Source organism: Pseudomonas baltica (assembly GCF_031880315.1).
In the GTDB taxonomy this organism is placed as follows: Bacteria; Pseudomonadota; Gammaproteobacteria; order Pseudomonadales; family Pseudomonadaceae; genus Aquipseudomonas.
The window spans coordinates 4,230,723-4,288,393 of the sequence record NZ_CP134771.1 but is presented as its reverse complement, the minus strand read 5'-3'; the positions used below and the strand labels follow the sequence as shown (position 1 = coordinate 4,288,393).

The following is a 57,671-nucleotide window of genomic DNA, read 5'->3' as shown; positions in this document are numbered from 1 at the left end:
CAGTACGCCGGATCGCCCCAACGTTCGTCGAGACCCTCCAGCGCTTCTTTATAAGAGCCAGGGGCGGCCTCGAAAGGCAGCGCCTTGGCGGTTTTCATCAGCAGGCTGCGGTAGCCCGCCGATTCCATGTTCAAGCGCTTGGACAGATCGCCCAATTGCTGATTCTTGCGCGCATCGGCCAGGTCCTCGCTCAACGCCTTGAAGGTCATCTCTTCCGGCAGGCCCTTGCCATCCCACGCGGTCATGGCAGCGACCGTGCGCGGCAGCGTGCCGACCACTTCCGGATTGCCGACGCTCTTATAGAGCAAGGCCACGATAGGCACCAGGAACACCAGCAGCAAGAACAGCACCAACGGCGCGATCAACGCCTGGGCCTTCCAGCGGTTGAGCCGCTCGGCGCGGGCCAGCCGTTGCTTCAGTGTGGGGCCGGTGACCGGGGTCAGGGGCACTGCGATGGCCATAACGTACTCCGCAAGACTTTGACGAGAACGACGCCCCCTAGGTGGAGGCGCCGGCTTTACCACCGGATACCTTTACTTGGCAGCCCAGGCGTTGAAGCGTTGCTCCAGTTGCTCGCCGTTGTCAGCCCAGAAGCTGACGTCGATCTGCACCTGGTTGGCGATGTTCTCCGGCGTGGTCGGCATGTCCTTGAGGATGCCTTTGTCGAGCAGCGGTACCGCCTGGCTGTTGGCCGGGCCGTAGGCGATATTCGAGGAGTAGATCTTCTGTTGCTCGGGCGAAACGCTGTAGGCGATGAACTTCTTCGCTTCTTCGGCGTGTTTCGCGCCTTTAGGGATAGCCCAGGCGTCGAAGTCGTAGATCCCGCCGTTCCACACCACCTTGAGGTTGCTGTCTTTCTGCACGGCAGCGATGCGACCGTTGTAGGCCGAGCTCATGACCACGTCACCCGAGGCCAGGTACTGCGGCGGCTGGGCCCCAGCTTCCCACCACTGGATGTTGGGCTTGAGTTCGTCGAGTTTCTTGAACGCGCGGTTCTGGCCGTCTTTGCTGGCCAGGACCTTGTAGACATCCTTGGGCGCTACGCCGTCGGCCATCAGCGCGAATTCGAGGGTGTACTTGGCGCCTTTGCGCAGGCCACGTTTGCCAGGGAATTTCTGGGTGTCCCAGAAGTCGGCCCAGCTGGTCGGTGCGGTCTTGAGCTTGTCGGCGTTATAGGCCAGCACAGTGGACCACACGAAGAAGCCGACGCCGCACGTCTGGATAGCGCCCTTCACGTAGTCGCTGCCATTGCCGAACAGTTTCGGGTCGAGGGTTTCGAACATGTCTTCGTCGCAGCCGCGCGACAGCTCGGGCGATTCAACTTCAACCAGATCCCAGTCAACGCTCTTGGTGTCGACCATGGCTTTGACCTTCGCCATTTCGCCGTTGTATTCGCCCGCGATGATCTTGCCGTTGCCCGCAGCTTCCCACGGCGCGTAGAACGCTTTGACTTGTGCGGCCTTGTTGGCACCACCGAACGACACCACGGTCAAGTCGGCGGCCATGGCCTGGGCCGCACACAGCATGCCCAGGGTGAGGGCGGTGAACTTCAGATGCTTGAGCATTTAATCGATTCTCCAGAGTGCAGGTTGGGTGTATCTCTTATGGTTTTTCTTACAACGGCAGAGGTAATCGTTACGGTGCGTCGGGCAGCGGATCGAGCGCGCGGCCGTGCTCGATCTGCCAGCCCAGTGGCACTACGTCGCCCACGGCCAGGCTCGGATCGAGCTCGGCGATCGGCTGCTTGACGAAGAAATCGGTTTTGCCACACACCTCAAGACGCACGCGCACGTGGTCGCCCAGGTAGATGAACTCGGCGACGCGCCCGGAAAAACGGTTGGCGCATTCGTTGCTATGGCCATTGAGGCGGATACGTTCAGGTCGGATCGACAGGGTCACTTCGTCACCGATCTGGCCGACATTGACCGCCAGCGCGGTGACCTTCTCGCCACGGGCCAGGCCCACCACGCACTGATCGCCGGCGCGACTGAGCAGCCGCCCGGTGATGCGGTTATTTTCGCCGATGAAGTTGGCGACAAAGGTGTTGCTGGGGGATTCATAGAGGGTGCGCGGGTCGGCGATCTGCTGGATCTCGCCCTGGTGGAACACCGCCACGCGGTCAGACATCGTCAGCGCTTCGCCCTGGTCGTGTGTCACGTAGACCACGGTCACGCCCAGACGCTGGTGAATGTGCTTGATCTCCATTTGCATGTGCTCGCGCAGCTGCTTGTCGAGCGCGCCGAGGGGTTCGTCCATCAGCACCAACTGCGGCTCGAACACCAGCGCGCGGGCCAGGGCGACGCGTTGCTGCTGGCCACCGGACAACTGCGCCGGGTAGCGCGAGGCGAAACTGTCGAGCTGGACCATGCCGAGCACGCGCTTGACTCGCTCGGCGATGTCGGTCTTGCTCAGGCCGCGCACCGACAGCGGGAACGCCAGGTTCTCGGCGACAGTCATGTGCGGGAACAGCGCGTAGTTCTGGAACACCATGCCGATGTCGCGCTTGTGTGGCGGCACGTTGTTGATCGAGCGCCCGGCCAGCTGGATTTCACCGGCGGTGGGTGTCTCGAACCCGGCCAGCATCATCAGGCTGGTGGTCTTGCCGGAACCCGAGGGGCCAAGCAGGGTGAGGAATTCGCCTTTGCGGATATCCAGGTTGAGGTCTTTGACGATCAGCGCTTCGCCGTCGTAGCTTTTTTGCACGCCCCGAAAGCTGACCAGCACTTCGCTCGCCTGCGCGCTTGATTGAACCACGCTCATAACCCGTACCTATGATGATTGGTGACTGCCTGCCTACAGCCTAGTGAAGGCTGCAGGCCACGCAAATCGGGGGCCGGGAGAGATTGGCATCAGCGCTATGGAAGCTTTGGGGTAGGGATTGCCCTACACGGATGGCGTGGACAGGTATGCGGGACGAGCGGTTGCCGCTATTGCTGGGTGCAGGGGTGTCGTAAATGGATACGTCTGGCTTGCGGGCGCCTTCGGCGGCGAAGAGGCCCGCCTGTACACCCTGCAATTCAAATCAATTTATGCTCCATCGCATATTTCACTAGCTCGGCGAGTGACGCCACCTTGAGCTTTTGCATCAACCGCGCCTTGTGGGTGCTGATAGTCTTGCTGCTCAGGGCCAGTTGCTGGGCGATGTCATTGACGTTGGCGCCCTGGGCGAGGCGCTCGAATACCGAAAATTCGCGCTCGGACAACAGCGTGTGCAACGGCCGGGAATCGGTGAGGCCGACCTCGAACACCATGCGATCGGCCAGGTCCGGATCAATATAGCGCCCACCGCCCGCGACCCGACGAATGGCAGTCAGCAGCAACGCGGGGTCGCTGTCCTTGGTGGCATAGCCGGCGGCGCCGACCTTCAAGGCGCGGGCCGCCATTTGCGCTTCGTCGTGCATCGACAGCACCAGGATCGCCGGTGGATGGCTCAGCGCGCGAATCCGTGGGATCGCCTCCAGGCCATTGACCCCGGGCATGGAAATATCCAGCAGCACCACTTCGCAGGGTGTATGGCGCAGCGCTTCGAGCAACTGCTCGCCATTGCTGGCCTCACCGCACACGAACAGGTCCTTGGCCAGCCCGATCAACTGTTTGATGCCTTCGCGCACGATGGTGTGGTCTTCGGCCACGAATACACGGATCACATAATCTCTCCTGAAAACACATCAACCTGTGGGAGCGAGCTCTGCCCGCAAATCGCCAGTATGCTGGAGACTCCGGCGCCCAGTGATATTGCATCGCAAATCCGGCGCTCTGCGCCGCCGAACGCGCAAGCCCCGACAGGATCTGCGTTCAAACCCACGGAATCGCCACCTTGAGCTGAGTCCCCTCCCCCGGCGCACTGTCGAGCTGCAAATTGCCACCGAGCATCAACACCCGCTCACGCATACCGACCAGGCCGAACGATGCGCTGGGCACACTCGGATCGAAACCGATGCCGTCATCGATGATCAACAGGCTCAGCCACTGGCCGTCATCCACAAGCACGACCTCTACAGTATGCGCCTGCGCGTGGCGCATGACATTGGTCAGTGCCTCCTGCAGGATGCGGAACAGGCCGATCGCCTTGCCATCGCCGAGCGCCGGGAGCTGCTCCGGCACCTGCACCAGGCACGGGATCTGAGTGCGCGCCTCGAAGCGCCGTGCCTGCCACTCGATGGCCGAGCCGATGCCAGCATCGAGGATCGGCGGGCGCAGGGCGGTTGCCACATCGCGCACCAGCTGAAACAGCTGGGCGATCAGCTTCTTCATGCTGTTGAGGCGCTCCTGCAAACCGGGATCCAGCTGCGCATAGGCCAGCTCGCACATTGAGGTTTCGAGCTTGAGCACGGTGAGCATCTGGCCCAATTCGTCGTGCACCTCGCGGGCGATACGGGCTTTCTCTTCTTCGCGCACGCTCTCCAGGTGCGCGGTCAGATCCCGCAGCTGTTCCGCCAGGCCGGCCAGCCGCGCTTCGCTTTCCATCAGTGCGGCAGAGGCGCGGCGGCGCTCGGTGACGTCCTGGATATACACCACCAGGTATTCACCGTCCTGGAAGCGCAGAAAACTCAGCGACACGTCCGCCGGCAGAATACTGCCATCGGCGCGCACGCACTCGGTCTCGACACTCTGCGAACCGTCCTCGCCCTGGCGTGCGCGTTTCCACAGATTGAGCCATCGATCCATGTGCAAGCCGGGCTCGAAGTCGATCAGCGGCCGGTCGACCACCGCCCCCGGTGCATAGCCCAGCATGGTCTCGGCGGCGCGGTTGGCATAGCGCACGTGGCTGTCCCAGTTCACCCACAAAATGCCGACCGTGCTCTGATCGATGGAAAACTGCGTGAGCTGCAACGCCTGCTCGGCGGCCTGATGACGGGCGACGGCCTCCCTCGAGCGCAACAGGTCGTCCTCCAGATGCCGTACCTGGCGGCGCTGCCAGCTGAGAATGGCGATGCTGGCCAGCACCATGGCCAACAGCAGCAGGCACAGGTTCAGCCAGAAACCGCCGGCTTCATTGAGGGTCGGGTATCTGGGCTGCAGCCAGCGAGATCGCCACTGCTCGATGTCCTTTACGGGAATATCGTGCAGACCGGCCTCGATTACGCCGGCCATCTGCGGCCAGTCGCGCCTCGACCCGATGCGTAACAGCTGCGGCCGACCGATGTCACCCACTACTGCCAGGCTGGCGAATTCGGGCTCCCTGGACAGACGACTGAGTTGCGCTTCGTCGACCACCGCGTAGCTGGCCTGCTGGCTGAGCACCGCCTGCAGCGCGTAGCGCTCCAGCGGTACGCCCTGGATATTGAGATTGCTGTAGGTGTCGCGCAGGTAATCGGCCACAGGGCTGGGCATGCGCACCGCCACGCGGTCGCTCTCGCCGAGCTTTTCGAGATCGACCGCTACTGCGCCGTTGCGCTCGCCCACCACACGCTCGGCGATGCGCATGTACGGATCGGAAAACATCCACAGACGCAAACCCGACGGCGTCTGCGTCAGGCCTGGGGCGAAATCGATATCGCCTTGGCGCAGCCCGGCTTCCAGCGCGGCCTGATCGGGGTAATGGCGCCAGGTCAACTCCACCGGAAGTACCTTGGCCAAGCCATTGATCACATCGACGTTGAGCCCGGACAACTGCTGCGAACGTCGATCATAGGACGCATAAGGGGTTTGCAGGATCAGCCCCACCCGCCACTGCCGATGGGCCGCCAACCATTGCGCGTGTACGGGATCAAGGGACGCGACGGCAGGCACGTCGGCGCGCGCTTGCCCGCCGACCATCACACCGAGCATCAGTACGCCCATCAGCAACAGGCTGCACAATCGAATCATTTGCTGTCTCATGAACAAGAAGAACTGGCCTGGCACTTGGCTGCTGCAACCAAATGGCTTTAGGCTGCCGGCTACTACACTGGACTGGAATACCCGATGTCTCCAATCTACCGCACATCGCTCGCTGTTCCGTGCTTTTCAATTTCGCGCAGCGCCTTTTTGTGCCTGGCACTGGTTTCGCCTTGGGCGCTGGCCGCCGATCCGGCGCCCGCCGCTGCCCCGCCAGCTGCACCGGCCGCGCCCCGCACGCCCATCATGGAGCGCAGCGAAGAAGACGCACTGGCCCTGACGCGCACCCTGCCCGCCGCCGAGCAAGTGCAACTGCAAGCGGGCAGCGATAACTTTCTGGCCCTGTGGCGCCCGGCCAATGCCCCGAACGGTAACGGCGTGGTGATCATTGTCCCCGGCACCGGCGAGACTGCCGACTGGCCGCAAGCCGTCGGCCCGTTGCGGCGCAAGCTGCCGGATGGCCAGTGGGCCAGCCTGAGCCTGACGGTGCCGGACCTGCTCAGTGATTCCCCGCAACCGCGCGCCGTTGCCGCAACGCCGACACCAACCGAATCGAAAAGTCAGTCCACCCCCGCCGATGCCAATGCGCCGGTGGAGCAGGCCACGGCCGCCGATGCCGATCCGGGTGACAAGAGCGCAGCCGCCGACTCGGCCGATGAACAGTCCGACGCCGATGCCCAGCGCATATTCGCCCGTATCGATGCCGGCATCGCCTACGCGCAAACCCAGAAAGCCCGCAGCATCGTGTTGCTCGGACATGGTTCGGGCGCCTACTGGGCCACCCGCTATCTGACCGAACGCCAACCGTCGCGGGCGCAGCGACTGGTCATGGTCGCCGCCCGCGCACCGCAAGGCGCGACGCAACCGCTGGAGCAATTGACCTCGCAGCTCAAGGTCCCGGCTGTGGATATCTTTTATGGCGATGAGGGGACAGCGAGCAAAACCGCCAAGGCACGGCTGGAGGCCAGCAAGCGCGTCACCGGCAGCCAATATCGCCAGGTCAACCTGACAGTGCTGCCGGGTGACCCGCAGGCCGAGCAGGAGCAACTGTATCGGCGAGTGCGAGGGTGGTTGAGTCCGGATAAGGATCTGTAGGGAGATTGGCGTGGCTCTTGAAGGCCTCTTCGCGGGCAAGCCTCGCTCCCACAGAGTTCGCCGATCCCGAGTAGTACACCTGTGGGAGCAAGGCTTGCCCGCGAAGAGGCCCGCCCTGCTGACGCAATATCAAAAATCGCGCCGCTGCCTGATCAACGTGTAGGCATTGTGCAGATCGCGCGTGCGCTCGGTCGCCGCCCGGACCTGCGCCTCATTGGCACCGCTGCCTTCGAGCTTGTCCGGATGGTGCTTGCTGAGCAGTCGGCGGTAGGCGCGTTTGATCTGGTCCGGCTCGGTGGCGCTGTTTACCCCTAACAAGCGCAAGGCATCCTGATATTCCCCACCACTGTTGACCGGCGGCTTGTTGCGTCGCGGTTCGTAGTCGGCGCCCAGCGCCAGGCTTTGCTGGCGAGTCCAGCCCAGCCACCCGCTCCACTGCAGGATCAACTCGCGCTCGGTCGCCCCTACCCCACCATCCGCCCAGGCCATGCGCCAGCAGGCCCGCAGGATCCCTTCACCCGTGTGCGCCTGGCGCCCAAGACGGCGCAGATGCCCGCGCACATTGTCGCGCCCGGTCTTGCCGCGGCCGAACGAGGCGATCGCGGCCTGCTGCGCGCCCGGCCCGAGATGCAATTGCGCCATCTCGTGCCGCGCCTGACGAATATGGCTATCGGTGACCACCCCGTCGCTTTTAGCCACCCGCCCGAGCAACACGAACAGCAATTCGTCGTCGCGCAATGCCGGGCGACCGCCCAACAATTCGCGAACGTTGGCCCAGCTGTGCAGTTGCAGGCGCCGATCCAGCGCCTGGCCCAGCAAAGCGCCAAGCATGGCACCGGGAATACTGGCGATGGCATACCCCGCACCCGCGCCTATCAAGGTCGTCGGCCACAGCACGTTATTGGCGCTCGGCCAGCAAGCGTTCGACATCGGCGAGTCGCTCATGGGTGCCGACGTCGATCCACTGGCCGGTGAAGTGCTCGCCACTGACCTGCGCCTGGCTCATGGCCTGACGAAACAGCGGCGCCAGCTTGAATGCCCCTGGCTGGCAGTTGGCGAACAACGCTGGGTGCAGAATGGAAATACCGCTGTACGTCAATTGCGCCTCCCCTGGCAGGCCGTCACGGACCTTGCCTTTATTCAAGACAAAATCTCCCAGCGGATGTTGCACCGGGTTATTCACCAGCACCAGATGGGCCAGCCCCTCTATTGGGCGGTGCAGGCGAGCGAAGTCATAATCGGTCCACAGATCGGCGTTGACGATCACGAACGGCTCGTCGCCCAGCAGCGGCAATGCGCGCAAGATACCGCCGCCGGTTTCCAGCGGTTCGCCTTCTGGCGAATAGCTCAGTTGCACGCCGAAGCGCTGACCATCGCCCAGATGGTCTTCGATCTGCTGCCCCAGCCAGGCGTGGTTGATGACGACCTGCTTGAAGCCGGCCTTGGCCAGCGCCCTGATATGGTATTCGATCAAGGGCACGCCGCCGGCGCGCACTAGCGGCTTGGGGGTGTGCAATGTGAGCGGGCGCATACGCTCGCCCTTGCCCGCGGCCAGAATCATCGCCTTCATGATTGGGCGCCCTTGGCCGCAGCGGGCAGCGAGCGCAGCAGATCGGCCAGATCGGCCAGTTCAGGTCGGCGTGCCAGCACTGTCTCTATATAAGCGAAGAAGCGCGGCACGTCGGCCAGGTAACGCGGCTTGCCATCACGGTGGCAGATGCGCGCGAAGATACCGATGACCTTGAGGTGACGCTGCACCCCCATCAAATCGCTGGCCCGCTGAAACTCGGCGAAATCGGCCTGCACCGGAATACCCTTGGCGGCGGCCTGCCGCCAATAGTCGTGCAACCAACCCTGCACGCGTTCCTCGGGCCAGCTCAAGAAGGCGTCCTTGAACAGGCACGTCACGTCATAGGTTACCGGCCCGTAGACGGCATCCTGAAAATCCAGCACGCCGGGGTTCGGTTCGCTGTCCATCAGGTTGCGCGGCATATAGTCACGGTGGACCAGCACCTTAGGCTGCGCCAGTGCGCTGTCGATCAACAACTCGCTGACCCGCTGCCAGCGTTGCAGCTGTTGCACATCGAACTCCACGCCCAGATGCCGGCGCACATACCATTCGGGGAACAACTCCAGCTCGCGGCGCAACAGCGGCACGTCATAGCTGGGCAGCGGCGTATCCATGGGCAACTGCTGCAGGGCGATCAGTGCATCGATGGCATCGGCGAACTTTGCCGTGGCATTTTCGGCATCGATGACGTCCAGATAGGTCTGTTTGCCCAGGTCGCTGAGCAAAAGAAAGCCGTGCTCGAGGTCTTGAGCATGAATTTGCGGGACATTTATCCCGCTTTTTTTCAACAACCCAGCGATTTTTACGAACGGTTCGCAGTTTTCCTGGGGGGGAGGAGCGTCCATGATGATGAAACTTCTGCCGTCGGCGGCCCAGCGGAAATACCGCCGGAAGCTCGCATCACTACTGGCTGCGACCAATGAAACCGGGGGTACAGCGCCCCAGCCCTGGTCGTTGAAGAGGTGTGTCAGCTGCTCCGCAAGCCAGACTTCGAGGTGTTGCAGGCGTACATCTTGCTCAGGCATTACAAGGGTCTCCGACGGCGCTAGCCGTCAAGCGGGTCATGCTTTATTATCCAGCATCTTTTTCAGACCATCGAGAGGCGTGCGGCCCCACCGCGGGCAGATGGCACGCAGGAAGCCCGGACTAATAAGATGGCATTGAAATCCCCCGCGTTTCGTAGAAAGTTTCCGTTGCTCGTAACCGGCAGTCTGCTGGCGATGCAACCCCTGATCCTCCCGCATGCAATAGCAGCGGAACAGTTCGACTGTTCAGTTTCTGCTGCCGGCACCTGGGACTGCAAGCCCCAGACGAGTGCAGCCAACCTGCCACCACGTCCCGTTCAGGACGGCGCGGTAGCGGATGGCCGCAGTGCGTCTGGCGCCGACGGCAAGGCAGAGGGTCCGACAAAGGTTATCGACAGCAAAGGCCGAGGACTTGAATCCCGCAGCACTGACTACAGTCACCTCGACTGGGTCACGCGGGACAAGCTCACCCCTGCGCAGTTGGCGGAGGCAGGCTCTTATTGCTCCGGTGCCTACATCGAACCCGTGCGCCCCGGCATGAACGACAAGACCTCGAAGAAGGACGCGCCCACTTTCCTGGGTGCCAAAGCTTCGCGCTACGAGCAGCAGACTCAGGTCGCGACGCTCGCCGGTGATGTGGTCATGCGTCAGGGCAGCATGCAGCTCGAAGCCGATGAGGCGAGCCTGCATCAAGCCGAAAGCCGTGGCGAGCTGACCGGTAACGTCAAGCTGCGCGACAACGGCGCGCTGATCGTCGGCGACCATGCCGAAGTCCAGCTCGATACCGGTGCCGCCCAGGTCGACAACGCCGAGTACGTGCTGCACAAGTCGCGCATTCGCGGCAGTGCGCTCTACGCCAAGCGGGCCGAGAACGCCATCATCCGCCTCAAGGATGGTACGTACACCACGTGTGAACCGAACAGCAACGCCTGGCAGCTCAAGGGCAACAACATCACCTTGAACCCGGCGACCGGCTTCGGTACCGCGACCAACGTGACGCTGCGGGTCAAGGACATTCCGATCCTTTACACGCCGTACATCTATTTCCCGATCGACAGCCGTCGTCAATCGGGCTTCCTGCCGCCGAGCTTCTCGAGCAGCGACAAGACCGGCTTCATGCTGGTCACCCCGTACTACTTCAACCTGGCGCCCAACTATGACGCCACGTTGTACCCGCGCTTCATGGCCAAGCGCGGCACCATGATGGAAGGCGAATTCCGCTATCTGACCAACACCAGTGAAGGTCAGTTTGGCGGTGCCTACCTGAATGACAGCGACACAGATCGCTCGCAGCAGACCGACTACGAAAAAGATCGCTGGATGATCAACTGGCAGCACAAAGGTGGCCTGGGCTCGCGCCTGACCACTCAGGTTGACTTTACCGACATCAGCGATCCGTACTACTTCCAGGACTTGGAAAGCGACCAGATCGGCGTCGAGAAACGCGACTACATCAACCAGCAGGGCAGCCTGACCTGGCGTGGTGATACTTACCAGGCCGGCCTCAACGTTCAGGCCTACAAGCTGGCGACGGTGTCGGACATCACGCCTTACAACCGCCTGCCGCAGGTGTACTTCAATGGTACTCTGCCGTTCCATCCGGAAGGGCTGGACTTCAGCTACAAGACCGAGGCTGTGCGCTTCGAGCGTGATCTGGATAACGGTATCTACTACGACGAAGACGGTAACGTCTCGCCACGCCTGGACCGCAACGTCACCGGCCTGGCCCGTGCCAACGGCAATCGCCTGAATTTCGTGCCAGCCATTAGTCTGCCGCTCTCCAACAGCTATGGTTTCATCAGGCCGACGATCAAGTACGCCTACACCCAGTACGATCTCGACGTCGACAGCACGGGCAAATCGCAGCTGCCCAACGGCGACTACGACAAGTCCCCAAGCCGCGGCGTACCCATCAGCAGCATCGACAGCGGCCTGTACTTCGACCGCAACACCAGTCTGTTCGGTACTAACTACCGCCAGACCCTCGAGCCGCGCCTGTTCTACCTCTATGTGCCGTACAAGAATCAGGATGACATCCCGGTTTTCGACACCTCCGAGTACAGCTTCGACTACGACTCGCTGTTCCGCGACAACCGCTTCAGCGGCTCGGACCGCATCGGCGACGAGAACAAGATCTCACTGGGGCTGACCAGCCGCTGGATCGAAGACAATGGCTTCGAACGTCAACGCATCAGCGTTGGCCAGGCCTACTATTTCGAAGATCGCAAGGCGCAACTGCCGGGCATCGACTACCGCACTCGCGCCGGCGCCACGTCGACCGTTTCCCCGTACGCGTTGCAGTACGTCTATCGCTTCAACCGCGACTGGCGCTTCAACTCGGACTTCAACTGGGATCCGGACAGCGGCACCACCCGTTCGGGAAGCGCGATGTTCCACTACCAGCCTGAAGACAACCCCAACAAGGTGGTCAACCTCGGCTATCGCTATCGCAACGACCAGGTTCGTTACGATACAGCCACGGGCACCTGGAAAGTGGGCGGCGACTACGGCACTCCTGGCCAGCCTGGCTACGTGAAGGACTACTACAAGATCCAGCAGCATGACTTCTCGGTCATCTGGCCGCTGGTACCGCAGTGGAATCTCATCAGCCGCTGGGAATACGACTACAACCGCAATCGTACCCTCGACGCCTTTGGTGGCTTCGAATACGACAACTGCTGCTGGAAGTTGCGCTTCATCAGCCGCTACTGGGTCGACTACGACGAATCCAGCCAGGCCGCACCTGAAAACGAGAAAGGCGACCATGGTCTGTTCCTGCAATTCGTGCTCAAAGGGCTCGGTGGCGTAACAGGCAACAAGGTCGAGGGTTTCCTCGACAAGGGCATTCAAGGTTATCGTGAACGTGAAGACCAAGCTAATTGATCGACTGCGCCCCATGATGTTGGGCGCGGTGTTACTGAGTGGCGTGGCGCACGCCGATTTCCGATCGCTGGACAGCGTGGCCGCGATCGTCGACAACGACGTCATCATGAAAAGCCAGCTCGATGCGCGGGTACATGATGTAGAGCAGACCATCGCCAAACGTGGGGGCGGCATGCCGCCCCCTGATGTACTGCAACAGCAAGTGCTCGAACGCCTGATCGTCGAAAACCTGCAACTGCAGATTGGCGATCGTTCCGGCATCCGCATCACCGATGAAGAACTCAACCAGGCCATGGAAACTATTGCCCAGCGCAATAACATGAACCTGACGCAGTTCAAGGGTGCCCTGGCGCACGACGGTGTCTCGTTCGAAGACGCCCGTGACCAGGTCCGTCGCGAAATGATCATCAGCCGTGTGCGTCAACGCCGTGTGGCCGAGCGCATCCAGGTCTCCGAGCAGGAAGTGAAAAACTTCCTCGCTTCCGACCTGGGCAAGATGCAGTTGTCCCAGGAATTCCACCTGGCCAACATCCTGATTCCGACGCCTGAAAGCGCCGACTCCGATGCGATCCAGAAAGCTGCCAGCCAGGCCACGGCCGTCTATCAGCAACTGAAAAGCGGCGCCGATTTCGCCCAGACTGCCATTGCCAAGTCGTCCAGCGACAACGCACTGGAAGGCGGCGACATGGGCTGGCGCAAGTCGGCTCAGTTGCCACCCCCTTTCGACACGATGCTGTCGAAGACGGCCGTGGGTGATATCACTCAGCCAGTGCGGACGCCGGGCGGCTTCATCATTCTCAAGGTTCTGGAAGTCCGTGGCGGCGAACAGGCGCAGATGCGTGATGAAGTCCACGTGCGGCATATCCTGATCAAGCCGAGCGAGATCCGCAGCGAAGCGGAAACCCAGCGCCTGATAAATACCGTCGCCGATCGCATCAAGAACGGCGAAGACTTCGCCGCACTGGCGAAGAACTTCTCGGAAGACCCGGGCTCCGCGCTCAACGGCGGCGACCTCGGCTGGGTCGACCCAGCGTCGCTGGTTCCGGCTTTCCGTGACGTCATGAACGAGACTGCCCAAGGCGTCGTGTCCAAGCCATTCAAGAGCCAGTACGGCTGGCACATCCTTGAAGTGCTGGGTCGCCGTGCTACCGACAGTACCGAACAGGCTCGCGAACAGCAGGCCCTCAGTGCCCTGCGCAACCGCAAGTACGATGAAGAGCTGCAAACCTGGCTGCGTCAGATCCGCGACGAAGCCTACGTCGAGATCAAGATCCCTGGCGCCGACAAGGCTGCCCAGTGAAACCCGCACGTTTTGCGGTGACACCCGGCGAGCCAGCGGGCATAGGTCCAGACCTGTGCCTGTTGCTCGCCGCGCAACGCCAGCCCCACCCCCTGATCGCCATTACCAGCCACGACCTGCTCCGCGAGCGGGCCGTGCAACTGGGTGTGGCCGTCAACCTGCTGCGGGTCAGCCCCGACGCGCTCCCCGAGCAGCCCGCCGACGCGGGCAGTCTGTACGTCTGGGACACGCCACTGGCGGCCCCGGTACACACCGGAGAGCTCGACAAGGCCAATGCCGGCTTCGTCCTCGAAACCCTGACCCGTGCCGGTCGCGGCTGCATGGACGGCCTGTTCGCCGGGATGATTACCGCGCCGGTGCACAAAGGGGTGATCAATGACGGCGGCATTGCGTTCTCTGGCCACACTGAATTCCTCGCCGAGCTGACCCACACCGAGCAAGTGGTGATGATGCTGGCCACCGGCGACCTGCGGGTTGCACTGGTGACCACGCACCTGCCACTGCGTGAAGTCGCCGACGCGATAACCACCGAGCGGCTGCAGCGCGTCACGCGCATCCTGCACGCCGATCTGAAGCACAAGTTCGGCATCCTGGCGCCGCGTATCCTGGTTTGCGGGCTCAACCCCCACGCCGGCGAAAGCGGACATCTGGGCCGAGAAGAAATCGACATCATCGAGCCTGCGCTTGAACAACTGCGTAGCGAAGGCATGGACCTGCGCGGTCCCTTGCCTGCCGACACTTTATTTACCCCCAAATATCTGGAGCACTGCGACGCGGTGCTGGCGATGTACCACGACCAGGGCCTGCCCGTACTCAAGTACAAGGGCTTTGGCGCCGCCGTCAATGTGACCTTGGGCTTGCCGATCATCCGCACCTCCGTCGACCACGGCACCGCGCTTGATCTGGCCGGCACCGGGCGCGTCGACACCGGCAGCCTGCAGGTTGCCCTGGCCACCGCCTACCAGATGGCCGAGACCCAACTATGACCGAGCAATACCAACACCGGGCGCGCAAGCGTTTCGGCCAGAACTTCCTGCACGACGCTGGCGTGATCGACCGCATTCTGCGTTCCGTGCATGCCCGCCCAGGCGAGCACGTCCTGGAAATTGGTCCGGGCCAAGGCGCATTGACCGAAGGCATCCTCGACAGCGGCGCACAGTTGGATGTGGTCGAAATCGACAAGGACCTGGCGCAGATCCTCACCCAGCAGTTCGCTGCGCGTGAAAACTTCAGCCTGCACCAGGGCGACGCGCTGAAATTCGACTTCAATACCCTCGGCGCCGCTCCTGGCACCCTGCGGGTGGTCGGTAACCTGCCGTACAACATCTCCACACCGCTGATCTTTCATCTGTTGCACAACGCGCATTTGATCAAAGACATGCACTTCATGCTGCAGAAGGAAGTGGTCGAACGCATGGCAGCCGGGCCGGGCGGTGGTGATTGGGGGCGGCTGTCGATCATGGTGCAGTACCACTGCCGGGTCGAGCATCTGTTCAACGTCGGCCCGGGCGCCTTCAATCCGCCGCCCAAGGTCGACTCGGCAATCGTGCGCCTGGTGCCCTACGAGACCCTGCCCCACCCGGCCAAGGATCACCGCCTGCTCGAGCGCGTGGTGCGCGAAGCCTTCAATCAGCGCCGCAAGACGCTGCGTAACACGCTCAAGGCATTGATGCCCAATGAGGCCATCGAAGCCACTGGCGTGGATGGCAGCCGACGTCCGGAGCAGCTCAGCCTGGAAGAGTTCGTGCGCTTGGCCGACAAGCTGCATGAATTAGGCGATCCAGCCTGATTCTTTTGCGCCAGCCATCAAGCCCCCTTCGCGGGCAAACCTTGCTCCACAGTGGTGAGCCCTGCACCTGCAGGGGCAAGGTTGCGCGTTCGGCGGCGAAGAGGCCTGCTGCATCACCGCTACATCTGGCCCTACCCCACCCTGATGACCTAGACTGATCGAATCCGCCTCTTTTGGTTTACTCGTTTTTGTTCAAAGGCGCCATTGCATGCCCGACTCCCGCTACCAGATCGATGTCAGCGTAGTAACTCGCTTCCTGGCAGAACAGTCGCAACCTGAACAGCAGCGCTATGCGTTTGCTTACACCGTCACCGTACGCAACAACGGCGAGGTGCCTGCCACCTTGCTGTCCCGCCACTGGGTAATCACCGACGGTGACGGCCACGTCGAAGAAGTCCGCGGTGCGGGCGTCGTTGGCCAGCAACCGCGTATCGAAGCGGGCGCCAGCCACACCTACAGCAGCGGCACGGTGATGACCACCAAAGTCGGCAATATGCAGGGCTCCTATCAAATGCAGGCCGAGGATGGCAAACGCTTCGATGCCGTCATTGCGCCCTTTCGCCTGGCCGTGCCCGGGGCCCTGCACTGATGACGGCCTATGCGGTCGGCGACCTGCAGGGCTGCCTGGAACCCCTCAAATGCCTGCTCGACCGCGTGGCCTTCGACCCCGCCCATGATCAACTGTGGCTGGTCGGCGATCTGGTCAACCGCGGCCCCGAGTCACTCGAGACCTTGCGCTACCTGTACGGTATTCGCGAGGCGGTGGTCTGCGTGCTGGGCAATCATGACCTGCACCTGCTAGCTGCGCGTTACAATATCGAGCGTCTGAAAAAAGGCGACACCCTGCGCGAAATCCTCGAAGCCCCCGATGCCCCACAGTTGCTCGGCTGGTTGCGCCAGCAAAAGCTGTTGCATTATGACGAGCCAAGGGGCGTTGCCATGGTTCATGCTGGCATCCCGCCGCAATGGACCTTGGGCAAGGCGCTGCAATACGCCGCCGAGGTAGAGGCCGTGCTCAAGGATGACAATCTGCTGCTGCCGTTTCTGGATGGCATGTACGGCAACGAACCAAACAAGTGGGACAAGGACCTGCACGGCGTCACGCGGCTGCGGGTCATCACCAACTACTTTACGCGGATGCGCTTCTGCACCCGCGAAGGCAAGCTTGACCTCAAGGGCAAGGAAGGCGCCGACAAAGCGCCGCCCGGATATGCCCCGTGGTTCAAGCACAAGGAGCGGCGCACCAAGGCGGTGAAGATCATCTTCGGCCACTGGGCGGCGCTTGAAGGCAAGGTCAGCGAGCCGAATATCATCGCGCTGGATACCGGCTGCGTCTGGGGCGGCGCCATGACCTTGTACAATATCGACCATGGCACTCGCCATGAATGCAGCTGCGACGAGCACGGCCGCCTGGAACGGGGCGCCCCGTCCCAGGTGATCAAAGCGCAGTCGGCACCCCGCTAATCATCCTGTTGAATGGAGCCCCTGCCATGACCGAATTCAAACGCATCCCGCCCGCCGAGGCTCAATCCTTACGCGAAAAAGGCGCGGTCATCGTCGACGTGCGCGACCCGCAAACCTTCGCCGCCAGCCACATCCCCGAAGCCCAGCACCTGGATAACCACTCGATCGCCGAGTTCATCCGTGGCGCCGATCTGGATGCTCCAGTCGTGGTGGTCTGCTATCACGGCAACTCCAGCCAAAGCGCGGCGGCCTATCTGGTCAGCCAGGGCTTTTCCGATGTCTACAGCCTGGATGGCGGCTTTGAATTGTGGCGTGCCACCTACCCTGAGCAGATTGCAGTCTGAGGGTCGCATCAAAAAAAATTTAATTACCGTCTATCGCCCGTGGCACGCGGGCTGCGACCTGGCTGCCAGTTGGCCAGGCGCAACTAATTGCTCATCTCGCCTTGAAGTCTGCCATAACCAACTATCCTTAGGTGCAGGCCATCCAAAACAGGGGAGAGCCGGTACACCGGCGCGCGGGTCATCGGTAGCGACTTAGAGGTGTTCTGGGGGGTAAAGGCAGCCGGATGTCGGCTGTTTTCCAGCATCAAACTGACTGATCCGACGTCGGCTCCACGTATCGAGCGAGGTGACGTCATGAGTATTTTTAGCCACTTCCAGCAACGTTTCGAATCCACTCGTCAGGAAGAGCTCTCATTACAGGAGTATCTCGAGCTCTGCAAATCTGACCGCAGCGCCTATGCGTCTGCGCCCGAGCGGATTCTGACTGCTATCGGCGAGCCCGAGTTGACCGACACGTCGACCAACTCCAGGCTCTCGCGCATTTTTTCCAACAAGGTGATCCGACGCTATCCGGCGTTCAAGGATTTCCACGGGATGGAGGAATGCATCGACCAGATTGTTTCCTACTTCCGCCACGCAGCCCAAGGGCTGGAGGAAAAGAAACAGATCTTGTACCTGCTGGGCCCGGTAGGGGGCGGTAAATCGTCGCTGGCCGAAAAACTCAAGCAGCTGATCGAGAAGGAACCGTTCTACGCGATCAAGGGCTCACCGGTGTTCGAATCGCCCCTGGGGCTGTTCAATGCAACCGAAGACGGTGCCATCCTCGAGGAAGACTTCGGTATCCCGTTACGCTACCTGAACACCATCATGTCGCCGTGGGCTACCAAACGTCTGCAAGAATTTGGCGGCGATATCAGCCAGTTCCGCGTGGTCAAACTGTACCCATCGATTCTCAACCAGATTGGCGTTGCCAAGACCGAACCTGGCGATGACAACAACCAGGACATCTCGGCCCTGGTGGGCAAGGTCGACATTCGCAAGCTGGAAGAATACCCACAGAACGACGCCGATGCTTACAGCTACTCAGGCGCGCTGTGCCGGGCCAACCAGGGCTTGATGGAATTCGTCGAGATGTTCAAGGCCCCCATCAAGGTCTTGCACCCGCTGCTGACCGCCACTCAGGAAGGCAACTACAACAGTACCGAAGGCCTGGGGGCTATCCCCTATTCCGGGATCCTGCTGGCCCACTCCAACGAATCGGAATGGCACAGCTTTCGCAACAACAAGAACAACGAAGCGTTCATCGACCGGATCTATATCGTCAAGGTCCCCTATTGCCTGCGGGTCAGTGACGAAATCAAGATCTACGACAAGCTCTTGTTCAACAGCTCGTTGGCCAAGGCTCATTGCGCGCCAGACACGCTGAAGATGCTTGCCCAGTTCACCACCTTGTCGCGACTCAAGGAGCCGGAAAACTCCAACATCTATTCGAAGATGCGGGTGTATGACGGTGAAAACCTCAAGGATACCGATCCCAAGGCCAAGTCGATTCAGGAATACCGCGACAGCGCGGGCGTAGACGAAGGGATGAACGGCCTGTCCACACGCTTCGCGTTCAAGATTCTGTCCAAAGTCTTCAACTTCGACCCGCACGAAATCGCGGCCAACCCGGTGCACCTGCTCTACGTGCTGGAACAACAGATCGAACAGGAACAATTCCCGGCCGAGGTACGCGAGCGCTATCTGCGCTATCTCAAGGAATACCTGGCACCGCGCTATATCGAGTTCATCGGCAAGGAAATCCAGACCGCCTACCTCGAATCCTATAGCGAGTACGGTCAGAACATCTTCGATCGCTACGTGCTTTACGCCGACTTCTGGATTCAGGACCAGGAATACCGCGATCCTGAAACCGGAGAAATCCTCAACCGCGTTGCGCTCAACGAGGAACTGGAAAAAATCGAGAAACCCGCCGGGATCAGCAATCCGAAGGATTTCCGTAACGAAATCGTCAATTTCGTGCTGCGCGCCCGTGCCAACAACAACGGCAAGAATCCGACCTGGCTCAGCTACGAGAAGCTGCGGGTAGTGATCGAGAAGAAAATGTTCTCGAACACCGAGGATCTGCTGCCGGTCATCAGCTTCAACGCCAAAGCCAGCAAGGAGGATCAGCTCAAGCACAACGACTTCGTCACACGCATGGTCGAACGCGGATACACCGACAAACAGGTCCGACTGCTGTCCGAGTGGTATCTGCGGGTCAGAAAGTCTCAGTGAGGCAGCTATAAGCTGCAAGTAGTACGCTGCAAGTTGACGGCAAACGGTGCATTGTCTGCGCCGGATGCGGCAGCCTGCGGCTCCGACTTGCAGCTTGGAGCTTAACGCTTGCAGCTGCCCGGAGGGCCCCCTATGAGCTATGTGATCGACCGACGTCTGAACGGCAAGAACAAGAGCACGGTGAACCGTCAGCGCTTTCTGCGACGCTACCGTGATCACATCAAGAAAGCGGTCGAAGAGGCCGTGGGCCGGCGCTCCATTACCGATATGGAGCACGGTGAACAGATCAGCATTCCTGGTCGCGACATTGATGAGCCAGTGCTACACCATGGGCGCGGCGGCAAGCAGACCGTGGTCCACCCCGGCAACAAGGAATTCACCGCAGGCGAGCATATTGCCCGGCCCCAAGGGGGCGGCGGCGGTGGCAAAGGCGCCGGCAAGGCCGGTAATTCCGGCGAGGGCATGGACGAGTTCACCTTCCAGATCACTCAGGAAGAATTTCTCGAGTTCATGTTCGAAGACCTTGAACTGCCCAACCTCGTCAAGCGCAACCTGACCGGTACCGATACCTTCAAGACCGTACGTGCGGGTGTAGCCAACGAAGGCAATCCATCACGCATCAACATCGTCCGCACCCTGCGCTCAGCCCATGCACGGCGCATCGCGCTGTCCGGCAGCAGCCGCGCCAAGCTGAGGGAAGCGAAAGCAGAGCTCGAGCGCCTCAAGCGCGAAGAGCCAGACAACTTCGGCGATATTCAGGAAATCGAGATCGAAATCGAGAAACTCAGCGCGCGTATTCACCGCGTGCCGTTCCTCGATACCTTCGACCTCAAGTACAACCTGCTGGTCAAGCACCCCAACCCCAGCTCCAAGGCGGTGATGTTCTGCCTGATGGACGTCTCTGGCTCCATGACCCAAGCCACCAAGGACATTGCCAAGCGCTTTTTCATCCTGTTGTACCTGTTCCTGAAGCGTAACTACGACAAGATAGAGGTGGTGTTCATTCGCCACCACACCAGCGCCCGCGAAGTCGACGAAGAGGAGTTTTTCTATTCCCGGGAAACCGGCGGCACCATCGTATCCAGCGCCCTCAAGCTGATGCAGGAAATCATGGCCGCCCGCTATCCCACCAACGAATGGAACATCTACGCGGCCCAGGCCTCGGACGGTGACAACTGGAACGACGACTCGCCGATCTGCCGCGAAATCCTCACCAAGCAGATCATGCCGTTCGTCCAGTACTACACCTATGTCGAGATCACGCCGCGCGAACACCAAGCTCTATGGTATGAATATGAACGCATCAGCGAGAGCTTCGCCGATACGTTCGCCCAGCAACAGCTGGTGACGGCCGGTGATATCTATCCGGTCTTTCGTGAACTCTTCCAGCGCAGGTTAGTGACATGACCGCTAGAGAGCAGAAACGCCAACCCCTCTCCACCGGCTCGGAATGGACGTTCGAGTTGATCCAGGCTTACGACCGGGAAATCGGCCGTATCGCCGAGCGCTATGCGCTGGACACTTATCCCAATCAGATCGAGGTGATCACCGCCGAGCAGATGATGGATGCCTATGCGTCCGTCGGCATGCCGCTGGGCTACCACCACTGGTCCTACGGCAAACACTTCCTCAGTACCGAAAAGTCCTACACCCGCGGGCAGATGGGGTTGGCGTACGAGATCGTGATCAACTCGGACCCGTGCATCGCCTACCTGATGGAAGAAAACACCATCTGCATGCAGGCGCTGGTAGTGGCTCACGCTTGCTATGGGCATAACAGCTTCTTCAAGGGCAACTACCTGTTCCGCACCTGGACCGACGCCAGTTCGATCATCGATTACCTCGTGTTTGCCAAGCAGTACATCATGCAATGCGAGGAGCGCCACGGCATCGATGCGGTGGAGGACTTGCTCGATTCCTGCCACGCATTGATGAACTATGGCGTCGATCGCTACAAGCGCCCTTATCCGATTTCCGCCGAGGAAGAGCGTCGGCGGCAAAAGGACCGCGAGGAGCACCTGCAGCGCCAGATCAACGATCTGTGGCGCACCATTCCTAAAAGTGCCGACAAGAATCGCGAAGAGGACAACGTGCGCTTCCCGTCGGAGCCCCAGGAAAACATTCTCTACTTCATCGAGAAGCACGCGCCGTTGCTGGAGCCCTGGCAGCGGGAAATCGTGCGGATCGTGCGCAAGATCGCGCAGTACTTTTACCCGCAGCGCCAGACTCAGGTGATGAACGAGGGCTGGGCGACGTTCTGGCACTACACGCTGATGAACGACCTGTACGACGAAGGCCTGGTCACCGACGGCTTCATGATGGAGTTCCTGACTTCCCACACCAGCGTGGTGTTCCAGCCCAGCTTCGACAGCCCTTACTACAGCGGCATCAACCCTTATGCGCTGGGCTTCGCCATGTACCGCGACATCCGCCGCATGTGTGAAAACCCGGACGATGAAGACCGCAAGTGGTTCCCCGAGATCGCCGGCAGCGACTGGCTATCGACCATCAAGTTCGCCATGACCAGCTTCAAGGACGAGAGCTTTATCCTCCAGTATCTGTCGCCCAAGGTGATCCGCGACCTGAAGCTGTTCAGCATCATGGACGACGACCAGCGCGACGATTTGCTGGTTCCGGCCATCCATGACGATGCCGGCTATCAGATCATTCGCGAGACTCTGGCTGCACAGTACAACCTCGGCAATCGTGAGCCCAACGTGCAGATCTACAGCATCGATCGCCGTGGCGATCGCTCGCTGACCCTGCGCCATCAGCAGCACAACCGCAAACCGCTGGGAGAGTCCACTGACGAAGTCCTCAAGCACCTGCATCGGCTGTGGGGCTTCGATATCAAGCTGGAGACCCTGCAGGGCGACCAGATCATGAAAACCCATCACGTACCGCCCCGGCACGAACACGCCGAAGGCGACTACGGGCGTCTGGATCTCGCCGTAGTTCATCTCTGATCCACCGAGGCACACCAGCCTCCCTCGGCGCCCTGCAGCAGGTATCCTGTGGGCGCAGACGGAGGCTTTTTCATGCAGATCTACAAAGTGGGTGGCGCGGTCCGGGATCACCTTCTCGGCCGAGACGTTACTGATATCGATTATGTGGTCGTGGGCGCCAGCGCCGAACAGATGCTGGGCCTGGGCTATCGACCGGTAGGCGCCGATTTTCCGGTGTTCCTGCATCCCGAAACAGGTGAGGAATATGCGCTGGCCCGCACAGAGCGCAAGAGCGGCCAGGGCTATGGCGGCTTTACTTTCTATGCTAATCCGGACGTTACGCTCGAGCAGGATCTGATCCGCCGCGACCTGACCATCAACGCCATGGCCGAGGATGATCATGGGCAATTGACCGATCCCTACGGCGGCCAGGCGGATCTGGAACATCGAATCTTGCGTCACGTTTCCCCGGCGTTCGCCGAAGATCCCTTGCGCGTACTGCGCGTGGCACGCTTTGCTGCGCGTTACGCATCCCTGGGCTTCAGGGTCGCCGACGAGACCCTGGCCTTGATGCGTCAACTCAGCGATTCCGGTGAACTGGCAGCGCTGACGCCAGAGCGGAGCTGGAAAGAGATCTCCCGCGCGCTCATGGAAGACCAGCCGCAAGTGTTCATCCAGGTACTGCGTGATTGTGGCGCGCTTGAACGGCTGTTGCCTGAGGTGGATGCGCTGTTCAGCGGCCCGCAAGCGCTCCACGCCGGCCACACCCTTGAAGTCTTGCAGCACGCGGCGCGGCGTCACCAGCCGTTGACAGTACGCTGGGCCTGCTTGCTGCAGTATCTGGCTGTGAAGCAGATCAAGGCCGTCAGCGAGCGCTTCAAGGTGCCGCGAGACTGTCTGGAATTGGCGGTGCTCGTCGGGCAATACCGCGGCCAGGGCCATGAGGCACTGGAGATTGAACCCGCAACCTTGCTGGAGCTGCTGCAGCGCTTCGATGTGTACCGTCGGCCGCAGCGGTTCGAAGAGTTCCTGGAAGTCTGCGAACTGGACGCTCGCGTGTGCGCTTTGGCCAACTATCCACAGGCTGCGTACCTGCGAGGTGCCGCCGAGGCCGCACGCTCAGTGGCGGTGCAGCCCCTGGTCGCTCAAGGCTATAACGGCCAAGCGCTGGGGGAAGCGATCAAGCGTGAGCGGCTGCGCGCCTTGACCGATTACCAGACCGCAAATGGCTCCTCCCTGTAGCGGGGGGGGTGCTGTCCCCGCCTCCCCATCAGCCACACCCCGGCAGTCGGCATATTCTTTCGGGGGCAAGCGCCCTCGCTACAGGGACAGATCGGTCAGTTGCCGATCCCGCCAGGTGAACGGTACGGGGGCCAATTGCTGGTCGATCTGCGCATCGCACCACAACTCGGCGAACGAGCGCTGCACACCAGGGTGCTGCTCATCCGGCGCCAACAGCGCGAGTGGCCACAGCACAAACGCATTCTTGAGGATTTCCGCGCGCGGCAGAATCAAACCATCGAAATTGCCCGCCTGCTGGCCATACAGCAGCACGTCGATATCCAAGGGCAGGCCCTTGCGATCCGGTGCGTAGCGGCCGTTATCGGCCTCGATGAACTTGAGGCGCCGATCCAGCTCCATCAGCGGCAAGTCGGTCAGGCCGGTCACCACCAGGTTGAAAAACGGACCACTCTTGATGCCCACCGCCGCGCTTTCGAACACCGACGAACACTGCATGTCCTGGACAAACAGCGCCAGCGCATCGAGGCCGGCACGCAGGTGCGACTCGCGCTCGATATTGCTACCGAGGCCGAGGTAGATTCGGGTCAGAGGCATCCGCGCTCGATCTCCACGCCCACACCCTTGGCCGCCGCGACGGCGCCCGGCTTGGTCAATTTGAGAGACAGCCAGGGAATGTGGAATTCGCTCATGAGCACTTCGGCCAGACGCTCGGCGAAGGTTTCCACCAATTCGAAGCGTGCAACTTCGGCGAATGCCTGAATACGCGCCGACACGCTGGCGTAGTCCAGGGCCAGGTTCAGGTCGTCGCCGGCAGCGGCCGGACGGTTATCCCAGGCGAAGCGCAGGTCCAGGCGCAGGCATTGGCGAATGTCCCGCTCCCAGTCGTAGGCACCGATCACGGTGTCGACTTCCAGCCCCTCGATAAACACTCTGTCCAAGCACTTTTCTCCACTGCACGACAAGGGCGCGATGCGCCGTTAGAATCAGGACGTCCTCGCCCGGAATAGTTCGCATGTTTTGGTTACTGGCGTCACTCGCCTACCTGCTGGGCTCGCTGTCCTTCGCTATCCTCATCAGCCGCGGCACCGGCCTGCCGGACCCGCGCATGAACGGCTCAGGCAACGCGGGCGCCACCAACATGCTGCGCCTGGCTGGGCGCAAGCTTGCCATCCTGACCCTGCTCGGCGACCTTTGCAAAGGCCTGCTGCCGGTGCTGGTCGCTCTGGCTGTGGGCCTGGGCCTGCAACAACAGGCCTGGATCGGGCTGTGCGCGGTGCTGGGCCATCTGTTCCCGCTGTACTTCCGCTTCAAGGGCGGCAAGGGTGTCGCCACCGCTGCCGGCGTATTACTGGGGCTGTATGTGCCTGCGGCCTTGCTGGCGGTGGTCGCCTGGGCGGTGGTCTTCGCCCTCACTCGCACCAGTTCGCTCGCCTCCCTGATCGCCACGCCACTGACCCTGCCCTTGCTGGCCTGGCAGGCCCCCCAGGCATTGCTGCCGATGTGCGTGCTGACCCTGTTGATCGTGTGGCGCCATCGCGGCAATCTACGCGACCTGCTGGCAGGACGCGAACGGCATTTCTGATTCGCCGGGATGAAATCGGCTCATCTTGGGCAAGCCGTACCGGCCTTTTCGCAGACAAGCCCTACTCCCACAGGTATACGACTGCGCACTGTGAGAGCAAGGGTGCGCGTTTGGCGGCACGGGGCCCCACAAGCCCTACGGGACTGTCGGCACCGTCAACTGCTCCATCGGCCAACGCGCCTGCACGTTGATCGCCAAATCATTGCGCTGCCCTGCCATCAGCCGCTGACAACCCGCATAAGCGATCATCGCGCCGTTATCGGTGCAGAACTGCGGCCGCGCATAGAAAACATTGCCGTTGATCTCGCCGAGCATTTTTTCCAGTGACTGGCGCAGCGCGCGGTTGGCACTGACGCCGCCAGCGATCACCAGACGCTTGAGGTGAGTCTGCTTGAGGGCGCGCTTGCACTTGATGGTCAGAGTCTCCACCACCGCCTGCTGGAAGGCCAGTGCGATGTCGCAACGGGTTTGCTCACCGTCGTCCCCAGCGCTCTGGCACTGCTGCCAGGTGTTCAGAGCGGACGTTTTCAGACCGCTGAAGCTGAATGCCAGCCCCGGACGGTCGGTCATCGGCCGCGGGAAGGTGAAGCGCCCTGCGGTGCCCAGCTCCGCCAGCTTGGCGATCTCCGGGCCACCCGGATAATTGAGGCCCATCATCTTGGCGGTCTTGTCGAACGCTTCACCGGCGGCATCGTCGAGGGTCTCGCCCAGCAGCTCGTACTGACCGATACCATCGACCCGCACCAGCTGCGTATGGCCGCCAGACACCAACAAAGCGACGAACGGAAATTGCGGCGGCTGCTCTTCGAGCATCGGCGCCAGCAAATGTCCTTCCATGTGGTGTACGCCCAATGCCGGCACGTCCCACGCGAAGGCCAACGCCTGCGCGCAGGCAGCGCCCACCAGCAGCGCCCCCACGAGGCCGGGCCCGGCGGTGTAAGCGATGGCATCGATATCGGCCGGCGCGCGCTCGGCCTGGGCCAGGACTTCGCGGATCAACGGCAGCATGCGCTTGACGTGATCGCGCGAGGCGAGTTCGGGCACCACACCGCCATAGGCGCGGTGCAGGTCGATCTGACTGAACAGCGCATCGCCCAGCAGGCCTAGCTCGCTGTCGTATAACGCGACGCCGGTTTCGTCGCAGGAGGTTTCCAATCCCAGTACTAACATGGGTCTCGCCTTGTTGAGGCTGGCTTCAAAGGCGCGCATGATAGTCGCCGCTCAGCGCTCCGACCAGCGGTTTTCGATCAGAGGCTTTGCATTCCTGTCGTCATAGGGTTAACATCCGCAACCCTTAAAAACCGACGTATCCCGAGCGCGATTTTCCGCAGGAGTACGTTGACCCCGGTAATGAAAGAAGGTAGCTCTGGATGCCAGCCGTCAAAGTAAAAGAGAACGAACCCTTCGACGTAGCTCTGCGTCGTTTCAAGCGCTCCTGCGAAAAAGCCGGTGTACTGGCTGAAGTTCGTAGCCGCGAATTTTACGAGAAGCCAACTTCCGAGCGTAAGCGCAAGGCAGCAGCCGCTGTCAAACGCCACGCCAAGAAAGTTCAGCGCGAACAGCGCCGCGCCGTTCGTCTGTACTAATACACAGACGTTCGCTGCAAGCTTCTGCCTCGCCCGGCTAACCGCTGGGCTGCCGGCAGTGGTGGCTTTACGCAGTTGCTACACCGATGGTGCTTCACCGCAATTCCACTCCTGACCCAGGTCAAGAGCGGCTGCCTAAAACGTCAGAACTGGCCTTCATACGCCAGCTGTGCACGTCACCCTGACGAGCCTTGCAAGGCTGCAGACGAGCACACCCTTCCGCACCATTCTTCTCTGCTTCGATGCCCTGTGGCACTGTCGAAGTTGTAAGTGTTGCCGATACAAAATCAGTACCGCAAAGGCACCCCTGATCGGCGCTCAGTAGATACACTCCTGCAGTGTTTCCCTGTTTGATGACGAGAACCCCATGGCCGGGCTGATACCCCAGAGCTTCATTGACGATCTGCTGAACCGCACCGACATCGTCGACGTGGTGAGTTCGCGCGTGTCGCTCAAAAAGGCCGGCAAGAACTACTCGGCATGCTGCCCGTTCCACAAGGAAAAAACCCCATCGTTCACGGTCAGCCCCGACAAGCAGTTCTATTACTGCTTCGGTTGCGGCGCTGGCGGTAACGCCCTGGGTTTCCTCATGGATCACGACAACCTGGACTTCCCCCAGGCCATCGAGGATCTGGCCAAATCCGCCGGCATGGAAGTGCCCCGCGAAGAAGGCGGCCGCCAGAACAAACCACGCCAGCCCACGGACTCACCGCTCTATCCGCTACTGACCGCCGCCGCCGACTTTTTCCGCCAGGCGCTCAAGGCCCATCCGTCGCGCCGCGCCGCGGTCGACTACCTCAAGGGCCGCGGCCTGTCCGGCGAGATCGCCCGCGACTTCGGCCTGGGTTTCGCGCCGCCGGGCTGGGACAACCTGCTCAAGCACATGGGCACCGACACCCTCGGGCAAAAGGCGATGATCGACGCCGGCCTGCTGATCGAAAACGCCGAGACCGGCAAGCGCTACGACCGCTTCCGCGACCGCGTGATGTTCCCGATCCGCGACAGCCGCGGGCGCATCATCGCCTTTGGCGGCCGCGTGCTGGGCGACGACAAGCCCAAGTACCTGAACTCCCCCGAGACCCCGGTGTTCCACAAGGGCCAGGAACTGTACGGGCTGTTCGAGGCGCGCAAGAACAACCGCAACCTCGACGAGATCATCGTGGTCGAGGGCTACATGGACGTCATCGCCCTGGCCCAGCAAGGCCTGCGCAATGCCGTCGCTACCCTGGGCACCGCCACCAGCGAAGAACACCTCAAGCGCCTGTTTCGGGTAGTCCCCAGCGTGCTGTTCTGCTTCGACGGCGATCAGGCTGGGCGCAAGGCCGCGTGGCGCGCGCTCGAAGCGGCCCTGCCCTGCCTGCAGGACGGCCGGCGCGCACGCTTTTTGTTCCTGCCCGAAGGCGAAGACCCGGACAGCCTGGTCCGCGCTGAAGGCACCGATGCGTTTCAGGCCCGAATTCACCAGATGGCCCAGCCGCTGGCCGACTACTTCTTCCAGCAACTGACCGAAGAAGCCGACCCGCGCTCGCTGGAAGGCAAGGCCCATATGGTCACCCTCGCCGCCCCGCTGATCGACAAGGTGCCCGGCAACAATCTGCGCGCCTTGATGCGCAACCGCCTGACCGAAATCACCGGCCTCAGCGGCGAAGCCATGAATCAGATGGCACGCAGCGCGCCGGCGCCAGCCCAGGCAACGCCTGAATACGACCCCGGCATAAATTACGATCAGATGCCCGATCACAGCGCCGATTACAGCCAGCACGATTACGGGGACTTTCAGCAGGGTCACCCAAGCGATACCTACGCCCAGCAGCCGCCACAACAGGCCTGGGCGCCCAAGCAGGGCGGACAGAAAAAGTGGCAGGACAAGCCCTGGGACAAAAAAGGCAAGCCTTGGGATCGCAAGGGCAAGGGCCAGGATTTCGAGTCACGTGCCCCGCGCGTCCCGACCAGCGTCGAACCACCGACGCTGAGTGCATTGCGAACTTTGCTGCACCATCCCCATCTGGCGGAAAAAGTTGAAGATGTCAGTCACTTTGCCGATGAAGGACATGTCTATACACAATTGCTGGTCGCCCTGCTGGGCGCACTGCAAAAGAATCCTGGGCTACGCTCATTACAGTTGATCGCCCGCTGGCACGGTACCGATCAAGGCCGCTTGCTGCAGGCTTTGGCAGAAAAGGAGTGGCTGATCGATGCCGATAACCTTGAACAACAGTTTTTCGACACCATTACTAGTTTATCCGCCCGCCAACGCGAGCGAAACCTGGAGCATTTGCTCCGCAAAGCAAGGCAGGAAGAACTCAGCGCAGACGAGAAAAATCAGCTGCGCGAGCTTTTAAGTCGCAATCTTCACGCTCAAACCCCGACCTCAACTGGCGCGTGAGGTCACAGCTCGGGTATAATCCTCGGCTTGTTTTTTGCCCGCCAAGACCTTCAGTGGATAGGGTGTTATGTCCGGAAAAGCGCAACAGCAGTCTCGCATCAAAGAGTTGATCACCCGCGGTCGTGAGCAGGGTTACCTGACTTACGCGGAGGTCAACGACCACCTGCCTGAGGATATTTCAGATCCAGAGCAGGTGGAAGACATCATCCGCATGATCAACGACATGGGGATCAACGTATTCGAGAGTGCTCCGGATGCGGATGCCCTTTTGTTGGCCGAAGCCGATACCGATGAAGCTGCAGCCGAAGAAGCTGCCGCTGCGTTGGCGGCTGTGGAAACCGACATTGGCCGCACCACGGACCCAGTGCGCATGTACATGCGTGAAATGGGTACCGTCGAGCTGCTCACTCGCGAAGGCGAGATCGAGATCGCCAAGCGTATCGAAGAGGGTATCCGCGAAGTCATGGGTGCGATTTCGCACTTCCCTGGCACGGTTGATCACATCCTCAGCGAATACGATCGCGTCACGACGGAAGGCGGTCGCCTGTCCGACGTACTGAGCGGCTACATCGATCCGGACGACGGCATTGCGCCGCCGGCCGAGGTGCCGCCCCCTGTCGAGAAAACCGACAAGGCGACGGACGCCAAGGACGATGACGAGGAAGAAACCGCAGAAAGCAGCGACGACGAAGAAGAGACCGAAAGCGGTCCTGACCCCGTCATCGCGGCCCAGCGTTTCGGTGCTGTCCAGGACCAACTCGCGGTCACGCTCAAGGCCCTGAAAAAGCACGGTCGTCACAGCAAGCAAGGCGTCGACGAAATGCTCGTCCTGGCCGAGCTGTTCATGCCGATCAAGCTGGTGCCCAAGCAGTTCGAAGGCTTGGTGGAGCGCGTCCGTGGCGCCCTCGACCGCCTGCGTCAGCAAGAGCGCGCCATCATGCAGTTGTGCGTGCGTGATGCCCGTATGCCGCGTGCCGATTTCCTGCGCCAGTTCCCGGGCAACGAAATCGATCAGAGCTGGAGCGATGGCCTGGCCAAAGGCAAGAGCAAATATGCCGAAGCCATTGGTCGCGTGCAGGACGATATCGTCAAGTGCCAGAAGAAACTGGTCGCGCTCGAAGCCGAAACCGGCTTGACCGTCGCAGAAATCAAGGACATCAACCGTCGCATGTCGATCGGTGAGGCCAAGGCCCGCCGCGCGAAGAAAGAGATGGTCGAAGCCAACCTGCGTCTGGTGATCTCGATTGCCAAGAAGTACACCAACCGTGGCCTGCAATTCCTCGATCTGATCCAGGAAGGCAACATCGGCTTGATGAAGGCAGTGGACAAGTTCGAATACCGTCGCGGGTACAAGTTCTCGACGTACGCCACTTGGTGGATCCGTCAGGCCATTACCCGTTCGATCGCCGACCAGGCGCGCACCATCCGTATTCCGGTGCACATGATCGAGACGATCAACAAGCTCAACCGTATTTCCCGGCAGATGTTGCAGGAAATGGGTCGTGAACCGACGCCGGAAGAGCTGGGCGAGCGCATGGAGATGCCTGAGGACAAGATCCGCAAGGTACTCAAGATCGCCAAAGAGCCGATCTCCATGGAGACGCCGATCGGTGACGACGAAGACTCCCATCTGGGTGACTTCATCGAAGACTCCACCATGCAGTCGCCGATCGATGTCGCCACGGTAGAAAGCCTCAAGGAAGCCACGCGTGAAGTCCTCTCCGGACTGACCGCGCGCGAGGCCAAGGTACTGCGTATGCGCTTCGGCATCGACATGAATACCGACCACACCCTCGAGGAAGTCGGCAAGCAGTTCGATGTGACCCGTGAGCGTATCCGTCAGATCGAGGCCAAGGCCTTGCGCAAACTGCGTCACCCGACCCGTAGCGAGCATCTGCGCTCGTTCCTCGACGAGTGATTCTGGCCTGCGTCTGACGCACCGCTGATGCACAAGCAACCCCCAGCCCGTCTGGGGGTTTTGCTTTTTGCTCGATTAGCGCTCCTCCACCGCTTCCCGTAGCGCCTGTTGCCCGTCTACACTCCAGTCTTTGTGTGCGAGTGAAAAGAGGCCGCTATGCCAAGACTATCGGCCCTTGTCTTGCTCTTTCCGTTTTCGGAATGGGCAACGGCTGAAGCCATGACCGACGCTAATTTGCCGGGCCAAATTGTGCACGCCGATCGTCTGTGGTCCGACCTGATGGTCTATGGCCTGCCGGCGATTCTGTTCCTGATGGCGGTTGCCGCCGTGCTGATGCGCATCAACCGTCGCCTGAGTTCGGAAATCGCACGCCGTGTAGCGCTCGAGCAAGAGCTGCGCACCAGTGAATACCACTACCGCGGCCTGGTCGAAAGCCAATCCGCCATCGCCTGGGAGGCCAATTCCCAGGACTACAGCTACAGCTACGTTTCCCCGCACGCCGAAGACCTGCTGGGTTATCCACTGGCTCATTGGCGCAGACCCGGCTTCTGGCGCAGCGTGCTACACCCGGTAGATGCCCTCTGGGCCCAAGCCTATTGCGACGCCGAGACCGCCGCTGGCCGCGATCACAGCCTCGATTACCGAGTCATCGCCGCCGACGGTCGTAGCGTCTGGGTCCGCGATATCGTCAGCCTGATCGATCAGGGCAACGAAACCATCATGCGCGGCCTGATGATCGACATCAGCGAAACCAAAAAAACCGAGGAGGCGCTGCGCCTGTCCGAGCAGAAGTTCGCGTCGGTATTCCAGCAGTGCCCCGACATCCTGGTCATCGCCCGCCTGAGCGACGGCTGCCTGCTGGAGGTCAACTCCGCATTTGAAACACAGATGGGCCTCAAGGCCTGCGATGTCATCGGTAAAAACGCTACCAAAATGGACATCTGGGGCATCGAGGGCGTGGGCGCCGGCCTGCTGGAGCGCGTCAAGAGCAGCCGCATCCGCAACCTCGAGATGCCCTTCAAGCGCAGCAACGGGCAGATTTTTACCGGTTTGATGTCGGCCGAGCCCTTCGACCTCGACACCACCCCGGCACTGGTCGTCGTGGTGCGGGACATCAGCCCGCTGAAGGAAACCCAGCAGCGCCTGCAGATATCCGAAGAGAAATTCGCCAAGGCCTTCCACGCCTCCCCCGACGGCCTCCTGCTCACTCGCCAGGTCGACGGCATGATGCTGGAGGTCAACGAAGGCTTCAGCCGCCTGACGGGCTACCCGCTGTACGAAGTGGTCGATCGCTCGACGCTGGACCTAGGCATCTGGGTCGACCTCAACGACCGCAAGCGCATGCTGGAGATTCTCCAGCGCGAAGGGCTGGTCAAGGATTTCGCCTGCCTGATCCGCCGCGCCGACGGCGAAATTCGCCTCTGCGAGCTGGGCGCCAGCCCGATGCAGTTCGGTGGCGATGCCTGCATGCTGATCATGGCGCGGGACATCACCGAGCGGCACCTCATGCAGGAAAAACTTCTGCTCGCTGCCACGGTGTTCGAGAGCACGGCTGAAGGCGTGCTGATTACCGACACCCGCCAGCGCATCAGCGCAGTCAACCGCGCTTTTAGTGAAATCACCGGTTACAGCGAGACCGAAGCCTTGGGGCAAACCCCGCGCCTGCTGGCCTCCGGGCGCCACGACCACGCTTTTTTCATCGATATGTGGCATCAACTCGCCGCCCATGGCCACTGGCAGGGCGAAATCTACAACCGCCGCAAGAACGGTGAGACCTACCCGAGCTGGCTGACCATCAGTTCAGTGCGCAACAACGAAGACGTCATCACCCATTTCGTCGCGGTATTCGCTGACATCTCCAGCCTCAAGCAGGCCGAAGCGCGCCTCGACTATCAGGCCCACCACGACCCACTGACCGGCCTGCCCAACCGCACCCTCTTCGAAAGTCGCCTGCAAGCCTCGCTCAACAGCCACACCGATGATGCCGGCCAGGGCGCTGTGCTGTTCCTCGACCTGGACCGCTTCAAGCACATCAACGACAGCCTCGGCCACCCGGTCGGCGACCTGCTGCTCAAGGGCATCGCCAACCGCCTGCGCGAGCAAGTACGCGATATCGACACCGTGGCGCGGCTGGGCGGCGACGAATTCATCATCCTCCTGCCGGGGCTGCAAACCAGCGGCGACGCCGAAATCATCGCCAACAAGGTGCTGGCCTGCTTCGCCGCGCCGTTCCAGGCCGGCGAGCACGAGTTCTTCACCAGCGCCAGCATCGGCGCCAGCCTGTACCCGCAGGACGGCGGCGATGTCGCCACCCTGGTGAAAAACGCCGACGCCGCGATGTACCGCTCCAAGGCCAAGGGCCGCAACCGCGTCGAATCCTACACCCGCGACCTCACCACCCAGGCCAGCGCCCGCGTCGCCCTGGAACACGAACTGCGCCGCGCCATCGAACGCAACGAACTGAGCCTGTCCTACCAGCCCAAGTTCAGCCTCAAGACCCAGCGCCTGGTCGGCGCCGAAGCGTTGATCCGCTGGACGCACCCGACCTTCGGCGAAGTCCCGCCGGAGCGCTTCATCGCCTTGGCCGAAGAGAACGGCATGATCCTGCCGCTGGGCGAATGGGTGCTCGAACATGCCTGCCAGCAGATGCGAACATGGCAGCAGCAATACCAGGCATTCGGCCCGCTGTCGGTGAACCTGGCCGGCGCTCAACTGCGCCAGCCCGACCTCTTCGCACGCATCCAGCGCCTGCTGCAAGACCACCACCTGCAGCCCGATTGCCTGCAGCTGGAAATCACCGAAAACTTCATCATGAGCCAGGCCGAAGAAGCCCTGCTGGTGCTGCACCAACTCAAGAGCCTGGGCATCCAACTGGCCATCGACGACTTCGGCACCGGCTACTCGTCCCTGAGCTACCTCAAGCGCCTGCCGCTGCACACGCTCAAGATCGACCAATCCTTCGTCCGCGGCCTGCCCCACGACCCCCACGACGCCGCAATCGTGCGCGCCATCATCGCCCTGGGCCGCAGCATGCAACTCACCGTGATTGCCGAGGGCGTAGAGAACCAGGATCAGCAGCAATTCCTGGCCCGCGAGGGGTGCGAACAGATCCAGGGCTACATCGTCAGCCTGCCGCTGTCGGCGGAGGAATTCGCTGCCACCTTCCTGCGCTCGCTGGTTTCAGACTTTTCGGATGGCGCAGTTGGCAAACCATCGTTATAATCCGCGACCTACTGGGGGCCTATAGCTCAGTTGGTTAGAGCAGGGGACTCATAATCCCTTGGTCGTAGGTTCTTATGTAGGGTGCTCAGCAGGTGCACATTTGTACGTGATGCGTAGTCTGGTAAACTGTTGATGTGAAAGACTTTGGGCCTCTAGCTCATGTTGGTTAGAGCAGCGGACTTAACGGCTCAGAGCCTACCCCCTTCACAGGGCATGGTGATGAGCAAATGGGTTGCTTTTGGGTAAGTTAGCTCTGCCCTTTTGTAGAATCGCTCAAATTCGGGGAAGCCTCTGCGTCTGCGTGGTAATCCCGAGCCAAGCCTTGAGAGACCTCAAGGAAGGTGTAGAGACTGTACGGGCGAGCCGTAAAGGCAAGAGACAGTCCAGACCACGAACCCGAAAGGGGCAGCGAAAGCTGAAGTGGTATGCATAATCCGTTGGTGCCCGGTTCGACTCCGGGGAGGCCCACCATTCAAATAAAAGACCGCACTCTGTTGCGGTCTTTTTTTGGGAGAGACGCTCCCATAACTATTCGCTGTCTGGAGCGGGGCTCAGCGACGTGTCGGCATCCCGCCGTCCAGCTCTGGATCCCACCGACTACTCGAAGCCGGCCATCACGAGCACAGATCACCAGCTGTGTCGCGATCAGATTGCGCAGCCATCTAGAATCACCAACGACATCACCATAGCTGAAATAACCACGTCCAGGCTGGTGACAGGCGTGTCTAATGTGCAAATTTTGCATCTTGCTTGTCAGTGTCATGAATTGCTCGAAAGCTGCCTTTTATGATCGTCCGCTTCTGGCAGATTGTCGCCCGGCGTGAAGGGCTGCAATGGGTCGATTTCTGCCTGTCACGAGGTGCAGAAATCGGCCAAAAGCGGTCATCCGTTCAATGTACGGATTAGTCCCACCTGCGGGTATCATTTGTTGTTAACTGGAGTGCGTATTGTCGGTAGAACCTTAAGTTTGGTGAAGGGGCTTTAGACCCTTCCAATAAGAGCAGAGAAGGCTTGTATCACCTGTTAAATTTTAGGGCTGAACATTTTAAGGATTCGATCATCGTTTTCCGTCCAGTATCGCCTGCACGTACAACCTTGCCTACAAGTTCGTCGTTCGATAGGGATATCAAGCCTCGCGTCTTGCATTGCCAGTCGAAGGGCGCCTACAGCCATACTGTAGGCGTCTACTCCATCTTCGTCTTCATGGTGTGGGTCATCTATTATTATTTTTATCAAATGCCCTTTGAACGGAAGCTCTCCCCCACTGTGGCGGGCTAGGACCATTTGATCAAATTGTCCCAGCATGAAATTTTCTTCTAGATCATCCCTATCTTGAAACCAGCGCTGTTCTTCTGATTTGCCAGCCCACTTCGTTGGATTTAGTTTGGTTACCCATAGCCGTCCAGTACCGGTTCGATCTATTAAATCTATACTGAAAACCAAAAGTACGGGGCCGTAAGTATTTGCGCGCCGTGCACGATGATGGATGTCAACAGAATCCATGAACACATCAAACCAAATACTGTACCGACGATCAATATCATCAGAGTCCTGAGGCGTTTGAGTTATACCAAGACGCTCAATCGTGCCCCTGGATAAGAGCGCGCGCGATCTTAAAAACTGGCATGCGGTTGCGACGCTGTTTGCGTGGTGCAATTGGTCAACGCCCTTTGCCGCAAGAGCATCAAATACATGGCTAGATGGTAAATGCATATAAAACCTAACGATTAAGCGACCGAACAGTAAAAAGCACAGCTTTTAGACGTTCGGTGAGCTATAGTTGAGAGAATGACTAGTCGTTTTCAATGCTAAGCAGAACAATATCTTTTCCTTTCTTCGTGAGAAAAACACGGAGATTGCCACTTATACGCATTACGTAAATCTCTTCGGTCGTACCTGTCACCCGTCGAACTGATGAATCACTTTCAAGTCTTGATACGTTTAAAGCTTCAAGTTTGGACATTAGTTGACTTAACGAAACTTGATTGCGGACTTCACTTCGCTGTAGTTTCTCTTGCGCTGGCTTAGAGAGGAGTATGCTCATTTTATCCCCAGATTTTTTAGGAATGTCTTTGCATCAACTAAAGAAGCCTGCTCTGGACTTCTCTGTATGAGAGCAGCAAGCCCTTCAAGTTTTGCTTTCCGGATGAGAGCAATACAGTGCTGATCATCCGCATATCTCATAATATTTTCATCGTAATTTAGAAATCTTACATGGATAAAAATCCACACCCCGGAAAATAGCGCTAAGAGCCAAAAAGAAGAAACTTGAGGTAGTAGCGACCAAGTTAGTATACCTTGTGGCATTATTTGACTTGCCATGATGCTTGATAACACACCAATTACCACTGTTAACAGTAGCGTCACCGACAATCGTAGTCGTGGCGATTTTGCAATGTATTCCACGCAGCCTCCATGCATAGTTCCTGCGGCTAACCATTAGTAGAAGACGCATGCGGAAATAATATTTTTCGCCGGATGAGCCTAATAACGCTTTCTGCCCCATGGGTCACCCCCCACTCGGCTTGAGGAGCGCGCAACAAACGCGACATCACACCAGGAGGAGAAACGAGAACGTCTACGTACATTACTGATTCATTCGTAGCGTGTCCATTGTCCGCCTTTGGCCAGTGATGTCGTTTTGCCAATGACCGCTGCGGGTCGAGTGTCTCCGGTCGCGACAGGCGGCTCCCGACCCTAAGCAGTCGTCCGAGGCGCCTACGAAAATAGGGGCGATTTAGCCAATTCGCCTGACAGGGCAATAAGTCACTAACTGTGTTCTGCCTTGCCAAGCAGCTAGGATGCTCGTATTTGACTTTAGCTTGAACCACTGCGTGGCTTGAAGCTCATGCTTATTACATGTCTTGCCAGCTCGGGTGCAAGCCTCTCCAGCTCATTGTGAATGTCATCGATGTACGCACCGCCTTCAGGGGAAAGCCACGCGCTACGAATTCTACTCGGATCGATTGTTTCTCCGTGCAATGCCATACAGTTCGCTTCGCATTCCCTTGTCCATTCATCAACTGCTACTTGGGCAGAGTCCTTATTCAGCTCTAGAGCCTCCACCAAAGCCAGGGAATAAACGAACATCAGGTAAAGCATTCTGATAGGAGGATGGGGATGGCAACTGCCGTTTTGCAAATCCCGCTCCCAGTGCAGATGCTCGAACATCCGAAACGGCAAATACATGCCCATGAACGAGTACTTCGCTGCGGACGGCCCACCGGCATATAGGATTTCAAGGGCCTGGAGCGTAGCGGGGTCGGCGTTCTTGAAATGCCAGATAGAGAAGGCGTGCTGAACACTAAACAGATAATTGAAGCTTTCTTCAATCGCCCCGCCATCCGCATCGAACTCTAACGCTTGCTTGCTAAGTGCAGCTAATAACCTCAACAGGTGACCTATTCTGCTGCTAAGCGATGAACAGGCGGTGTTAAGCTGAATGGCAACAGTGCCATGTCTCCACCACGCCAAAAATGAGATTAATTGATATTTATTTGGAGTCAGATAAATCCAATACAAATATATCAATTAATCCACGCAGCTCAGATGGTAACGATGCCTCAAGACTCAGCCTGAGTTGTTCTGCTGATCTAATTTCGGACGTTTTGAGTCCCGCTACAGGCACGTTTTCCCCAAACCATAGAACAAGAAAAATCCCTTGGCGTTCGGCGTCGGGGTGAATTGAGTAGCGCTCATGCAATTGACACTTTGCGGCTGTGTATAGCTCTGGGTGCCATTGCCCTTTGACCTCTGTGACCAGTAGTCGTCTTTCTCCATTAATCAATCTTGCAGCGGTGAAGTCACTTCGCTTGTCATTTTTAAGATGATGCTCTAGGGTGATTGCAATATCTTTAGATACGAGCTTTAGGCTTAGTCGCTCAGCGATCATTGAAGTACAGCGATTTTCATTTAAATGCTTGTCACCTTCAAAGAAACGAGCGCCTGAATTGAATTCACCTCCATCGATCGCTCCTTGAAAATCATGCAACTCATCAATAATGCATTGACGCAATCCTTCTACTGTAGCGACCGAGTCAAAATCTAAAAGGTCTGAAATTTGCTTTGAATTTGGAGCCTCATAGTTTTGAAGGGAGCGCTTCCTAAGTTGGCCGCTGTATATACTACCGAAATCCTTGCGAAAGTCGATAAACCTAGGATCTGCTAGTAGCTCTGCCAGCGGCCCTATAGCATCCTCAGGGTCGAATGAATCAAAACTCCAAACTAGATTTCGTATGTGACGGTATGCATTTTCGCTCTTTGGGCTGTCGCTCCCCCAGTGGTCAGGTAGATCAACACTAGGCCATTGCTCAACATAGGCGTCAAGCACCGCTTTAGTTTTTAAAGCGGTTAAACTAGGCCAGCCATGACCTTGGCGCCTATATAGGCTTGACCGGTCGAACAGATATAGGATTAAATCTGGATCCGTTTGTAGCCAGTGCCACTGCGGATAACTAACCCCTTCAATAAAATAAAACGCTCGAACAAACCAGAACTTGCATCTAGAAATTATAGCAGGATCACCTGATGTCTCGGGTAGTCGATCTATCCAATAAGAGGTGCGCTCGCTGATGACTTGCTCTAACACCGCGCGATCCCCATACTCTGCGGCGATATCGAATATTGTGTCAAGCGTATCAGGATTCAAGTCGTCGAATCTGGCGAGCCACTCCATCGAAAGCCTGGGTTTCAGTTCACAAAATGCGTCATCATTACCCAGTAACCAAACATCGGGATTGACGCAAGATGGAGTGTCAAGTTGAGGCTCGACAAACTCTCTCAAGAATGCCTCTGGCGCACCTGTCTCGGCGAATATGATCCTGTCAATCTCCTGCTTCAGAGCAGCCCTGGCGTTCTCATCCACAGTACTATAGTGAACGTTAATGCAGCCCCTAAGGGATCGAAGTAGGGATGGATCAACTTCCTCCAAAGAGTTCTCATCCGCCATGATTAGAATGCAAGCGGCGTGTAATACCTGAACAGCTCGGGAGAATTTTGACGAGCAGCTAAGCTCTGCCAGTTCACGTAACCCTGGGACTGATGGGGCTATAAACCCGAGGCAGTTTTTTAATGCTGTACGTGCTATTTCTTCGTCGCCAAACTCTTCATTTATTTTATCGGGGTGCATCAATGAAAGCTCTGCGAAACGCACAAGACATGCCCAATGTGCTCCTGACGCAATTAGATCTCTGTTCTCTCTGACGTATAGGATGTTCTGCTCATGAATCAAAGCCTGCCTTCTACGACTCCGCGCCATCCTTCTTTTGAAGTTTCTGGGAAGGTCACGCATGTTTTTAAGTTCGGATGCCGCACGTGCAAATGTAGCCCATGCGCGCATGAATGCAGGTTTTGCCGAGGCTTGCCTACGCAGGCGTTGCCGCAGTGGATCAGGCCCTCGCTCATTCGCCGTCCGATGCTTGTGGTGAAGAGTAATGCAAGTACCCCATAGAACGGGATTATCAGTCTCGAATGCCAGATCGGCTAAATATTGTCTATCCTCTTCAAATAGGCCAAGTCCAGAGTGAGAATGAAAATCAAATTTGTGGATTTTGGTGTTGCTAATTGTTTCGCGATCAGTAAGCGGCGTGAATACTAATGCTAGCAAACCTTGTCTCAATTCAACGTTCTCTCGCATTACTTTGACGGCCGCACTCTGCTGAGTGCTTTTCTGAAAGTAATAGTTCAAGTTGTTCACCCACTGCCAGACCCGAGCTGGACTATAGGGTGGAGGAACGACGCCGAAATAATTATCCAACAACAAACCAACTATCTTGCTAACGCCTGTTCGGCAACTGCATTCATAGGGTTGTTTATCACAGGTGCATACCAAGCCAAAGGTCAGATCATTTAGAAGCCGTTCGACTATTTCAGGATTTAACCCCCCAACAAATCGCTTTACAAAATATCGAGATGCGGCCTGGGGGTTGTACTGCTCATATCCCTCTGGATAGAGCCTCGCGCACCCCTTAAGAAAGTCGAGCGTTATCGTATGATTGTATGGGGTTATATATAGATATGTGATGATGTCTGAGGCTACATGCAATGAATTATGACTAGCCTCAGCGATTAGAAATGTGAGATTGGCTTTGTGATCGAAGGACGGAATAGAACGCAGGCACTTGCTCGCGAGCAATCTCGAATTTTGAGATTCCTCAGTTGATAGCAGAATATGCTGTAGTTCTGCCTCAAGGTGTGATGCCTCCTTGCTAGAAACAAGTAATTCCAATATAAGATCTCGAAGATGCCCATCCTCACCAGCTGACAAAATTGGTCTAATCTCATCGATGACGTCTTTCGAGAAAAAACCAGCCATGCTGAAACTTCGTCCATAGTCGCCCCTTCTAAAATAAGGATCTCGCATTTCAATGTCACGTAGTTTTTGAATGAGAACTCTCTTTATGGATGAATAGAGCTGAGAGGGGTCGCCGTTAGCGAGTACTGCGTACGGGTCAAGCTGGATAATGGCGTTCTGCATATCCTTATTGCCTAGTGCCGCCATCCATCCAATCAAGCCGCGCAGTTCGTCACGTACGGTAGCATTCGGTGCAATCACTGAAAGACATTTTGATAGGGTCAGGGTGTCCTGTGGCTCTCCAATGCGCTTCACCAAATAGAAAGCTGCGCAATACTCAGCCACGACCTTGTGAACGGGGCGGTGAAGATCAGGGTGGTCTCCTGGCCTAAACAATTTCGTTGCTAATATATCAATGTTTGAGTGGTTGTTGCTTTGCACCGAGTTGAGCATCGGAAAAATCCGTGTCTCGCTTGCCTCGCTAGTAGTGACACCATCTGCGCCAGAAAGAAGTAGTTTGGCAAAAATTTCAGATGCTAACGCAACCTTGTCTGCTACCGGAAAGGAGTTGTGCTTGCTTGCGATGCTTGTATTGACCTCTCTGGCCAAGCGCTCAACGGCCATCGAGAATATTGAATTTTTGCCTTTGAATCTTCTACCACTTTCTATATATGCGTCAGCGAAGAGCTTGAGAAATTGCGGGTTGGGTAAAAGAGACTCCAAATCGAACTTAGATAATTCAGCACGGAACGCTTCAAAGTCTTCATCCATGACATGATGAGAGAATATAGCCCGCTGTTCTGCTTCGTTGAACTCTTCTAATCTGACCACCAATGGGGTATATCCAAAGGCATCTTCAAATGCCTTGGTTGATGATGTACCCCACTCGCTCGAACGACTGGATATGATGACATGTCTTGGAGCAGATCTTTTCGCGTAGGCTAGAAGCCTATTGATGCCAACCTGGTCGATTTTCGCAAGCTCGTCGAATGCATCGATTACCAACGAACCATTCTTCGTCTCGGCCCCAACGTGACTGAAAAGGTTGGCAGTCACACATTCTACGTCCAACTGAGCCGCGAGGCTTTTGAGCAGTGATGACTTGCCACCACCTGGCTCAGATAGCACGACCACGTAGGCTGAAGCACTCATCAGCTCATGCTCGGTGAATGTCCTCTCATTAGCAGCGAGCATCCGAGGTAGGTAGAAGTCTTGGCTCATTAGGGGCACTCGATTTGTGTAGATGCGCTGGGCTCTGGGGCAGATGGCGACGGGAACTCAACGCGCCACGTTTAACATTAATAAACCAAGATTACGGCATTTCCGGTGATTTGAGACATGCCATCAGCTGAGGCCAAGCTGCGCTCCTACACCGGGGTAAGCTCTGCTGGCAGGTGCTGATAGACCGATGTGGACATGTCGTGAAGGCAGGAACCGACAGAGCAAGCCCGGCCAGGCCTTAGGATGGTCATCCGGTAGCCAAATCTTTCTTGCTATCTGACAGCGTACTACGATAAATAGCAGCAGAGGTCGTAAAGGAATGCGAGTGAAGATACGGGAGCCCAAGCCAGTCTTTGTCTCACTTCCCTTGCTTCGAGCTACCCAGGCCCAGCCATGACGCTGAATGTTATAAAGGGGCAGCCACTTTTAGAAATTTATAACGCGGCGTAAAATCTAACAGCAGCTAGCAGGGAATGCAGATGATTACAAAAAACATTGTGGAATCTCTGAACAGAAGTGTCCTTGAAGAATTGGAACTAGCCCGAAGGATAAAGCACCCTGGGGAGAATGGTAGAGCTAGGGAGCAAATTTTGAGGAATTTTTTTAAAAAAATGATTCCTAAAAAATTCAACGTCGATACGGGCTTCGTGATTGATGCGACTGGCGAGACCAGCAACCAAATAGATCTTGTTATTTATCGCGAGGACTACCATCCAGTTTTCGAGATTGGAGGTATTAAGCACTTTATGATTGAGGCTGTTGTTGCTGTAATCGAAAATAAAGCCTCAATCGCCAGCACAGCGTTACTCAAGCAATCCCTACAAAATATCAGTTCCGTAAAAGCTCTTGACAGGACGAATCGGGGATCAAACCGCACTCTTCCGAAACTCCAGCCCTTAGGGATGGTCTGAAGTAGGCAGCTATTTCTCAACTGCTGAGCCATAGCGGTTTCAAAAAACGGCAGCCGTTCAAAATCGATCAAGTCTGCCGCTTATTTCATGCATTTTTTCCGCAGCAAGCACCTTGCAGCGGCTATTTCCCTCATTACGGGCGCACCTCTCCCGCGCCAGAAAGCAACTGTCGACGTGCCATCCACAGGTTCGACAGGGCGAACAACGTCACCATCTGAGCAGTGTTTTTCACCAAGCCTCGGAAGCGCACTTTCGTATAACCAAACTGACGCTTGATCACCCGAAATGGATGCTCAACCTTGGAGCGAACCTGAGCCTTGGCTCTCTCGATCTTGCGTATTGCTTTGTACAACACGCTGCGTTTTCCGTGCTTCTTGTAGGTGCTGCGCCGGGCTGCAACCTGCCAGATGACTTGGCGTCCAGCATGCTCTTTGCGCTTCTCGACACCGGTATAGCCTGCATCGGCGCAGACCACGTTCTCAGAACCGTGTAGCAGTTTGTCGACTTGGGTCACGTCCGCCACGTTGGCCGCAGTGACCACCACGCTGTGCACCAGCCCCGAGTCATCGTCGACACCAATGTGCGCTTTGGCGCCGAAGTAATACTGGTTGCCCTTCTTCGTTTGGTGCATTTCCGGGTCGCGTTTACTGTCCTTGTTCTTTGTCGAAGTGGGCGCATGAATCAGCGTGGCATCGACGATGGTGCCTTGTCGCAGTGACAGGCCACGCTCGCCCAGATAGCCATTGATCACGCCGAGAATGCCAGTGGCCAACTCGTGTTTTTCCAGCAGGCGACGGAAGTTGAGAATGGTGGTTTCGTCCGGGATTCGCTCCAGGCTCAGGCCGGAAAACTGGCGCAAGATCGTCGTCTCGTACAGCGCCTCTTCCATCGCCGGATCACTGTAACCAAACCAGTTCTGCATGAGATGAACCCGCAGCATCGCCATCAACGGATACGCCGGACGACCGCCTTCGCCCTTCGGGTAATGGGGTTCGATCAGAGCGATCAAACCCTTCCAGGGCACGACCCGATCCATCTCGATCAGGAACAATTCCTTACGGGTCTGCTTGCGCTTACCGGCGTACTCGGCGTCGGCGAAGGTCATTTGCTTCATCATCGAAAAGCTCGGCGATTGGTGTCCGGGGATTCTGCCAAATCAGGAAGTCTTTTTCAGAATTTCCTTAGACAAGAGCAATCTTTACCATCAGGTGTTCGGAGCGATTTTAACGGAAAAATCCCTGAGCACCAAAAGCCTTGAAGCCGTGTTTCAAAAGTATTTTGAAAGCACCCCAATAAGGGATTATGGCCCAATATGTACTGCGATGTCAGAGGGTCATCTTTTCGATATATTAGCCAAGATGAACACGTCATAGTTGACCCGCGCGCCGCCGCAGCTTATGCCATCTCAGATCCCGGAATTGAGAATTACAACCCACCACTAATTGAATTAGCATACGAGCTAATATCTATCCTCCGAGTCCTACCACTTATTGACTTTGCCCCGCACGCCTATTTTCACGGGGTAAGCGGCAGAGCCAAAAAATACGTTTCATTCCCCACGTTACTAAGGGGCTGATGAACACTAATCGAATATGGGCTTTGGCTTCACAAATGATCACGGAATAACTTATGAAATTTATTGTTCTGCCAGTTGGTGCCTCTAGACCTCTACAGGGAAAGAACACTATTTATCTTACAAAAGATAACTGGAACGATTACTCGTTTGTAACCATGTTTTCAATGAGCATTCATGATGAAGCCGGAGTTCTTTATGATATAGGTCGCACCAAGATAGGCTTTTCAGGGCAGACTATAAGCATTGCTACGTATGAAAAGCTCCCTGAATCTTTTGAGTGGTTACCTGACGGCTTCTTCTCATTGGGCCAGGGTGTAGAATTCTACAAAACGATGAGAAGACTAGAGTCAAATTTTCGCTCAGCGGTATTAAGGTCACTGAGAGACATCGTTTTTATGCCGGAAATCATAGAGCACATCAAGGGTGAAAGTGTATTTAGCACCTCGTTACTGAGGAATTACAGTCTCTCTGTTGTGAAAGGGCAATTTGCACGTGTATTAATCGGAAAAGCAGAACTTACCGACTATCGATTTAGTTACGACAGACCAGAAACTGATGACTTGGGACCAATTTCGATTGATGTCGAGGTCGCAGTGGATTCAACCCCAAACACTAATATACACGCAGTGATTGGTCGAAATGGCGTTGGGAAAACCACCCTTCTTAATGGGATGATCGATGCCATCACTAATAAATCCTCGATTGGTGGTTTTCGCGGCCAGTGGGGGCAGCCGATAGGGTCTGATTATTTTAGTAGCCTGGTATCTGTCTCGTTCAGCGCATTTGACCCATTTGACCCACCGAGCGAACAACCTGACCCAGCAAAAGGTGCGTGCTACTTCTATATAGGATTGAAAGACGCCGTAGAGCCAGGAAGGCTTCGCACCACTCCAGAACTGAGAGTAGACTGCGTAAAGGCGCTAATCTCATGCTTCCAACACTCGGCCAAAACTTCGAGATGGCTGAGCGCCATAGAGAAGCTTGGGTCGGATGAAAACTTTTCGTTCATGAAGTTAGAGCAATTGGTATCTGTTTATCTGGGCGTCCGGGACAGCATGTCCACCTCAGAGCAATCGGATTCCGAATCCTTCAAACAAGCATACTTGGAAAAAGCACTCCCATACCTGTCAAAAATGAGTTCTGGACATTCGATTGTCTTGCTTACTATAACTAGACTGGTAGCCACAGTTGAGGAACAGACACTGGTTCTACTTGATGAACCGGAAAGCCACCTACACCCTCCACTGCTTGCCGCTTTTATACGTGCGCTTTCTGATCTATTACACGATCAAAATGGTATCGCTCTCATAGCGACTCATTCACCTGTCGTGCTTCAAGAGATACCCAAGTGCTGCGCTTGGATAATCCACAGGATAGGTAAAGATGTTATAACTAGCCGCCCTAAAATTGAGACATTTGCAGAGAACGTGGGTGTATTGACATCCGAAGTTTTCAATTTAGAAGTTGCTCAGTCAGGATTCCATGACCTGTTAGCAAAATCTGTTGCATCAGGGGGAACCTATGACGAGATATTGAAAAAATACAAAGGGCAGTTAGGGTTTGAAGGTAAAGCACTTTTACGTGCTTTTGTAACGACCCGAGATAAAAGGTCGCAGAAATGATGCGCCTATCCGAACCCAGTTATACATTTGAACAGGTTATTGAGGCATGCATATCAGGAATAACTGGCAACGCTGCACTGAAGAGTAACGTGGGAGATGCGAAGGAGAATCTGATCGGTGCTGGAGCCCACTATTCAACAAGCTCTCGAAATGGCGCACTCTATCTTCTACAGCCTATAGACTGTAATGTCACACAGAACCCATTGGTTTTGGGCGCTCTGATGAAGTCAGATCTTATAAAACTTTATGAAACATATTTTGTTCCAGAAGAGAAGCCAGCAAGAGAGATTTATGACAAAATACTAAATGCAGCAATGGAGAGCTGCCCTTTTTGTGGAGGAATAGGAACCCCTAGAAACCTAGATCACTTTCTACCAAAGTCGCATTTTCCTCAGTTTTCAGTATTACCCGTAAACTTAGTCCCATCATGCCGTGACTGCAATATGGATGGCAAGTCTGCTGCATTTGCTAACCAAGCACAAAACCAAATTATTCAGCCATACTTAGACAACGATAGATTTTTTCTTGCACAATGGATTTTTGCTTCGTATGCAGATAGCGCATATGGCACTCCTGGCGAGTTCAATTATTATGCGCAGCCTCCTGCTGACTGGAGCGCCACAGATAAAGAGCGCGTCATTAAACATTTTGAGGACTTTAACTTATCTCATCGCTACGGAGTTAAGGCGGCTCAGCTACTAGGCACCGTTATCGCTCAATTAGATTCGCTGAGGCGCATCGGTCTGAGTAAAGAATTAATCTGCGAAACGATCCTTGATCCAGGTGTGGCGCAGGCTCAGTTTCCAAACCATTGGCAGCGTGGGTTTTATCAGGCTCTCAAAGTCAGCTTGCTAGGCGGAGCGGTTTAATCAGGACAGGCTAGCGCCGTCAATCATGACAAGGCGCTTATACTTTAATACTGAAATCATATGCTTCAATGACTCGTGCATAGCCTCGCCCTGCAACGTGCCTACCGTTGTCGCTTAACTTCTAAGTTATGCGACAAACGACACTGCTGGTAAATCAAACGATAGTTGTGTCGCATAACTCTGTCGCAAATTGTGATACACTCGCGACATAACCTGCGACGGATTCAATATGGGAAATGAGCATCTAATTGGCTACGCAAGGGTGTCGACTCAAGGTCAAAACCTGGAACAGCAGCGAGAGCGTATGCTAGCGCTAGGCTGCACTCGAATTTTTGAAGAGAAAATCAGCGGTGCGAAAAGAGATAGGCCTGAGCTTCTCCGGTTGTTAGACCATCTGCGGGAAGGCGATGTGGTTGCCGTCATCCGTCTGGATCGTCTAGCCCGGTCCACTTCCGACCTTCTCCAGATCGCTGAGCTGTTGCGGGCTAAAGGCGCGGGACTGCGTTCCGAAGCTGAACCTTGGGCAGACACTACATCCCCAGCTGGCCGGTTGATTTTGACTGTATTTGCAGGAATTGCTGATTTTGAGCGCTCGCTTATTTCTGAGCGGACAAGCTCAGGACGGTCGGCAGCGAAGGCTCGTGGGGTCAAATTTGGACCGAAGCCTGTTCTAACACCTTCGCAAATTGCGCACGCCAGTGTATTGGTCAACTGGTCCCGGACACTGAATTGATTTTTTCCTCAGCGACCGCAGGCGCTAGCCCTTCGTTGAACTGATGCGGTCGCCGCCAGTTGTATCGCTCCATCAGGAATCGGCCGATATCCTGTTGCGCTAGCGCGGCGCTCATGTAGCCCACCGTCGGTATCCATTCTGTTTTCAGACTGCGAAACAACCGCTCCATCGGCGCGTTATCGTGGCAGTTGCCGCGCCGACTCATGCTCTGTGTGAAGCGGTATCGCCATAGTCTTTGGCGGAAACTTCGGCTGCCATATTGGCTGCCCTGGTCGCTATGAAACAGTACGTTTTGCGGCCTGCCACGCTGCTCGTAAGCCATGTCCAGTGCCTTGATTACCAGGTCGGCGTCGGGCTTGGGTGAGAACGCCCAACCCACAACACGGCGGGCACAAAGGTCGATGACAGCTGCTAGATAGTGCCATCGACCTTCGGCCCAAACGTACGTGATGTCACCGCACCAGACCTTGTTTGGGGATGCGACGGTGAATCCTCGATCAAGCACGTTCGGAATATCAGGTCGCTCCAAGGTCGCCTTTTTATAGGCATGCGAACCGGGCTGTTTGCTAATCAGGTTCATCTCGCGCATCAACTCGCGCACCTTGAATCGCCCGATCTGCATGCCGTCCTCTTTCATCATCAGCATGATGCTCCGGCTGCCCGCAGCGCTTCGGCTTTGCGTAAACAGTTCGTTCACGCGGCTGCGCAAAACCACCCGTTCGGCATCTGGATACCGGCGTTTTCGGCAGTACGCGTATTAGCAAGATCGGGTTACTTCAAATACCGAGCACAACAGATCAATCGGCTCTTGAGCCCGCAATTGATCGATTAACGCGAACGCTCGTGTTCCTCGGCCATCAAGAGCGCGGTGGCCTTTTTTAAAATCGATTTCTCTCGTTCCAGGCGGTTGATTCGGGCTTCCAGTTCCTGGATTTTCTGCTGCTCGGGTGTCAGCGCTTTGCTTGTCGGTGTGGCACCGGCTCGTTCCTGCTGGAGCTGGTTGACCCACCGGCGCAAGGCCGACTCTACCAACCCAAGCGACTGGGCTGCATCAGCGTGGCTGTAGCCCTGGTCAAGCACCAAGCTGGCAGCTTCGCGCTTGAATTCTGGGGTGAAGGTACGTCGTTGTCTGCTCATCGAACACCTCTGTGTGGCGATCATTTTCGCCTAAAAAGGTGTCCGGGGTTAGTAGACCACTACAGTTGACCACTACAGTCCGTCCTCTATGGACATATTTGAAATCACTCCAACCCCCTGGATTTCCTAGGTTTCCTTCTTTACCACCTTTGGGCTCCCCCCATAAAGGTTCGAGTCCTACTGGGCCCACCACCTTCAAAGCCGCGCACTGCGCAGCTTTTTGTTTTTTGCGGTACGGCTAGGACCAGTTCAGGCCTTCTGCATTTTTGAACAGCGTCCACAATACCTCCATGCCGCCTAATCCGGTCCCGCTTGGGTCAGCGCATCCAAGGGCAGCGTATCGGCGCCGATCTGGATATCCAACCCGGGCCATTCGACCGTCCAGCCAGCATCGCCGAGGGCCACCCCCTCGAAGGCGTTCTGCTTGGTCAGCGGTTTGAGACCCGGATAGGTCTCCAAGTCTTCGCTCATATCCAATGAGAATTGCTGGCCACCGATAAAGGTCAACTTAAGGGTCGCACCTGGAAGAGCCTGCACAGCCAGCAAGCGAGGGCGTTTCATCGATCCCATTTCCACCTTGTAATAGATTGGCCTGGTTGGCCGTGATCCAAGTCAAAGCCTGTTGCGCAGCCTTGACCGGGGTATGTCTTGGGTAATTGCTACATTCTCCAATCCATAGCCGCGACCAATCAAGATGCTCACTCAAGCCGCTCAGCAGCCGCCGTCACCAGCGCCTGAACAGCCTTTATCTGATGCACCACCGAACGCGCCAGCGGTCGAAACTCTGGCGAACTGTTATCGGCAACTTCATAGGCAGTAGCCGCCGCACAGGCCAAATATTCGGATGCCAAGATAAGCGCATCGGTCACCTTCACATCAGGCTTTACTACGAACAAGCTGAGGTTACCAAGGTTGATATCGAATGCAGAATTTTGGGAGGTGGCTGCTTCAGGCGGGTGGGGCGTGGATCTGATTATCGTGGCGCTCCTGACTTGACTGGGACTGCCACAATCCGCGACTAAACGAATGGGTGGCAGCTGTGCACAGGTTAGTCGACCGGAAAGTCAGGCACCCGGCGCATCCGAAGATGCCCCGTGCACAGCCGCCATAAACGACATTCACGGACAAAACGCTTTCCGAAAATGGTGAGGGGACGCTGTATTCCTGACTATGTCGGGCGACTAAACCCGGTCGTTGTTCGCAACGACGCTCAGGAAGGTAGCGCCGCTGCCGTAGGGCTACAAGCGATTCGGGAGCATACCCGCAATTTTCAGACTCGTCCTACAGGTTCCGTGTGTTTACGTTCAGCTTTGTTCGAATTTCGTTGCATGGACACATCTTTCGCTAGGAAACGCTTTTCCCCTAGCACATCGCACTCCCACACATGATCAATGCCACCGCGCCACCTCAGCGACCTCTTGGAAAAAGGCTGCCTACTGCGCCTACCCGGCGGCAGACGCAGCACCCGTTACCGGCTGGCGCCAGCCTAAGGGTTTTGCACCACCACAGTCTTGTCCTGCAACCGGTAGCCCACCTCGCGCTTGTCCAGCGCGTACTTGGCCAGCACCTTCTCGCAATAACTGGTGCGCGGCAAAAACGCCCCGGCGCCATTGACGAAGCGGCTCATGTCCTCGTTGGTTTCGCAGGATGCCAGCGTGCGGCCCTGCAACTGGCCGGCCGCCTGGGCGGAACGCAGCGCGCCCATGGGCGTCCAGTCGGAGACGATCAGCGCACCGGCAGGCGCCGTGACTTCGTACTGCTCGACAAACTGCTGCGCCGAGCGATCGCGCAGGTAGGGCACCATGAAGTAGTGAATGTCGTTGCGGTACGGTAGCGCCTCGGTATGCACCGGCAACTTGATCAGGCCACCGTCATACAGCACCCAGGCCAACAACAAGGCGGCCGGGCAGGTAAACACCGACAGATTGAGCACGGTCGCACTGGCGCGACGCTCCGGCAGCAATTCCTTCAAGCGCATCACCCCCAGGATCGCGGCAAAGGCAATGCCCGGCAAAAAGAAGGTAAAACGGTCGGTGACGTTATAGGGCACCGCAAAGATGAAGTTCAACAGCACCGCCGCCCAAAGCACGCGCTGGCGACGGTCCTTGGGCATCATCACCAGCCCCAGCAGCTGCGGGCCTATCAGCGACAGGAGGAGGATCATCACCGAGTTTTTCTCGTGCCACATTTCGTCGAAGCGAAACATGCTGCCTTCCCAGTTGACGTCGGCTTTGCTCGCCTCGGCGCCGGTCAGGTAGTGGCGCACGATCTCGATCAGGTTCATGCCCGAGCCGAGATCATGGAGCATGCCCGGATAGGCGCTGAAAAAACCGATGGCAAAGCCCGGCACGGTCATCAGGGTGCGGCCGCGGTACTGCATCAGCAACTGCACGTACAGCGGCAGCAACACAATAAAGGTCAACTGATGAATGCTGCCGGCCATGCCGGTCAGCAGGCCGATGATGCCCAGGCGCGTGTAGTCGCTGACCTTGAGGCGCAGGTCGAACGCCACGCCGTAGGCCAGCAGCACGAAGAGCATGTGAAAGATGTAAACCTCGGCCTTGGTCGAGATCCAGAACACGCCATGGGCGGTCACGGTCACCGCTCCCGCCAGCAAGGCCAGGTTGCGCGACGCTCCCAGGCTGCGGCTCAACCAGAAGATCGACGCCGCCACCGGAATCAGCAACATCGAATTGAGCAGGCTCAGCAACTGCGAGGAGCCGAAAACCTTGTAAAAGACGGTATTGAAAAACTGGTACAGCGGATGATCGAGCGGGCCCAACGATTGGGCGAAATACTGCCCGGTAGTGGCGTCGGCCAGGAACATGCCGTTGTCCATCCACTGGATCGGCCCGCTGGACGCGAGGAAGCTTGCGAGAATCACTGCCGCCAGCAATAACAGGGGCACGGGCCCCGAAAAATACCTGCTCTTATCTGGGACCATCACGGCCTCCTCCAACGATTGATGATCACGATTGCTGCAACTGCGCCGTCGTCTTGAACCTGAACAACATCAATGCCCCGATCGCCACGGCGAACCACAGCGTCGCCAGGCGAATCAGCACCGTGGCCGCCACCGCGTCGGCGCCGCTCATGCCTTTCCACATCAGCAGCGCGACCATCACCGCCTCGGCACCGCCCAGCCCGCCGGGCATGAAACTGATCGCGCCCGCCAGCATCGCCAGGGCATAAACGAACACTGCGAAGGCCAGCGGCACATCGGCGCCCATCCATTGCAGTACCCAATGAAAGGCCACGGCCTCGGCGCTCCAGGCCACTACGCTGAGGCAGGTCACGCCCAGCAGAATGCTCAGGCGATGGCAGCGTTGCGCCTCCAGCAGAATCTCCAGCAGGTGCTGCAACGTGGTCGCCAGCTTGCCCGCGCTCATCGCCAGTAGCGGCTTGACCGACTCCAGCAGCCGACGCTGCGACAACACCGCGAAGCCCACCAGCACCAGGCCCACGCCGACAAAAATCATCGGCCGTGCGTCCGGGTAAAGCGTCAGCCCGAACAGGGTCAACAGCACGACCGCGAACAGGTCCGACAGCCGCTCGCTGAAGAACGCCGCGAAGCTCTTCGGATAGGGCACGCCCCAACTCTTCAGCAACACCCCACGCAGCGCCTCACCGGCCTTGCCCGGCGTGGTGGTGAGCGCGAAGCCCGCCAGATAAATGCGCAGGCTGGGGCGCCAGGGAATCTTGTGGCCCATCACGCCCAGGTAGATCTGCCAGCGACCGAAGCGCAGCAGGTAGTTGATCGACGACATCAGCAGCGCAATGACAATACCGCCGAGCCCGACCTTGCCCACCGCAGCACTCACTGCCGCCCAGCCACCCCACAGCGAGAACGCCAGGTAACCGATCGCCGAGCCGACCACCGAGAGCAGCACCGCCCGATAGCGCCAACCCGACAGGTAGGACGCCTGGGTCATAGCTTGAGCCTCTTGAACACCGGTTGCGGGATGGCGCGGATGATCAGCATGATCAGCGCCCAAAAGCCGGGGGTATACAGGGTCGCAACCTTGCTGGTGATGCCGGCGACGATGCGCTTGGCGACTACGGCCGGGCGTGCCACCAGCAGCGCCGGCAACGGCAGCCCTTGAGTCATCGGCGTGTCGACGAAGCCCGGCTTGATGGTGATCACATGCACGCCGACCTTGTACAGCCGCGCGCGCAGGCCTTCACAGAACGTCGACACCGCCGCCTTGGCGGTACCGTAGAGATAGTTCGAAGGCCGCCCGCGATCGCCCGCCACCGAGGAGATCACCGCCAGGGTGCCGCACCGCTGAGTTTCCAGCTGGTTGGCGATAATGGTCAGCAGCGCAATCACCGATGTTCCATTGTTGGCGAATTCCTGCAGGGCCACTTGCACGTCACGCTCGCAGGCCTGCTGATCGGGCAAAGTGCCGTGGGCGATCAGGGCGATATCGATCTGCCCCAGCGCGGCCATGCAGTCGGCCAGCATCTGCGGATGAGCGCTGTAATCGGTGGCGTCCATCAAATGCTGGTGGATGCTCCCGGCGCCACGCGCGGCCAGGTCGGCGGCGGTCTGCTGGAGCTTGTCGGCACTGCGCGCCACCAGGAAAAACTCGCTGCCCTCGCCAGCCCACAGGCGCGCACACGACGCCGCTATGGCAGAGGTAGCGCCGATGATCAGGACCTTTTTCATAAGATGACTCTCTTCCAGAAACGGGACATCAAAGTGGGGTCGCGCAGCGCTTCGAGGCGCTCCCACGCGGGGTAGGCATGACGAAAATCGCTGCCGCTCATGTGCGCGTCCTTGGCTGGATACAGGCGTCCACCAGCCTGGCGGACGATGGCATCCAGACGCGGAAACAGCTGCTGTTCAAGCGCGTCCGACTGAGGAAAATCCAGCGCCAACGAGGTGCCGGCCATGGGAAACGACAGCAGCCCGGGCGACGGCATATCGCCGCAGCGCTTGAGCACCGCCAGGAACGAGCCCTGCCCCGCTGCCGCGATGGCCGCCAGCAACTCGCCCATGCCATCGCGGGCGTTGGCATCGGGGATGACGCATTGGTACTGCTGAAAACCCTTGCGCCCGTAGATGCGGTTCCAGTTCAGCAGCCGGTCCAGCGGATAGAAGAACGGCTCGTAGGCGCTGCGCCGTTGCGTGCGCTGTTGCGGATGCACGCGCCAGTACAGCGAATTGAACGCGCGCAGCGACAGGTTGTTGATCAGCGACACCGGTGGCGTCAGCGGCACCTGCAGGCGCGAGCGACTACTGACCTCCAAAGACCCGTAACGGGCATGGTCGCCGACGATGAACACACCGCGGCCGGTGTCCTTGCCCTTGGCCAGGCAGTCGATCCAGGCCACGCTGTATTCGTGCGCCTCATCGAGTTCATTGGACAACGCGAAGAACTCGTCGAGGTTGGCGAAGCGCACCACGGTGGTGTCGATCTGGCTGGCCTTGATCGGCATCAACCGCAGCCTGGCCCAGCTCACCAGCCCGGTCAGGCCGAGGCCGCCGAGGGTGGCGGCGAACAACTCGGCGTTCTCCTCCAGCGAACACTGCAGCGGTGCTTCGCCGTGGCGCAGCAGGCCGAAGCTCGCCACGTAATGGGCGAAGGTGCCGCGCCGGTGGTGGTTCTTGCCATGCACGTCGTTGGCGATAGCGCCACCGACGGTGGCGAACTGGGTGCCGGGCGTCACCGGCAAAAACCAGCCGCGCGGGATCGCCAGCGCCAGCAGTTCGGCGAGGGTCATGCCCGCTTCCACCAAGACTTCGCCCTGGTGCCAGTCCGCCTCGATCAGGCGATCGAGGGAGCGCATCTGCAGCACCTCGTTGCTGGATGCCAGGCAGCTGTCGCCATAGCTGCGACCATTGCCGTACGGTAGGGTCATACGGTGCTGGGCCACGACCCGCTCGAGCTGCGCGGGCAGCTCGTCACGCCAACTGACGCTATGGCCCCGTTGCGGCAGCAGCGGGAAACGCCCCCACGAATACAGGTCGGCGCTCATGCTGCGATCCAGAAAACCAGGCACAGCATGGCGCCGATGACCTGACTGATGCGGTCGCGGATGGCGAACACCACCGGGTCGTCGTTCATCAGCCCGCGGTGGGTGAGCATCCATACCCGGGTGATCCAGAACAGCAGCATCGGGCACGCCAGCCAGATCACGTGGGGCAAGGTGTATTGCGCAGCGGTGGTGGTGTCGTGGATGTACAGCGCCAGCACCATCACGGCCAAGTAGCCGGAGGACGCGCCCAGCGAGGCGATCATGTCCAGGTCACCGGGAAAGTAGCCGCGGCCGCGGGTCTGCCCGAGCACATCGCGAGAGCGTGCATCGCGCAGCTCGGCATAGCGTTTGACCAGCGCCAGGCTGAGAAACATGAACATCGAAAACGCCAGAATCCAGAACGTCAGCGGCACGCTGAAGGCAGCGACCCCGGCGAGGATCCGAGCGGTGTAAAGCATGGCCAGGGCGATCACGTCGAAGGTCATCTGCCGCTTGAGGTAGAGCGAGTAGCCCAGCGTCAGCACGTAGTAGGCCGCCAGCACCGCGCTGAATTGCCAGGGCAGCCACAACGCCGCGCCCGTAAACGACATGATCAGCAGCGACGGCACCACAATCAGCCCGGTCTGGATCGACAGTCGGCCGCTGGCGAATGGGCGCTTGCACTTGCTCTTGTGATGACGATCATCGGCCAGGTCGAGCAGGTCGTTGAGCAGGTAGACGCTGGAGGCGCACAGGCCGAAAAACAGAAATGCCAGCACCCCGTTAAGCACTTGATCGGGGCGATTGATCTGATGCGCGGCCAGCAGCGGCACGAAGATCAGCGCGTTTTTCATCCACTGGTGAATGCGCAGGGCCTTGAGCCACACCTTTACCCCGCTCGGATTGGAGCGGATCACTTCTTCGACGTTGCCATAGGCCTTGGCCCGGCTTTCGACCCCGGCCTCGGGGTTGACCACGATGGCCTGGCGCGAGGCCTGCCAGATCGACAGGTCGTCCTGGGAATTGCCCATATAGTCGAAACCGCCTTCGCCATAGCTGGCCACCAGCAGGTCGCGCTTGCGATGCGCGCTGAGGTTGCGCTTGGCGTCGCTGGCGTACACCTCGTCGAACACCCCGAGGTGATCGGCGATACGCTCGGCCAGGCTGTGGTGGCTGGCGGTGGCCAGCACCACCATGCGCCCGGCCGCACGGGCGGCATCGATGCGCTCGAGCACGACCGGGTCGTAAGGCAGCACCGTGACGTCCACGTCGGTGGCCAGAGCCAGTCCTTCCTTGAGTGCCGCTTTGCCTTTGAGCAACCACAGCAGCATGTTGAATACTTGCGTCGGCTGCGAGCGCACGAACGCCATGGCGGTTTCCAGAAGTAAATCCGAACGTAATAAGGTGCCGTCCAGATCGACAACTAACGGCGGCAGCACTTCGATAACTTTTCCATGAACACTGGCCATGTCTATTTACTCCTGCGACTTGCTCGCGACTATAACCAGTATTTTAAAAAAACAACTTCAATTAAATTAATTCAACTGTGCACGCTCGGCGACGGTTTGACGCCAGAAAAGAAAATTTGATAGCCAGTTGCCATAGCACGGCGTCAAAAAAACTCACTAATGGCGTTTCGCCAACAAAGCGCTGGTAAAAAGCGCCCATGTGTTGATATCCCGGCGCAAAACGGTACCTTGGGCAGGCTTGTTTTCCCCGTGTCCGATATTTTTGCCCTGAGTCCGCCTGCCATGTCCACCGCCCACCTCGACGGCATCGACCGTCAACTCATTGCTGCTCTGCAGGTCAATGCCCGGGAAAGCATCGCCGTGCTGGCCCGCAAGCTGGGGATCGCGCGCACCACGGTGACCGCGCGCCTGGCCCGCCTCGAAAGCAGTGGTGCCATTACCGGCTACGGCGTACGCCTGAGCCAACGCTTGGTGGACGGCGGCCTGCAAGCGTATGTGGGGATCACCGTGCAACCGCGCTCCGGCAAGGACGTGGTCAAGCGCCTGACCGCCATGGCCCAGGTGCAGCAACTGTGCACGGTGAGTGGCGAGTTCGACTATGTGGCGTGGCTGCGTAGCGACTCGCCGGAGCAGCTGGATCAACTGCTCGATCAGATCGGCAGCGTCGAAGGCGTGGAGAAGACCACCACCTCGATCATCCTCAGCAGCAAGATCGACCGCGGCACCCCGGTTTAACGGCCATAACGGCCCGCTCCCACAGGGATCAAACGCATCATAGTGACCATATTGGCAACCATAACGACCGCTAAAGCATCAAAAAGACACCACTCTGCCTCTTAATACCGTACCCCACGCTCTCTAGAATGACGGGCTTCTATACTCTCCACCTCCAGCCCTTCCCCGCGAGGCCATCATGCGCACACCGAACCGCCACCCTGCCGACGGCAAGCCGCCCATCACGGTCTACGGTCCGGACTTTCCCTTCGCCTTCGATGACTGGATCGAACACCCGGACGGCCTGGGCGTCCTGCCCACCGAGAGCCATGGCGCCGAGGTGGCGATCGTCGGCGCTGGCATCGCCGGCATGGTGGCGGCCTACGAACTGATGAAGCTGGGCCTCAAGCCCGTCATCTACGAGGCCTCGAAAATGGGCGGGCGCCTGCGCTCCCAGACTTTCGAAGGCACCGACGGCATCATCGCCGAACTGGGCGGCATGCGCTTTCCAGTGTCCTCCACCGCGTTCTATCACTACGTCGACAAACTCGGCCTCGAGACCAAGCCCTTCCCCAACCCGCTGACCGGCGCCTCAGGCAGCACCGTGGTCGACCTCGAAGGCCAGACCTACTACGCCGAAAAACTGGCGGACCTGCCCGCGCTGTTCCAGGAAGTGGCGGACGCCTGGGCCGACGCCCTCGAAGACGGCGCGCGCTTCGGCGATATCCAGCAAGCCATCCGCGACCGCGACGTACCACGCCTCAAGGCCTTGTGGAAC

Annotated in this window: 42 protein-coding genes and 6 pseudogenes (2 of these 48 cut by a window edge); 25 read left to right on the top strand and 23 right to left on the bottom strand. The window is 58.3% G+C overall.

Going from position 1 to position 57,671, the window contains the following annotated elements:
* The 5 genes from REH34_RS19115 to REH34_RS19095 all read right to left on the bottom strand — a co-directional run.
* Positions 1–461: the 5' portion of an ABC transporter permease gene (locus tag REH34_RS19115; protein ID WP_311968809.1), read on the bottom strand. It extends 787 nt beyond the left edge of the window; the window shows 461 of its 1,248 coding nt (coding positions 1–461); its start codon is at positions 459–461; its stop codon lies off the left edge, out of view.
* Between the two features lie 72 nt (positions 462–533).
* On the bottom strand, positions 534–1,565 hold the full coding sequence (locus REH34_RS19110; protein WP_226504417.1) for an ABC transporter substrate-binding protein: 1,032 nt from the start codon (positions 1,563–1,565) through the stop codon (positions 534–536).
* 70 nt (positions 1,566–1,635) lie between these two features.
* Positions 1,636–2,760: an ABC transporter ATP-binding protein gene (locus REH34_RS19105; RefSeq protein ID WP_226504416.1), complete on the bottom strand. Its 1,125-nt coding sequence runs from the start codon at positions 2,758–2,760 to the stop codon at positions 1,636–1,638.
* A gap of 257 nt (positions 2,761–3,017) precedes the next feature.
* A complete protein-coding gene (locus REH34_RS19100; protein WP_226504415.1) occupies positions 3,018–3,647 on the bottom strand; it encodes a response regulator transcription factor in 630 nt (209 codons plus the stop codon).
* 148 nt (positions 3,648–3,795) lie between these two features.
* Positions 3,796–5,811 carry a histidine kinase gene (locus REH34_RS19095; protein ID WP_311968808.1) on the bottom strand — a complete coding sequence of 672 codons (2,016 nt, stop codon included), beginning with the start codon at positions 5,809–5,811 and terminating at the stop codon, positions 3,796–3,798.
* Positions 5,812–5,907: 96 nt separating this feature from the next.
* Here REH34_RS19095 and REH34_RS19090 point away from each other — a divergent pair, with 96 nt between their 5' ends.
* Positions 5,908–6,915 (top strand): alpha/beta hydrolase family protein, encoded by a 1,008-nt coding sequence (locus REH34_RS19090; RefSeq protein WP_311968807.1) that lies wholly within the window; start codon positions 5,908–5,910, stop codon positions 6,913–6,915.
* A 129-nt stretch (positions 6,916–7,044) separates the two neighbouring features.
* On the opposite strand, the gene REH34_RS19085 is transcribed toward REH34_RS19090, so the two are convergent.
* Genes REH34_RS19085 through REH34_RS19075 form a run of 3 tightly spaced genes read right to left on the bottom strand, consistent with a single transcriptional unit; the run spans position 7,045 to position 9,510 of the window.
* Positions 7,045–7,812 carry a TerB family tellurite resistance protein gene (locus REH34_RS19085; protein ID WP_226504470.1) on the bottom strand — a complete coding sequence of 256 codons (768 nt, stop codon included), beginning with the start codon at positions 7,810–7,812 and terminating at the stop codon, positions 7,045–7,047.
* 1 nt (position 7,813) lies between these two features.
* Positions 7,814–8,485: an N-acetylmuramate alpha-1-phosphate uridylyltransferase MurU gene (gene murU, locus REH34_RS19080; RefSeq protein ID WP_226504412.1), complete on the bottom strand. Its 672-nt coding sequence runs from the start codon at positions 8,483–8,485 to the stop codon at positions 7,814–7,816.
* A complete protein-coding gene (locus REH34_RS19075) occupies positions 8,482–9,510 on the bottom strand; it encodes a phosphotransferase (protein WP_311968806.1) in 1,029 nt (342 codons plus the stop codon). Before REH34_RS19075 ends, murU begins: the two co-directional genes overlap by 4 nt.
* A 129-nt stretch (positions 9,511–9,639) precedes the next feature.
* Here REH34_RS19075 and REH34_RS30270 point away from each other — a divergent pair.
* From REH34_RS30270 to REH34_RS19020, 12 genes and pseudogenes are all read left to right on the top strand, one after another.
* A pseudogene (locus tag REH34_RS30270) lies at positions 9,640–9,838 on the top strand (hypothetical protein); the annotation flags it as partial.
* Positions 9,839–9,903: 65 nt separating this feature from the next.
* Positions 9,904–12,393 (top strand): annotated as a pseudogene (locus tag REH34_RS19070) (LPS-assembly protein LptD); the annotation flags it as partial.
* The gene (gene surA / locus REH34_RS19065) at positions 12,374–13,693 is read left to right on the top strand and encodes a peptidylprolyl isomerase SurA (protein ID WP_311968804.1); all 1,320 of its coding nucleotides are present in this window, start codon (positions 12,374–12,376) and stop codon (positions 13,691–13,693) included. The pseudogene REH34_RS19070 and the gene surA, both read left to right, overlap by 20 nt.
* Positions 13,690–14,679, top strand: a complete 990-nt coding sequence (gene pdxA / locus REH34_RS19060; protein WP_311968803.1) for a 4-hydroxythreonine-4-phosphate dehydrogenase PdxA — start codon at positions 13,690–13,692, stop codon at positions 14,677–14,679. The genes surA and pdxA overlap by 4 nt, the downstream gene beginning before the upstream one ends.
* Positions 14,676–15,482 carry a 16S rRNA (adenine(1518)-N(6)/adenine(1519)-N(6))-dimethyltransferase RsmA gene (rsmA, locus tag REH34_RS19055; protein WP_311968802.1) on the top strand — a complete coding sequence of 269 codons (807 nt, stop codon included), beginning with the start codon at positions 14,676–14,678 and terminating at the stop codon, positions 15,480–15,482. The genes pdxA and rsmA overlap by 4 nt, the downstream gene beginning before the upstream one ends.
* A gap of 208 nt (positions 15,483–15,690) precedes the next feature.
* A complete protein-coding gene (gene apaG, locus REH34_RS19050; RefSeq protein WP_226504406.1) occupies positions 15,691–16,071 on the top strand; it encodes a Co2+/Mg2+ efflux protein ApaG in 381 nt (126 codons plus the stop codon).
* Positions 16,071–16,946, top strand: coding sequence for a symmetrical bis(5'-nucleosyl)-tetraphosphatase (locus tag REH34_RS19045; protein WP_311968801.1), 876 nt, complete (start codon positions 16,071–16,073; stop codon positions 16,944–16,946). Before apaG ends, REH34_RS19045 begins: the two co-directional genes overlap by 1 nt.
* A 26-nt stretch (positions 16,947–16,972) precedes the next feature.
* Entirely contained in the window at positions 16,973–17,290 is a 318-nt protein-coding gene (gene glpE / locus REH34_RS19040) for a thiosulfate sulfurtransferase GlpE (protein ID WP_226504404.1), read from the top strand.
* Positions 17,291–17,584: 294 nt separating this feature from the next.
* On the top strand, positions 17,585–19,507 hold the full coding sequence (locus REH34_RS19035; RefSeq protein ID WP_226504403.1) for a PrkA family serine protein kinase: 1,923 nt from the start codon (positions 17,585–17,587) through the stop codon (positions 19,505–19,507).
* A gap of 132 nt (positions 19,508–19,639) precedes the next feature.
* Positions 19,640–20,914, top strand: coding sequence for a YeaH/YhbH family protein (locus REH34_RS19030; protein ID WP_311968800.1), 1,275 nt, complete (start codon positions 19,640–19,642; stop codon positions 20,912–20,914).
* On the top strand, positions 20,911–22,473 hold the full coding sequence (locus REH34_RS19025) for a SpoVR family protein (RefSeq protein ID WP_226504401.1): 1,563 nt from the start codon (positions 20,911–20,913) through the stop codon (positions 22,471–22,473). The genes REH34_RS19030 and REH34_RS19025 overlap by 4 nt, the downstream gene beginning before the upstream one ends.
* 72 nt (positions 22,474–22,545) lie before the next feature.
* Positions 22,546–23,694, top strand: coding sequence for a multifunctional CCA addition/repair protein (locus REH34_RS19020; RefSeq protein ID WP_311968799.1), 1,149 nt, complete (start codon positions 22,546–22,548; stop codon positions 23,692–23,694).
* 78 nt (positions 23,695–23,772) lie between these two features.
* Here REH34_RS19020 and folK read toward each other — a convergent pair whose 3' ends face one another.
* Together folK and folB are read right to left on the bottom strand one after the other, a co-directional pair.
* Positions 23,773–24,288, bottom strand: coding sequence for a 2-amino-4-hydroxy-6-hydroxymethyldihydropteridine diphosphokinase (gene folK / locus REH34_RS19015; protein WP_311968798.1), 516 nt, complete (start codon positions 24,286–24,288; stop codon positions 23,773–23,775).
* Positions 24,279–24,632, bottom strand: a complete 354-nt coding sequence (gene folB / locus REH34_RS19010; RefSeq protein ID WP_311968797.1) for a dihydroneopterin aldolase — start codon at positions 24,630–24,632, stop codon at positions 24,279–24,281. Before folB ends, folK begins: the two co-directional genes overlap by 10 nt.
* 74 nt (positions 24,633–24,706) lie before the next feature.
* Here folB and plsY point away from each other — a divergent pair, with 74 nt between their 5' ends.
* Complete coding sequence (gene plsY, locus REH34_RS19005) at positions 24,707–25,276, top strand: glycerol-3-phosphate 1-O-acyltransferase PlsY (RefSeq protein ID WP_311968796.1); 570 nt, start codon at positions 24,707–24,709, stop codon at positions 25,274–25,276.
* A 135-nt stretch (positions 25,277–25,411) separates the two neighbouring features.
* On the opposite strand, the gene tsaD is transcribed toward plsY, so the two are convergent.
* Complete coding sequence (gene tsaD / locus REH34_RS19000) at positions 25,412–26,446, bottom strand: tRNA (adenosine(37)-N6)-threonylcarbamoyltransferase complex transferase subunit TsaD (RefSeq protein ID WP_311968795.1); 1,035 nt, start codon at positions 26,444–26,446, stop codon at positions 25,412–25,414.
* A 200-nt stretch (positions 26,447–26,646) separates the two neighbouring features.
* Between tsaD and rpsU the strand changes: the two genes are divergently transcribed.
* The 4 genes and pseudogenes from rpsU to REH34_RS18980 all read left to right on the top strand — a co-directional run.
* On the top strand, positions 26,647–26,862 hold the full coding sequence (rpsU, locus tag REH34_RS18995; RefSeq protein ID WP_002551877.1) for a 30S ribosomal protein S21: 216 nt from the start codon (positions 26,647–26,649) through the stop codon (positions 26,860–26,862).
* A gap of 367 nt (positions 26,863–27,229) precedes the next feature.
* A complete protein-coding gene (dnaG, locus tag REH34_RS18990) occupies positions 27,230–29,248 on the top strand; it encodes a DNA primase (RefSeq protein WP_311968794.1) in 2,019 nt (672 codons plus the stop codon).
* A 67-nt stretch (positions 29,249–29,315) separates the two neighbouring features.
* Positions 29,316–31,166 (top strand): RNA polymerase sigma factor RpoD, encoded by a 1,851-nt coding sequence (gene rpoD / locus REH34_RS18985; protein WP_311968792.1) that lies wholly within the window; start codon positions 29,316–29,318, stop codon positions 31,164–31,166.
* A gap of 264 nt (positions 31,167–31,430) precedes the next feature.
* Positions 31,431–34,388 (top strand): annotated as a pseudogene (locus REH34_RS18980) (EAL domain-containing protein); the annotation flags it as partial.
* Positions 34,389–36,428: 2,040 nt separating this feature from the next.
* Here the strand turns inward: REH34_RS18980 and REH34_RS18975 are convergent.
* The 3 genes from REH34_RS18975 to REH34_RS18965 all read right to left on the bottom strand — a co-directional run bounded on the left by REH34_RS18975 (position 36,429) and on the right by REH34_RS18965 (position 41,901).
* On the bottom strand, positions 36,429–36,794 hold the full coding sequence (locus REH34_RS18975) for a hypothetical protein (RefSeq protein WP_311968791.1): 366 nt from the start codon (positions 36,792–36,794) through the stop codon (positions 36,429–36,431).
* A gap of 411 nt (positions 36,795–37,205) precedes the next feature.
* On the bottom strand, positions 37,206–37,910 hold the full coding sequence (locus REH34_RS18970; protein ID WP_311968790.1) for a hypothetical protein: 705 nt from the start codon (positions 37,908–37,910) through the stop codon (positions 37,206–37,208).
* Positions 37,882–41,901, bottom strand: coding sequence for a hypothetical protein (locus REH34_RS18965; protein ID WP_311968788.1), 4,020 nt, complete (start codon positions 41,899–41,901; stop codon positions 37,882–37,884). The genes REH34_RS18970 and REH34_RS18965 overlap by 29 nt, the downstream gene beginning before the upstream one ends.
* A 479-nt stretch (positions 41,902–42,380) precedes the next feature.
* On the opposite strand from REH34_RS18965, the gene REH34_RS18960 reads away from it, so the two are divergent.
* The gene (locus tag REH34_RS18960) at positions 42,381–42,812 is read left to right on the top strand and encodes a DUF6602 domain-containing protein (RefSeq protein ID WP_311968787.1); all 432 of its coding nucleotides are present in this window, start codon (positions 42,381–42,383) and stop codon (positions 42,810–42,812) included.
* Between the two features lie 133 nt (positions 42,813–42,945).
* Here the strand turns inward: REH34_RS18960 and REH34_RS18955 are convergent, their stop codons facing one another.
* The gene (locus REH34_RS18955; RefSeq protein WP_311972103.1) at positions 42,946–43,926 is read right to left on the bottom strand and encodes an IS5 family transposase; all 981 of its coding nucleotides are present in this window, start codon (positions 43,924–43,926) and stop codon (positions 42,946–42,948) included.
* Between the two features lie 515 nt (positions 43,927–44,441).
* Here REH34_RS18955 and REH34_RS18950 point away from each other — a divergent pair.
* The 3 genes from REH34_RS18950 (at position 44,442) to REH34_RS18940 (ending at position 47,612) form a co-directional block, all read left to right on the top strand.
* Positions 44,442–46,010 (top strand): AAA family ATPase, encoded by a 1,569-nt coding sequence (locus REH34_RS18950; protein ID WP_311968786.1) that lies wholly within the window; start codon positions 44,442–44,444, stop codon positions 46,008–46,010.
* Positions 46,007–46,879 (top strand): HNH endonuclease signature motif containing protein, encoded by an 873-nt coding sequence (locus tag REH34_RS18945; RefSeq protein WP_311968785.1) that lies wholly within the window; start codon positions 46,007–46,009, stop codon positions 46,877–46,879. The genes REH34_RS18950 and REH34_RS18945 overlap by 4 nt, the downstream gene beginning before the upstream one ends.
* Positions 46,880–47,108: 229 nt before the next feature.
* A complete protein-coding gene (locus tag REH34_RS18940; protein WP_311968784.1) occupies positions 47,109–47,612 on the top strand; it encodes a recombinase family protein in 504 nt (167 codons plus the stop codon).
* On the opposite strand, the pseudogene REH34_RS18935 reads toward REH34_RS18940, so the two are convergent.
* The 3 genes and pseudogenes from REH34_RS18935 to REH34_RS18925 all read right to left on the bottom strand — a co-directional run bounded on the left by REH34_RS18935 (position 47,587) and on the right by REH34_RS18925 (position 49,645).
* A pseudogene (locus REH34_RS18935) lies at positions 47,587–48,749 on the bottom strand (IS3 family transposase). The gene REH34_RS18940 and the pseudogene REH34_RS18935 overlap by 26 nt on opposite strands.
* Before the next feature lie 300 nt (positions 48,750–49,049).
* Positions 49,050–49,319 (bottom strand): annotated as a pseudogene (locus REH34_RS18930) (DUF2442 domain-containing protein); the annotation flags it as partial.
* A gap of 128 nt (positions 49,320–49,447) precedes the next feature.
* The gene (locus tag REH34_RS18925; protein WP_311968783.1) at positions 49,448–49,645 is read right to left on the bottom strand and encodes a DUF6124 family protein; all 198 of its coding nucleotides are present in this window, start codon (positions 49,643–49,645) and stop codon (positions 49,448–49,450) included.
* 504 nt (positions 49,646–50,149) lie between these two features.
* Between REH34_RS18925 and REH34_RS18920 the strand changes: the two are divergent.
* Positions 50,150–50,239 (top strand): annotated as a pseudogene (locus tag REH34_RS18920) (hypothetical protein); the annotation flags it as partial.
* Here the strand turns inward: REH34_RS18920 and REH34_RS18915 are convergent.
* Genes REH34_RS18915 through REH34_RS18895 form a run of 5 tightly spaced genes read right to left on the bottom strand, consistent with a single transcriptional unit; the run spans position 50,236 to position 56,179 of the window.
* Complete coding sequence (locus REH34_RS18915) at positions 50,236–51,693, bottom strand: DUF2723 domain-containing protein (protein WP_311968782.1); 1,458 nt, start codon at positions 51,691–51,693, stop codon at positions 50,236–50,238. The pseudogene REH34_RS18920 and the gene REH34_RS18915 overlap by 4 nt on opposite strands.
* Positions 51,694–51,718: 25 nt before the next feature.
* On the bottom strand, positions 51,719–52,681 hold the full coding sequence (locus REH34_RS18910; RefSeq protein ID WP_311968781.1) for a lysylphosphatidylglycerol synthase transmembrane domain-containing protein: 963 nt from the start codon (positions 52,679–52,681) through the stop codon (positions 51,719–51,721).
* Entirely contained in the window at positions 52,678–53,418 is a 741-nt protein-coding gene (locus REH34_RS18905; RefSeq protein ID WP_311968780.1) for an SDR family oxidoreductase, read from the bottom strand. The genes REH34_RS18910 and REH34_RS18905 overlap by 4 nt, the downstream gene beginning before the upstream one ends.
* Positions 53,415–54,731, bottom strand: a complete 1,317-nt coding sequence (locus REH34_RS18900; protein WP_311968779.1) for an FAD-binding oxidoreductase — start codon at positions 54,729–54,731, stop codon at positions 53,415–53,417. The genes REH34_RS18905 and REH34_RS18900 overlap by 4 nt, the downstream gene beginning before the upstream one ends.
* Positions 54,728–56,179, bottom strand: coding sequence for a UbiA family prenyltransferase (locus REH34_RS18895; protein WP_226504388.1), 1,452 nt, complete (start codon positions 56,177–56,179; stop codon positions 54,728–54,730). The genes REH34_RS18900 and REH34_RS18895 overlap by 4 nt, the downstream gene beginning before the upstream one ends.
* Before the next feature lie 282 nt (positions 56,180–56,461).
* Here REH34_RS18895 and REH34_RS18890 point away from each other — a divergent pair, with 282 nt between their 5' ends.
* Together REH34_RS18890 and REH34_RS18885 are read left to right on the top strand one after the other, a co-directional pair.
* Positions 56,462–56,914 carry an Lrp/AsnC family transcriptional regulator gene (locus REH34_RS18890; RefSeq protein WP_311968778.1) on the top strand — a complete coding sequence of 151 codons (453 nt, stop codon included), beginning with the start codon at positions 56,462–56,464 and terminating at the stop codon, positions 56,912–56,914.
* A 178-nt stretch (positions 56,915–57,092) separates the two neighbouring features.
* On the top strand, positions 57,093–57,671 hold the 5' portion of the coding sequence (locus REH34_RS18885) for an NAD(P)/FAD-dependent oxidoreductase (RefSeq protein ID WP_226504386.1). Its footprint extends 1,119 nt past the window's final position; only the first 579 of its 1,698 coding nucleotides appear in the window; it begins with the start codon at positions 57,093–57,095; its stop codon lies off the right edge, out of view.

Excerpts from the sequence above, each read along its gene's own strand:
- REH34_RS19110 (WP_226504417.1), bottom strand. The coding sequence starts at position 1,565 with ATGCTCAAGCATCTGAAGTTCACCGCCCTCACCCTGGGCATGCTGTGT.
- REH34_RS19105 (WP_226504416.1), bottom strand. The coding sequence starts at position 2,760 with ATGAGCGTGGTTCAATCAAGCGCGCAGGCGAGCGAAGTGCTGGTCAGC.
- REH34_RS19095 (WP_311968808.1), bottom strand. The coding sequence starts at position 5,811 with ATGATTCGATTGTGCAGCCTGTTGCTGATGGGCGTACTGATGCTCGGT.
- REH34_RS19090 (WP_311968807.1), top strand. The coding sequence starts at position 5,908 with ATGTCTCCAATCTACCGCACATCGCTCGCTGTTCCGTGCTTTTCAATT.
- murU (WP_226504412.1), bottom strand. The coding sequence starts at position 8,485 with ATGAAGGCGATGATTCTGGCCGCGGGCAAGGGCGAGCGTATGCGCCCG.
- REH34_RS19075 (WP_311968806.1), bottom strand. The coding sequence starts at position 9,510 with ATGCCTGAGCAAGATGTACGCCTGCAACACCTCGAAGTCTGGCTTGCG.
- rsmA (WP_311968802.1), top strand. The coding sequence starts at position 14,676 with ATGACCGAGCAATACCAACACCGGGCGCGCAAGCGTTTCGGCCAGAAC.
- apaG (WP_226504406.1), top strand. The coding sequence starts at position 15,691 with ATGCCCGACTCCCGCTACCAGATCGATGTCAGCGTAGTAACTCGCTTC.
- REH34_RS19045 (WP_311968801.1), top strand. The coding sequence starts at position 16,071 with ATGACGGCCTATGCGGTCGGCGACCTGCAGGGCTGCCTGGAACCCCTC.
- glpE (WP_226504404.1), top strand. The coding sequence starts at position 16,973 with ATGACCGAATTCAAACGCATCCCGCCCGCCGAGGCTCAATCCTTACGC.
- REH34_RS19035 (WP_226504403.1), top strand. The coding sequence starts at position 17,585 with ATGAGTATTTTTAGCCACTTCCAGCAACGTTTCGAATCCACTCGTCAG.
- REH34_RS19030 (WP_311968800.1), top strand. The coding sequence starts at position 19,640 with ATGAGCTATGTGATCGACCGACGTCTGAACGGCAAGAACAAGAGCACG.
- REH34_RS19025 (WP_226504401.1), top strand. The coding sequence starts at position 20,911 with ATGACCGCTAGAGAGCAGAAACGCCAACCCCTCTCCACCGGCTCGGAA.
- REH34_RS19020 (WP_311968799.1), top strand. The coding sequence starts at position 22,546 with ATGCAGATCTACAAAGTGGGTGGCGCGGTCCGGGATCACCTTCTCGGC.
- folK (WP_311968798.1), bottom strand. The coding sequence starts at position 24,288 with ATGCCTCTGACCCGAATCTACCTCGGCCTCGGTAGCAATATCGAGCGC.
- plsY (WP_311968796.1), top strand. The coding sequence starts at position 24,707 with ATGTTTTGGTTACTGGCGTCACTCGCCTACCTGCTGGGCTCGCTGTCC.
- tsaD (WP_311968795.1), bottom strand. The coding sequence starts at position 26,446 with ATGTTAGTACTGGGATTGGAAACCTCCTGCGACGAAACCGGCGTCGCG.
- rpsU (WP_002551877.1), top strand. The coding sequence starts at position 26,647 with ATGCCAGCCGTCAAAGTAAAAGAGAACGAACCCTTCGACGTAGCTCTG.
- dnaG (WP_311968794.1), top strand. The coding sequence starts at position 27,230 with ATGGCCGGGCTGATACCCCAGAGCTTCATTGACGATCTGCTGAACCGC.
- rpoD (WP_311968792.1), top strand. The coding sequence starts at position 29,316 with ATGTCCGGAAAAGCGCAACAGCAGTCTCGCATCAAAGAGTTGATCACC.
- REH34_RS18965 (WP_311968788.1), bottom strand. The coding sequence starts at position 41,901 with ATGAGCCAAGACTTCTACCTACCTCGGATGCTCGCTGCTAATGAGAGG.
- REH34_RS18960 (WP_311968787.1), top strand. The coding sequence starts at position 42,381 with ATGATTACAAAAAACATTGTGGAATCTCTGAACAGAAGTGTCCTTGAA.
- REH34_RS18955 (WP_311972103.1), bottom strand. The coding sequence starts at position 43,926 with ATGAAGCAAATGACCTTCGCCGACGCCGAGTACGCCGGTAAGCGCAAG.
- REH34_RS18950 (WP_311968786.1), top strand. The coding sequence starts at position 44,442 with ATGAAATTTATTGTTCTGCCAGTTGGTGCCTCTAGACCTCTACAGGGA.
- REH34_RS18945 (WP_311968785.1), top strand. The coding sequence starts at position 46,007 with ATGATGCGCCTATCCGAACCCAGTTATACATTTGAACAGGTTATTGAG.
- REH34_RS18940 (WP_311968784.1), top strand. The coding sequence starts at position 47,109 with ATGGGAAATGAGCATCTAATTGGCTACGCAAGGGTGTCGACTCAAGGT.
- REH34_RS18915 (WP_311968782.1), bottom strand. The coding sequence starts at position 51,693 with ATGGTCCCAGATAAGAGCAGGTATTTTTCGGGGCCCGTGCCCCTGTTA.
- REH34_RS18910 (WP_311968781.1), bottom strand. The coding sequence starts at position 52,681 with ATGACCCAGGCGTCCTACCTGTCGGGTTGGCGCTATCGGGCGGTGCTG.
- REH34_RS18905 (WP_311968780.1), bottom strand. The coding sequence starts at position 53,418 with ATGAAAAAGGTCCTGATCATCGGCGCTACCTCTGCCATAGCGGCGTCG.
- REH34_RS18900 (WP_311968779.1), bottom strand. The coding sequence starts at position 54,731 with ATGAGCGCCGACCTGTATTCGTGGGGGCGTTTCCCGCTGCTGCCGCAA.
- REH34_RS18895 (WP_226504388.1), bottom strand. The coding sequence starts at position 56,179 with ATGGCCAGTGTTCATGGAAAAGTTATCGAAGTGCTGCCGCCGTTAGTT.
- REH34_RS18890 (WP_311968778.1), top strand. The coding sequence starts at position 56,462 with ATGTCCACCGCCCACCTCGACGGCATCGACCGTCAACTCATTGCTGCT.